Origin of the sequence: Citrobacter freundii complex sp. CFNIH4 (assembly GCF_002934505.1) — a bacterium.
In the GTDB taxonomy this organism is placed as follows: domain Bacteria; phylum Pseudomonadota; class Gammaproteobacteria; order Enterobacterales; family Enterobacteriaceae; genus Citrobacter; species Citrobacter freundii.
In genome coordinates this window covers 4,348,194-4,405,864 of sequence record NZ_CP026231.1, presented here as the reverse complement: position 1 = coordinate 4,405,864, position 57,671 = coordinate 4,348,194, and the positions used below count along the sequence as shown (strand labels likewise).

General features: G+C 51.9%; 50 protein-coding genes, 3 tRNA genes and 3 rRNA genes (1 of these 56 only partly in view). 30 read left to right on the top strand and 26 right to left on the bottom strand.

Translation table 11 applies throughout. The annotated features are described in order from the left end of the window. Positions 1-217 precede the first annotated feature (217 nt). Positions 218-1,738 carry a YifB family Mg chelatase-like AAA ATPase gene (locus C2U41_RS22560; protein WP_071685131.1) on the top strand — a complete coding sequence of 507 codons (1,521 nt, stop codon included), beginning with the start codon at positions 218-220 and terminating at the stop codon, positions 1,736-1,738. A gap of 24 nt (positions 1,739-1,762) precedes the next feature. Here the strand turns inward: C2U41_RS22560 and maoP are convergent, their stop codons facing one another. After that, positions 1,763-2,101 carry a macrodomain Ori organization protein MaoP gene (gene maoP / locus C2U41_RS22555; RefSeq protein WP_003018025.1) on the bottom strand — a complete coding sequence of 113 codons (339 nt, stop codon included), beginning with the start codon at positions 2,099-2,101 and terminating at the stop codon, positions 1,763-1,765. Between the two features lie 106 nt (positions 2,102-2,207). Between maoP and hdfR the strand changes: the two genes are divergently transcribed. Continuing rightward, positions 2,208-3,053: an HTH-type transcriptional regulator HdfR gene (gene hdfR, locus C2U41_RS22550; RefSeq protein ID WP_085951600.1), complete on the top strand. Its 846-nt coding sequence runs from the start codon at positions 2,208-2,210 to the stop codon at positions 3,051-3,053. Between the two features lie 99 nt (positions 3,054-3,152). Here hdfR and C2U41_RS22545 read toward each other — a convergent pair. The 6 genes from C2U41_RS22545 to C2U41_RS22520 all read right to left on the bottom strand — a co-directional run bounded on the left by C2U41_RS22545 (position 3,153) and on the right by C2U41_RS22520 (position 8,447). Next, positions 3,153-3,228 (bottom strand) — tRNA-Trp (locus tag C2U41_RS22545). 52 nt (positions 3,229-3,280) lie between these two features. Further along, a tRNA-Asp gene (locus C2U41_RS22540) sits at positions 3,281-3,357 on the bottom strand. Positions 3,358-3,412: 55 nt separating this feature from the next. Beyond that, positions 3,413-3,528 (bottom strand): 5S ribosomal RNA (gene rrf / locus C2U41_RS22535). A gap of 91 nt (positions 3,529-3,619) precedes the next feature. Further along, positions 3,620-6,526, bottom strand: a 23S ribosomal RNA gene (locus tag C2U41_RS22530). A gap of 219 nt (positions 6,527-6,745) precedes the next feature. Then, positions 6,746-6,821 (bottom strand) — tRNA-Glu (locus C2U41_RS22525). Positions 6,822-6,905: 84 nt separating this feature from the next. Beyond that, positions 6,906-8,447: ribosomal RNA gene (locus C2U41_RS22520) — 16S ribosomal RNA — on the bottom strand. The 16S, 23S and 5S rRNA genes sit together here with 3 tRNA genes alongside, the layout of an rRNA operon. Before the next feature lie 478 nt (positions 8,448-8,925). Between C2U41_RS22520 and C2U41_RS22510 the strand changes: the two genes are divergently transcribed. Further along, the gene (locus C2U41_RS22510) at positions 8,926-9,630 is read left to right on the top strand and encodes a FadR/GntR family transcriptional regulator (RefSeq protein ID WP_003023753.1); all 705 of its coding nucleotides are present in this window, start codon (positions 8,926-8,928) and stop codon (positions 9,628-9,630) included. Between the two features lies 1 nt (position 9,631). After that, positions 9,632-11,059 carry a multidrug transporter subunit MdtD gene (mdtD, locus tag C2U41_RS22505; protein ID WP_003840564.1) on the top strand — a complete coding sequence of 476 codons (1,428 nt, stop codon included), beginning with the start codon at positions 9,632-9,634 and terminating at the stop codon, positions 11,057-11,059. Here the strand turns inward: mdtD and rbsR are convergent. The 7 genes from rbsR to kup form a co-directional block, all read right to left on the bottom strand. Next, positions 11,025-12,017, bottom strand: coding sequence for a ribose operon transcriptional repressor RbsR (rbsR, locus tag C2U41_RS22500; RefSeq protein WP_003023757.1), 993 nt, complete (start codon positions 12,015-12,017; stop codon positions 11,025-11,027). The genes mdtD and rbsR overlap by 35 nt on opposite strands. Positions 12,018-12,020: 3 nt before the next feature. Continuing rightward, positions 12,021-12,950, bottom strand: coding sequence for a ribokinase (gene rbsK, locus C2U41_RS22495; protein ID WP_003023758.1), 930 nt, complete (start codon positions 12,948-12,950; stop codon positions 12,021-12,023). Positions 12,951-13,091: 141 nt separating this feature from the next. Further along, a complete protein-coding gene (rbsB, locus tag C2U41_RS22490; RefSeq protein ID WP_103848849.1) occupies positions 13,092-13,982 on the bottom strand; it encodes a ribose ABC transporter substrate-binding protein RbsB in 891 nt (296 codons plus the stop codon). 24 nt (positions 13,983-14,006) lie between these two features. After that, positions 14,007-14,972 carry a ribose ABC transporter permease gene (rbsC, locus tag C2U41_RS22485; protein WP_003023762.1) on the bottom strand — a complete coding sequence of 322 codons (966 nt, stop codon included), beginning with the start codon at positions 14,970-14,972 and terminating at the stop codon, positions 14,007-14,009. A 5-nt stretch (positions 14,973-14,977) separates the two neighbouring features. Continuing rightward, entirely contained in the window at positions 14,978-16,483 is a 1,506-nt protein-coding gene (rbsA, locus tag C2U41_RS22480; protein ID WP_003023764.1) for a ribose ABC transporter ATP-binding protein RbsA, read from the bottom strand. Positions 16,484-16,490: 7 nt separating this feature from the next. Continuing rightward, a complete protein-coding gene (gene rbsD, locus C2U41_RS22475; protein ID WP_003023766.1) occupies positions 16,491-16,910 on the bottom strand; it encodes a D-ribose pyranase in 420 nt (139 codons plus the stop codon). 192 nt (positions 16,911-17,102) lie between these two features. Then, on the bottom strand, positions 17,103-18,971 hold the full coding sequence (gene kup / locus C2U41_RS22470; RefSeq protein ID WP_003023768.1) for a low affinity potassium transporter Kup: 1,869 nt from the start codon (positions 18,969-18,971) through the stop codon (positions 17,103-17,105). A 329-nt stretch (positions 18,972-19,300) separates the two neighbouring features. Here kup and ravA point away from each other — a divergent pair, with 329 nt between their 5' ends. Next, the gene (ravA, locus tag C2U41_RS22465; RefSeq protein WP_103848850.1) at positions 19,301-20,797 is read left to right on the top strand and encodes an ATPase RavA; all 1,497 of its coding nucleotides are present in this window, start codon (positions 19,301-19,303) and stop codon (positions 20,795-20,797) included. Then, on the top strand, positions 20,791-22,242 hold the full coding sequence (viaA, locus tag C2U41_RS22460) for an ATPase RavA stimulator ViaA (protein ID WP_003023773.1): 1,452 nt from the start codon (positions 20,791-20,793) through the stop codon (positions 22,240-22,242). Before ravA ends, viaA begins: the two co-directional genes overlap by 7 nt. A gap of 3 nt (positions 22,243-22,245) precedes the next feature. Here the strand turns inward: viaA and asnA are convergent, their stop codons facing one another. Continuing rightward, the gene (gene asnA, locus C2U41_RS22455) at positions 22,246-23,238 is read right to left on the bottom strand and encodes an aspartate--ammonia ligase (protein ID WP_003827009.1); all 993 of its coding nucleotides are present in this window, start codon (positions 23,236-23,238) and stop codon (positions 22,246-22,248) included. 151 nt (positions 23,239-23,389) lie between these two features. Here asnA and asnC point away from each other — a divergent pair, with 151 nt between their 5' ends. The 20 genes from asnC to phoU all read left to right on the top strand — a co-directional run bounded on the left by asnC (position 23,390) and on the right by phoU (position 43,874). Continuing rightward, positions 23,390-23,848: a transcriptional regulator AsnC gene (gene asnC / locus C2U41_RS22450; RefSeq protein ID WP_003023780.1), complete on the top strand. Its 459-nt coding sequence runs from the start codon at positions 23,390-23,392 to the stop codon at positions 23,846-23,848. 88 nt (positions 23,849-23,936) lie between these two features. Then, positions 23,937-24,386 carry an FMN-binding protein MioC gene (gene mioC, locus C2U41_RS22445; protein WP_003023782.1) on the top strand — a complete coding sequence of 150 codons (450 nt, stop codon included), beginning with the start codon at positions 23,937-23,939 and terminating at the stop codon, positions 24,384-24,386. A gap of 372 nt (positions 24,387-24,758) precedes the next feature. Then, positions 24,759-26,648 (top strand): tRNA uridine-5-carboxymethylaminomethyl(34) synthesis enzyme MnmG, encoded by a 1,890-nt coding sequence (gene mnmG / locus C2U41_RS22440; protein ID WP_003023784.1) that lies wholly within the window; start codon positions 24,759-24,761, stop codon positions 26,646-26,648. A gap of 101 nt (positions 26,649-26,749) precedes the next feature. Beyond that, positions 26,750-27,373, top strand: coding sequence for a 16S rRNA (guanine(527)-N(7))-methyltransferase RsmG (rsmG, locus tag C2U41_RS22435; protein WP_003023788.1), 624 nt, complete (start codon positions 26,750-26,752; stop codon positions 27,371-27,373). A gap of 614 nt (positions 27,374-27,987) precedes the next feature. Then, positions 27,988-28,368 (top strand): F0F1 ATP synthase subunit I, encoded by a 381-nt coding sequence (gene atpI / locus C2U41_RS22430; protein ID WP_003023790.1) that lies wholly within the window; start codon positions 27,988-27,990, stop codon positions 28,366-28,368. Positions 28,369-28,375: 7 nt separating this feature from the next. Further along, the gene (gene atpB / locus C2U41_RS22425) at positions 28,376-29,191 is read left to right on the top strand and encodes a F0F1 ATP synthase subunit A (RefSeq protein ID WP_003023792.1); all 816 of its coding nucleotides are present in this window, start codon (positions 28,376-28,378) and stop codon (positions 29,189-29,191) included. Between the two features lie 46 nt (positions 29,192-29,237). Further along, on the top strand, positions 29,238-29,477 hold the full coding sequence (atpE, locus tag C2U41_RS22420; protein ID WP_003023794.1) for a F0F1 ATP synthase subunit C: 240 nt from the start codon (positions 29,238-29,240) through the stop codon (positions 29,475-29,477). 59 nt (positions 29,478-29,536) lie between these two features. After that, a complete protein-coding gene (atpF, locus tag C2U41_RS22415) occupies positions 29,537-30,007 on the top strand; it encodes a F0F1 ATP synthase subunit B (protein WP_003023796.1) in 471 nt (156 codons plus the stop codon). A gap of 14 nt (positions 30,008-30,021) precedes the next feature. Then, on the top strand, positions 30,022-30,555 hold the full coding sequence (gene atpH, locus C2U41_RS22410; RefSeq protein WP_003023799.1) for a F0F1 ATP synthase subunit delta: 534 nt from the start codon (positions 30,022-30,024) through the stop codon (positions 30,553-30,555). Between the two features lie 12 nt (positions 30,556-30,567). Next, a complete protein-coding gene (atpA, locus tag C2U41_RS22405; protein ID WP_003023802.1) occupies positions 30,568-32,109 on the top strand; it encodes a F0F1 ATP synthase subunit alpha in 1,542 nt (513 codons plus the stop codon). A 50-nt stretch (positions 32,110-32,159) separates the two neighbouring features. Beyond that, positions 32,160-33,023, top strand: a complete 864-nt coding sequence (gene atpG / locus C2U41_RS22400; protein ID WP_003023804.1) for a F0F1 ATP synthase subunit gamma — start codon at positions 32,160-32,162, stop codon at positions 33,021-33,023. A gap of 26 nt (positions 33,024-33,049) precedes the next feature. Next, positions 33,050-34,432 (top strand): F0F1 ATP synthase subunit beta, encoded by a 1,383-nt coding sequence (atpD, locus tag C2U41_RS22395; RefSeq protein ID WP_003023806.1) that lies wholly within the window; start codon positions 33,050-33,052, stop codon positions 34,430-34,432. 20 nt (positions 34,433-34,452) lie between these two features. Next, complete coding sequence (locus C2U41_RS22390) at positions 34,453-34,872, top strand: F0F1 ATP synthase subunit epsilon (RefSeq protein WP_003023809.1); 420 nt, start codon at positions 34,453-34,455, stop codon at positions 34,870-34,872. 648 nt (positions 34,873-35,520) lie between these two features. Beyond that, on the top strand, positions 35,521-36,891 hold the full coding sequence (gene glmU, locus C2U41_RS22385) for a bifunctional UDP-N-acetylglucosamine diphosphorylase/glucosamine-1-phosphate N-acetyltransferase GlmU (protein ID WP_048217016.1): 1,371 nt from the start codon (positions 35,521-35,523) through the stop codon (positions 36,889-36,891). A gap of 224 nt (positions 36,892-37,115) precedes the next feature. Next, positions 37,116-38,945: a glutamine--fructose-6-phosphate transaminase (isomerizing) gene (gene glmS, locus C2U41_RS22380; protein ID WP_003023813.1), complete on the top strand. Its 1,830-nt coding sequence runs from the start codon at positions 37,116-37,118 to the stop codon at positions 38,943-38,945. A 334-nt stretch (positions 38,946-39,279) separates the two neighbouring features. Further along, positions 39,280-40,320 (top strand): phosphate ABC transporter substrate-binding protein PstS, encoded by a 1,041-nt coding sequence (gene pstS, locus C2U41_RS22375; RefSeq protein ID WP_003023814.1) that lies wholly within the window; start codon positions 39,280-39,282, stop codon positions 40,318-40,320. Between the two features lie 144 nt (positions 40,321-40,464). Then, on the top strand, positions 40,465-41,424 hold the full coding sequence (gene pstC / locus C2U41_RS22370) for a phosphate ABC transporter permease PstC (protein WP_003023817.1): 960 nt from the start codon (positions 40,465-40,467) through the stop codon (positions 41,422-41,424). Continuing rightward, positions 41,424-42,314: a phosphate ABC transporter permease PstA gene (gene pstA, locus C2U41_RS22365; protein WP_003023819.1), complete on the top strand. Its 891-nt coding sequence runs from the start codon at positions 41,424-41,426 to the stop codon at positions 42,312-42,314. Before pstC ends, pstA begins: the two co-directional genes overlap by 1 nt. A 46-nt stretch (positions 42,315-42,360) precedes the next feature. Next, positions 42,361-43,134 (top strand): phosphate ABC transporter ATP-binding protein PstB, encoded by a 774-nt coding sequence (gene pstB / locus C2U41_RS22360; protein ID WP_003023821.1) that lies wholly within the window; start codon positions 42,361-42,363, stop codon positions 43,132-43,134. A gap of 14 nt (positions 43,135-43,148) precedes the next feature. After that, positions 43,149-43,874 carry a phosphate signaling complex protein PhoU gene (gene phoU / locus C2U41_RS22355; protein WP_003023824.1) on the top strand — a complete coding sequence of 242 codons (726 nt, stop codon included), beginning with the start codon at positions 43,149-43,151 and terminating at the stop codon, positions 43,872-43,874. A gap of 84 nt (positions 43,875-43,958) precedes the next feature. Here the strand turns inward: phoU and yieH are convergent, their stop codons facing one another. After that, positions 43,959-44,624 (bottom strand): 6-phosphogluconate phosphatase, encoded by a 666-nt coding sequence (yieH, locus tag C2U41_RS22350; RefSeq protein WP_032950596.1) that lies wholly within the window; start codon positions 44,622-44,624, stop codon positions 43,959-43,961. A gap of 167 nt (positions 44,625-44,791) precedes the next feature. Between yieH and adeP the strand changes: the two genes are divergently transcribed. Next, entirely contained in the window at positions 44,792-46,129 is a 1,338-nt protein-coding gene (gene adeP, locus C2U41_RS22345) for an adenine permease AdeP (protein WP_003023830.1), read from the top strand. 54 nt (positions 46,130-46,183) lie between these two features. Here adeP and C2U41_RS22340 read toward each other — a convergent pair whose 3' ends face one another. The 10 genes from C2U41_RS22340 to C2U41_RS30200 all read right to left on the bottom strand — a co-directional run bounded on the left by C2U41_RS22340 (position 46,184) and on the right by C2U41_RS30200 (position 54,152). Next, positions 46,184-46,750, bottom strand: coding sequence for an NADPH-dependent FMN reductase (locus C2U41_RS22340; protein WP_003023832.1), 567 nt, complete (start codon positions 46,748-46,750; stop codon positions 46,184-46,186). Between the two features lie 30 nt (positions 46,751-46,780). Beyond that, a complete protein-coding gene (locus tag C2U41_RS22335; protein WP_003840588.1) occupies positions 46,781-47,527 on the bottom strand; it encodes a 4'-phosphopantetheinyl transferase family protein in 747 nt (248 codons plus the stop codon). A gap of 166 nt (positions 47,528-47,693) precedes the next feature. Next, positions 47,694-48,653 (bottom strand): HTH-type transcriptional regulator YidZ, encoded by a 960-nt coding sequence (gene yidZ, locus C2U41_RS22330; RefSeq protein WP_003023837.1) that lies wholly within the window; start codon positions 48,651-48,653, stop codon positions 47,694-47,696. Further along, positions 48,622-49,803, bottom strand: a complete 1,182-nt coding sequence (locus tag C2U41_RS22325; protein WP_003840591.1) for an MFS transporter — start codon at positions 49,801-49,803, stop codon at positions 48,622-48,624. Before C2U41_RS22325 ends, yidZ begins: the two co-directional genes overlap by 32 nt. Positions 49,804-49,985: 182 nt before the next feature. Continuing rightward, complete coding sequence (mnmE, locus tag C2U41_RS22320; RefSeq protein WP_086538661.1) at positions 49,986-51,350, bottom strand: tRNA uridine-5-carboxymethylaminomethyl(34) synthesis GTPase MnmE; 1,365 nt, start codon at positions 51,348-51,350, stop codon at positions 49,986-49,988. 105 nt (positions 51,351-51,455) lie between these two features. After that, complete coding sequence (yidC, locus tag C2U41_RS22315; protein WP_003023844.1) at positions 51,456-53,102, bottom strand: membrane protein insertase YidC; 1,647 nt, start codon at positions 53,100-53,102, stop codon at positions 51,456-51,458. A 2-nt stretch (positions 53,103-53,104) separates the two neighbouring features. After that, a complete protein-coding gene (gene yidD, locus C2U41_RS22310; RefSeq protein WP_003023846.1) occupies positions 53,105-53,362 on the bottom strand; it encodes a membrane protein insertion efficiency factor YidD in 258 nt (85 codons plus the stop codon). Next, positions 53,326-53,685, bottom strand: a complete 360-nt coding sequence (rnpA, locus tag C2U41_RS22305) for a ribonuclease P protein component (protein WP_003023848.1) — start codon at positions 53,683-53,685, stop codon at positions 53,326-53,328. The genes yidD and rnpA overlap by 37 nt, the downstream gene beginning before the upstream one ends. Positions 53,686-53,702: 17 nt before the next feature. Further along, entirely contained in the window at positions 53,703-53,843 is a 141-nt protein-coding gene (gene rpmH / locus C2U41_RS22300) for a 50S ribosomal protein L34 (protein WP_003023858.1), read from the bottom strand. Between the two features lie 228 nt (positions 53,844-54,071). Then, positions 54,072-54,152 carry a hypothetical protein gene (locus C2U41_RS30200; RefSeq protein ID WP_418222139.1) on the bottom strand — a complete coding sequence of 27 codons (81 nt, stop codon included), beginning with the start codon at positions 54,150-54,152 and terminating at the stop codon, positions 54,072-54,074. Positions 54,153-54,449: 297 nt separating this feature from the next. Between C2U41_RS30200 and dnaA the strand changes: the two genes are divergently transcribed. The 3 genes from dnaA to recF all read left to right on the top strand — a co-directional run. Continuing rightward, a complete protein-coding gene (gene dnaA, locus C2U41_RS22295) occupies positions 54,450-55,853 on the top strand; it encodes a chromosomal replication initiator protein DnaA (RefSeq protein ID WP_003023861.1) in 1,404 nt (467 codons plus the stop codon). 4 nt (positions 55,854-55,857) lie between these two features. Continuing rightward, positions 55,858-56,958, top strand: a complete 1,101-nt coding sequence (gene dnaN / locus C2U41_RS22290; RefSeq protein ID WP_003023863.1) for a DNA polymerase III subunit beta — start codon at positions 55,858-55,860, stop codon at positions 56,956-56,958. A 138-nt stretch (positions 56,959-57,096) separates the two neighbouring features. Next, a protein-coding gene (gene recF / locus C2U41_RS22285; RefSeq protein ID WP_003844434.1) for a DNA replication/repair protein RecF crosses the window boundary here: on the top strand, positions 57,097-57,671 show its 5' portion. It continues 499 nt past the right edge of the window; 575 of the gene's 1,074 nt are visible here — the first part of the coding sequence; it begins with the start codon at positions 57,097-57,099; its stop codon lies beyond the right edge, outside the window.

The window sequence follows — 57,671 nt, the reverse complement described above, 5'->3', positions numbered from 1 at the left end:
AAAAAATCAAAGGTGAAAATATTTCACGTTTCAGGTGATTCTCGGCAACCCACTCCCTACTAAAAACGCCATGCAAAAGCGTTTGCGAGCGCTATTCCAGACTTAATGTAATCAGTGTTGAGCCACATAAAAATACGGGAATAAGCCTCTAAAAACCGTAATTATGTGAAATCTTGCAGCGATGTATTGCGACATAATGCTTTCATCAGGAGGGCTTATGTCACTATCGATTGTTCACACACGCGCTGCGCTGGGCGTGAATGCGCCAGCCATTACCATCGAGGTACATATCAGCAATGGTTTGCCTGGTTTAACCATGGTGGGATTACCCGAAACAACGGTAAAAGAGGCCCGCGATCGGGTTCGCAGTGCGGTAATTAATAGCGGTTATGAATTCCCGGCAAAGAAGATAACCATAAACCTCGCTCCTGCCGATCTCCCAAAAGAAGGGGGACGATATGATTTACCTATCGCAGTTGCGCTTCTGGCCGCTTCTGAGCAGCTTACTACCCATAATCTCGATACATATGAGCTGGTAGGCGAATTAGCGCTTACAGGTGCGTTACGCGGCGTTCCCGGTGCGATATCAAGTGCAACCGAAGCCATTCGCGCAGGCAGGAGAATTATTGTCGCAAAAGAGAATGCAGCTGAAGTTGGACTAATACAGGGTGAAGGGTGCCTCATAGCCGATCATCTACAGGCAGTATGCGCATTCCTCGAAGGTAAGCATGATTTAGACAGACCATCATCAGCAGATTTTATCCCCTGCGCATTAGCAGATGATCTGAGCGATGTTATCGGCCAGGAACAGGGTAAACGCGGGCTGGAGCTTACCGCAGCTGGCGGTCATAACCTCATACTCATCGGCCCTCCGGGTACGGGTAAGACTATGCTGGCCAGTCGCCTGAGAGGATTGCTTCCGCCACTGAGTAACGATGAGGCACTGGAAAGCGCCGCGATTCTTAGTCTGGTCAATTCCGACACGCTACAGAAACAGTGGAAACAACGCCCTTTTCGCTCTCCGCATCACAGTGCTTCATTAACCGCCATGGTCGGTGGAGGCTCTATTCCTGCGCCAGGCGAGATCTCTCTGGCGCATAACGGCATACTATTTCTGGATGAACTACCCGAGTTTGAGCGGCGCACACTGGATGCACTGCGCGAACCCATTGAGTCCGGACAGATACATCTATCCCGCACCAGAGCAAAAATCACCTATCCCGCTCGCTTTCAACTCATAGCCGCCATGAATCCCAGCCCAACAGGCCATTATCAGGGGAACCATAACCGCTGTACCCCAGAGCAGACGCTACGCTACCTCAATCGATTATCAGGTCCATTTCTTGACCGCTTCGATCTCTCTCTCGAAATCCCTTTGCCACCGCCCGGGATACTCAGCCAGAACCAGGTAAAAGGGGAAGATAGCGCAACGGTGAAGCAACGTGTTATGGCAGCGCGAGATCGTCAGTATCGACGACAAAATAAGTTAAACGCGCATCTGGACAGTCAGGATATCAATAAATACTGTCCACTGCGCAGTGACGATGCACAGTGGCTTGAAGAAACGCTCGCGCATCTCGGATTATCCATCCGCGCCTGGTTACGCCTAATAAAGGTTGCTCGAACGATCGCGGATATAGAACAATCTGACCATATCTCTCGCCAGCACTTACAGGAGGCTGTTGGGTATCGGGCGATAGACAGATTACTCATTCATTTGCAGAAACTACTGGCATAAAAAAAGGGCTTTCGCCCTTTTTTATTAATCATCAGATTCGGTGTAGTCTTCCGCACCTTCCACCTGAGGTTTCCCACCAGACAGCGTGTGGAAGCGTTTTGGACGCTTAATGCGCGTCATGTATTTGGACCACACACGTTCAGCTTCGGTAACCGGTTCGCGCTCACCACGGCATACCGCAACAAACAGTTTTTCTTCTTCCGTTACCGGCTCACGCTTGCCCAGATCCAGCTCATTGAAAGCATAACCGTGACGCTCAAGCAGTTGTGCTTCTTTAATGGTGAAATCACCATGACGGGAGAATCCGCGGGGATAATATTTATTATCGAAATATCGATTAGTCGTCGTAAAGCTTTCCGCCATCCTGCACGCTCCTAATTCTTTGGCCGAGCTATTTATGGCGCGGAGTATTAGTTACGCTTGACAGAGCGTCAAACAAAAGATTTAAATCATAACGACAAATAATTTTATGGAGCGAGTTGTGGATACGGAATTGTTAAAAACTTTCCTGGAAGTTAGCCGGACACGCCACTTTGGCAGGGCTGCTGAAGCGCTCTATCTGACCCAATCAGCGGTTAGTTTCCGGATCAGACAACTGGAAAATCAATTGGGTGTAAACCTGTTCACCCGACACAGAAACAATATCCGTTTAACCGCTGCAGGTGAAAAATTACTGCCTTACGCTGAAACGCTGATGAATACGTGGCAAGCCGCACGTAAGGAGGTTGCGAATACCTCGCGGCATAACGAGTTTTCTATTGGTGCCAGCGCATCCCTCTGGGAATGCATGCTTAATGGCTGGCTGGGGCGTTTGTACCAATCCCAGGAGCCGCAATCCAGCCTGCAGTTTGAAGCGAGGATCGCTCAGCGACAGTCGTTAGTAAAACAGCTCCATGAACGACAGCTTGATCTACTGATTACTACCGAAACGCCCAAAATGGACGAATTTAGCAGCCAACTGTTGGGATATTTCACGCTGGCGCTCTATTGCAGCTCTCCTTCGCAAACCAAGGATGAACTGAATTATCTGCGTCTGGAATGGGGACCTGACTTTCAGCAACACGAAGCGGGATTGATTGCGGGAGATGAAGTGCCGGTACTCACCACCAGTTCGGCAGAATTGGCCAGGCAGCAACTTTCAGTCCTTAGAGGCTTTAGCTGGCTTCCGGTCAGTTGGGCTAAAGGTAAAAGCGATCTCCATACGGTTAGTGACAGTACAACCCTTTCGCGCCCGTTATATGCAGTTTGGCTGCAAAACAGCGATAAACATGCACTGATTTGCGACTTGCTGAGAACGAATATTCTGGAAGATTAAAGAAAATACGGGCAAGGATGCCGGGAATAAAACAATTGGAAGGCACAGCGCAAATTGCAGATAAAAAAAATCCTTAGCAAGAATGCTAAGGATTGTTTCTGGCAGGGGCGGAGAGACTCGAACTCGCGACACCCGGTTTTGGAGACCGGTGCTCTACCAACTGAGCTACGCCCCTAAATTTTTTTATCATTAAGCCTGCTTAGTAGCAGGCTTAATTTTCTAATAAGTGGCGGAACGGACGGGACTCGAACCCGCGACCCCCTGCGTGACAGGCAGGTATTCTAACCAACTGAACTACCGCTCCACCGAATTTCTTTGTCACTACCCGGATTCTTCATCCCGGTTTACTGCAATTTGATGCCTGGCAGTTCCCTACTCTCGCATGGGGAGACCCCACACTACCATCGGCGCTACGGCGTTTCACTTCTGAGTTCGGCATGGGGTCAGGTGGGACCACCGCGCTACAGCCGCCAGGCAAATTCTGTTTATCAACACGCTTTTGCATGTCGATATAATCTGTAATCAAGCTGAATGTCGTCTCTTCGCCAAAACATCTTCGGCGTTGTAAGGTTAAGCCTCACGGTTCATTAGTATCGGTTAGCTCAATGTATCGCTACACTTACACACCCGACCTATCAACGTCGTCGTCTTCAACGTTCCTTCAGGAGACTTATAGTCTCAGGGAGAACTCATCTCGGGGCAAGTTTCGTGCTTAGATGCTTTCAGCACTTATCTCTTCCGCATTTAGCTACCGGGCAATGCCATTGGCATGACAACCCGAACACCAGTGATGCGTCCACTCCGGTCCTCTCGTACTAGGAGCAGCCCCCCTCAATTCTCCAGCGCCCACGGCAGATAGGGACCGAACTGTCTCACGACGTTCTAAACCCAGCTCGCGTACCACTTTAAATGGCGAACAGCCATACCCTTGGGACCTACTTCAGCCCCAGGATGTGATGAGCCGACATCGAGGTGCCAAACACCGCCGTCGATATGAACTCTTGGGCGGTATCAGCCTGTTATCCCCGGAGTACCTTTTATCCGTTGAGCGATGGCCCTTCCATTCAGAACCACCGGATCACTAAGACCTGCTTTCGCACCTGCTCGAGCCGTCACTCTCGCAGTCAAGCTAGCTTATGCCTTTGCACTAACCTCCTGATGTCCGACCAGGATTAGCTAACCTTCGTGCTCCTCCGTTACTCTTTAGGAGGAGACCGCCCCAGTCAAACTACCCACCAGACACTGTCCGCAACCCGGATTACGGGTCCACGTTAGAACACCAGCCATTAAAGGGTGGTATTTCAAGGATGGCTCCATGCAGACTGGCGTCCACACTTCAAAGCCTCCCACCTATCCTACACATCAAGGACCAGTGTTCAGTGTCAAGCTATAGTAAAGGTTCACGGGGTCTTTCCGTCTTGCCGCGGGTACACTGCATCTTCACAGCGAGTTCAATTTCACTGAGTCTCGGGTGGAGACAGCCTGGCCATCATTACGCCATTCGTGCAGGTCGGAACTTACCCGACAAGGAATTTCGCTACCTTAGGACCGTTATAGTTACGGCCGCCGTTTACCGGGGCTTCGATCAAGAGCTTCTCCTTACGGATAACCCCATCAATTAACCTTCCGGCACCGGGCAGGCGTCACACCGTATACGTCCACTTTCGTGTTTGCACAGTGCTGTGTTTTTAATAAACAGTTGCAGCCAGCTGGTATCTTCGACTGATTTCAGCTCCATGAGTAAATCACTTCACCTACATATCAGCGTGCCTTCTCCCGAAGTTACGGCACCATTTTGCCTAGTTCCTTCACCCGAGTTCTCTCAAGCGCCTTGGTATTCTCTACCTGACCACCTGTGTCGGTTTGGGGTACGATTTCGTGTTACCTGATGCTTAGAGGCTTTTCCTGGAAGCAGGGCATTTGTTACTTCAGCACCGTAGTGCCTCGTCATCACACCTCAGCGTTAAAAAGGTACCGGATTTACCTGGAACCTCCGCCTACATGCTTAAACCGGGACAACCGTCGCCCGGCTAACATAGCCTTCTCCGTCCCCCCTTCGCAGTAACACCAAGTACAGGAATATTAACCTGTTTCCCATCGACTACGCCTTTCGGCCTCGCCTTAGGGGTCGACTCACCCTGCCCCGATTAACGTTGGACAGGAACCCTTGGTCTTCCGGCGTGCGGGTTTTTCACCCGCATTATCGTTACTTATGTCAGCATTCGCACTTCTGATACCTCCAGCATACCTCACGATACACCTTCAACGGCTTACAGAACGCTCCCCTACCCAACAACACATAGTGTCGCTGCCGCAGCTTCGGTGCATGGTTTAGCCCCGTTACATCTTCCGCGCAGGCCGACTCGACCAGTGAGCTATTACGCTTTCTTTAAATGATGGCTGCTTCTAAGCCAACATCCTGGCTGTCTGTGCCTTCCCACATCGTTTCCCACTTAACCATGACTTTGGGACCTTAGCTGGCGGTCTGGGTTGTTTCCCTCTTCACGACGGACGTTAGCACCCGCCGTGTGTCTCCCGTGATAACATTCTTCGGTATTCGCAGTTTGCATCGGGTTGGTAAGTCGGGATGACCCCCTAGCCGAAACAGTGCTCTACCCCCGAAGATGAATTCACGAGGCGCTACCTAAATAGCTTTCGGGGAGAACCAGCTATCTCCCGGTTTGATTGGCCTTTCACCCCCAGCCACAAGTCATCCGCTAATTTTTCAACATTAGTCGGTTCGGTCCTCCAGTTAGTGTTACCCAACCTTCAACCTGCCCATGGCTAGATCACCGGGTTTCGGGTCTATACCCTGCAACTTAACGCCCAGTTAAGACTCGGTTTCCCTTCGGCTCCCCTATACGGTTAACCTTGCTACAGAATATAAGTCGCTGACCCATTATACAAAAGGTACGCAGTCACCCCATAAAGAGGCTCCCACTGCTTGTACGTACACGGTTTCAGGTTCTTTTTCACTCCCCTCGCCGGGGTTCTTTTCGCCTTTCCCTCACGGTACTGGTTCACTATCGGTCAGTCAGGAGTATTTAGCCTTGGAGGATGGTCCCCCCATATTCAGACAGGATACCACGTGTCCCGCCCTACTCTTCGAGTTCACAACCTGTGCATTTTGGTGTACGGGACTATCACCCTGTACCGTCGGACTTTCCAGACCGTTCCACTAACACACAAGCTGATTCAGACTCTGGGCTGCTCCCCGTTCGCTCGCCGCTACTGGGGGAATCTCGGTTGATTTCTTTTCCTCGGGGTACTTAGATGTTTCAGTTCCCCCGGTTCGCTTCATTACGCTATGTATTCACGTAATGATAGTGTGACGAATCACACTGGGTTTCCCCATTCGGAAATCGCCGGTTATAACGGTTCATATCACCTTACCGACGCTTATCGCAGATTAGCACGTCCTTCATCGCCTCTGACTGCCAGGGCATCCACCGTGTACGCTTAGTCGCTTAACCTCACAACCCGAAGATGTTTCGTAAAACACCATCGTGTTGCGAAAATTTGAGAGACTCGAACACACCGCTTTTCATTTCTTATTACGGAGAAATGAAACAGTGTGTCGTTTCAATTTTCAGCTTGATCCAGATTTTTAAAGAGCAAATATCTCAAACGTCACCCGAAGGTAAGTTTTGAGATATTAAGGTCGGCGACTTTCACTCACACATACCAGCAAGTGGCGTCCCCTAGGGGATTCGAACCCCTGTTACCGCCGTGAAAGGGCGGTGTCCTGGGCCTCTAGACGAAGGGGACGTGAAGTCTCAATCGCAAGACGCCTTGCTATTTACTTTTCATCAGACAATCTGTGTGAGCACTACAAAGGCAGGTTCTTTAAGGTAAGGAGGTGATCCAACCGCAGGTTCCCCTACGGTTACCTTGTTACGACTTCACCCCAGTCATGAATCACAAAGTGGTAAGCGCCCTCCCGAAGGTTAAGCTACCTACTTCTTTTGCAACCCACTCCCATGGTGTGACGGGCGGTGTGTACAAGGCCCGGGAACGTATTCACCGTGGCATTCTGATCCACGATTACTAGCGATTCCGACTTCATGGAGTCGAGTTGCAGACTCCAATCCGGACTACGACATACTTTATGAGGTCCGCTTGCTCTCGCGAGGTCGCTTCTCTTTGTATATGCCATTGTAGCACGTGTGTAGCCCTACTCGTAAGGGCCATGATGACTTGACGTCATCCCCACCTTCCTCCAGTTTATCACTGGCAGTCTCCTTTGAGTTCCCGACCGAATCGCTGGCAACAAAGGATAAGGGTTGCGCTCGTTGCGGGACTTAACCCAACATTTCACAACACGAGCTGACGACAGCCATGCAGCACCTGTCTCAGAGTTCCCGAAGGCACCAAAGCATCTCTGCTAAGTTCTCTGGATGTCAAGAGTAGGTAAGGTTCTTCGCGTTGCATCGAATTAAACCACATGCTCCACCGCTTGTGCGGGCCCCCGTCAATTCATTTGAGTTTTAACCTTGCGGCCGTACTCCCCAGGCGGTCGACTTAACGCGTTAGCTCCGGAAGCCACGCCTCAAGGGCACAACCTCCAAGTCGACATCGTTTACGGCGTGGACTACCAGGGTATCTAATCCTGTTTGCTCCCCACGCTTTCGCACCTGAGCGTCAGTCTTTGTCCAGGGGGCCGCCTTCGCCACCGGTATTCCTCCAGATCTCTACGCATTTCACCGCTACACCTGGAATTCTACCCCCCTCTACAAGACTCTAGCCTGCCAGTTTCGGATGCAGTTCCCAGGTTGAGCCCGGGGATTTCACATCCGACTTGACAGACCGCCTGCGTGCGCTTTACGCCCAGTAATTCCGATTAACGCTTGCACCCTCCGTATTACCGCGGCTGCTGGCACGGAGTTAGCCGGTGCTTCTTCTGCGAGTAACGTCAATTGCTGCGGTTATTAACCACAACACCTTCCTCCTCGCTGAAAGTACTTTACAACCCGAAGGCCTTCTTCATACACGCGGCATGGCTGCATCAGGCTTGCGCCCATTGTGCAATATTCCCCACTGCTGCCTCCCGTAGGAGTCTGGACCGTGTCTCAGTTCCAGTGTGGCTGGTCATCCTCTCAGACCAGCTAGGGATCGTCGCCTAGGTGAGCCGTTACCCCACCTACTAGCTAATCCCATCTGGGCACATCCGATGGCAAGAGGCCCGAAGGTCCCCCTCTTTGGTCTTGCGACGTTATGCGGTATTAGCTACCGTTTCCAGTAGTTATCCCCCTCCATCGGGCAGTTTCCCAGACATTACTCACCCGTCCGCCACTCGTCACCCAAGGAGCAAGCTCCTCTGTGCTACCGTTCGACTTGCATGTGTTAGGCCTGCCGCCAGCGTTCAATCTGAGCCATGATCAAACTCTTCAATTTAAGTTTGATGCTCGTGAATTAAACTTCGTAACGAATTACGTATGTTCACTCAGAGACTTGGTATTCATTTTTCGTCTTGCGACGTTAAGAATCCGTATCTTCGAGTGCCCACACAGATTGTCTGATAAATTGTTAAAGAGCAGTACCGCTTCGCTTTTTCTCAGCGGCGCGGGGTGTGCATATTACGCCATCCCGCCACGAAGTCAAGCATTTAATTTCGCTTTCTTCGCCGGAGTTCTCAGTGGAACCCCGCTGACCCGGCGGCTTATAATCCGTTGTTCCGTGTCAGTGGAGGCGCATTATAGGGAGTTATTTCAGGCTGACAAGGGGAAATTTAAAATAACTTTCTGAGTGCGTGTTTTTTCACCAAAACAACCATTAACATGCCATAAAATAAGCAAATTGCCGTTTTTGCAGCCGCAATCACACTTCCAGGTGGCATACTAATGAATAAGAAAAAGAGTAAGGAAGAACATTCATGCCGTTAAATGCCCAACAGCTAGCCGCACAGAAAAACTTGTCCTACGTTCTGGCCGAAAAGCTGGCTCAGCGAATATTAAAAGGTGAATACGCGCCGGGCGCTATATTGCCTGGCGAAATAGAGCTGGGCGATCAGTTTGGTGTGAGTCGCACCGCGGTAAGAGAGGCGGTAAAAACGTTAACGGCAAAAGGTATGGTATTACCACGCCCACGTATCGGCACACGCGTCATGCCGCAAGCAAACTGGAACTTCCTCGACCAGGAGCTGCTCACCTGGTGGATGACGGAAGATAATTTCCCGCAGGTCATTAAACATTTTCTGGTGATGCGTATCAGCCTGGAGCCTCAGGCGTGTTTACTGGCGGCGACCATTGGTACGGCTGAACAGAAAGCGCACCTCAACACGCTGATGGAAGAGATGGTCGAGCTGAAAAGAAACTTCAGACGCGAACGCTGGATTGAGGTTGATATCGCCTGGCATGAACACATCTATGAAATGAGTGCGAATCCGTTCCTTATTTCCTTTGCATCTCTGTTCCATTCGGTTTACCAGACCTACTTTACCTCTATTACCTATAACGATGTGGTGAAACTGGATTTGCACCAGGCCATTGTCGATGCAATAGATGATAACGATGGCGATCGCGCCTTTGCTGCTTGTCAGGCATTGCTGATAGCACCGAACGTGCTACCGGATAAATAATATGTCAGAAAAGAAATCACGTAGTATGGCCGGGCTACCGTGGATAGCAGCCATGGCCTTTTTTATGCAGGCACTAGACGCCACTATCCTCAATACCGCCCTACCCGCAATAGCACATAGTCTTAACCGCTCTCCGCTCGCCATGCAGTCGGCCATTATCAGCTATACCCTGACGGTCGCGATGCTGATCCCGGTAAGTGGTTGGTTGGCAGACCGATTTGGTACCCGACGCGTCTTTATGATTGCTGTTAGCCTGTTTACGTTGGGATCGCTGGCCTGTGCGCTGTCCAGCTCCCTAAGCGAGCTGGTGATTTTCCGTGTCATTCAGGGGATCGGTGGCGCCATGATGATGCCCGTTGCCCGTCTGGCGTTATTGCGTGCCTACCCTCGTAGTGAACTGCTTCCCGTGCTTAACTTCGTCACCATGCCTGGACTTGTGGGGCCGATTTTAGGTCCGGTATTGGGCGGTGTACTGGTTACATGGGCCAGTTGGCACTGGATCTTCCTGATTAATATTCCAATTGGCATTGCCGGTATCTTCTACGCTCGCAAATATATGCCGAACTTCACCACCCCACGCCGCGGTTTTGATATGACCGGTTTCTTTCTGTTTGGTTTGAGCCTGGTGTTGTTTTCTAGCGGCGTTGAATTGTTCGGTGAGAAGCTTGTCGCTACCTGGGTCGCACTCGGTATTATTCTTGCCAGTGTGTTGTTACTACTCGCCTATATTCGCCATGCTCGTCGTCACCCAACGCCACTTATATCTCTTCCGATATTTAAGACTCGAACCTTTTCTGTTGGGATCGCCGGCAACCTCGCCACTCGCCTGGGCACAGGCTGCGTGCCCTTCTTAATGCCGCTGATGTTGCAGGTAGGCTTTGGATATCCGGCTCTGATAGCCGGTTGTATGATGGCGCCAACGGCGTTGGGTTCAATTCTGGCAAAATCCATGGTGACGCAGGTTCTGCGCAAACTCGGCTACAGGACCACATTGGTGGGTGTTACGGTTTTTATCGGCCTGATGATTGCGCAGTTCGCTTTGCAATCTCCTGCCATGCCGGTCTGGATGCTGATCCTGCCGCTGTTCATTTTAGGTATGGCGATGTCCACCCAGTTTACCTCAATGAATACTATCACTCTTGCGGATCTGACCGATGAAAACGCCAGCAGCGGCAACAGCGTATTGGCCGTTACTCAGCAGTTATCAATCAGTTTAGGGGTTGCCATCAGCGCCGCCGTTCTGCGTATCTATGAAGGTATGGAAGGAACCAATACGGTCGAGCAGTTCCACTACACCTTTATGACGATGGGCGCTATCACGGTAATATCCGCGCTGATGTTCATGCTGCTAAAAGCCAAAGATGGGCGTAACCTGATCAAAGATCGGCACAAACCTAAACCGACCCCCGCTCCATCAAAACAGGAGTAAGCTGCAAACGCTGTTGTTGTAATGCGGGCTGGGCCATCCGATGGATTAATACATCGATGGCCAGTTCGCCCAATTCATCTTTTGGTTGATGTATGGTCGTCAGCGGAGGCGTCATATAGCGCGCCAGCTCGATATCATCATAACCCACCACCGCCATATCCTGCGGAATGCGCAATCCCGACTGGTACAGAGCCTGATACGCGCCAACCGCCATTGCATCATTACCGGTAAAAACGGCCTGCGGTCGCTGTTTATGCGACAGCAACGTTTGCATAGCTTCAAAGCCGCCACCAAACTCAAAGTCACCGGTAATCTCGTAGCCTTCCGGGACAGGCAAGCCCGCCCGCTTCATTGCCGCCCGATATCCTTCCAGACGCAAACGCGCCGGGGTTTTATCCAGCGGCCCAGTGATGCAGGCAATGCGCGTAAAACCTTTTTCGATAAGATGTTGCGTGGCTAAATCCCCGCCCAGCAGGGAGTTATCCTGAATCAGATCGCTTTCACCATCAAAGGGCGACCAGTCCATCATCACGGTCGGTATAGAAGGATAACGCTGCATTATCTCTCTGGAAGGCTGATGTGTTTCCGTACAGAGCAGCAGCAAGCCATCCACGCGTTTTTGCATTAGCGTTTCCAGATTACGGTTCATGCGCTGTTCATCGCCTTCGGTATTGCACAGCACCAGGCTGTAGCCGCGCTCAAAACAGCTACGTTCAACGCCGCGCACCAGCTCAGAATAGAAGGGATTGGTACTGGCAGTGATTAACATGCCAATTGTGCGGGTCTGGTTTAACTTGAGGCTACGCGCCAGCGCGGAGGGAGCGTAGTTAAGCGCTTTAATCGCAGCTTCTACTTTGTCAGTGACAGACTCACTGACAAAGCGATCTTTATTAATGACGTGAGAAACCGTCGACGTGGAAACACCCGCCAGGCGGGCGACGTCCTTCATTGTAGCCAAGCGTTACCTCTGTTGACTTAAAAACGCTTCTATTTCTTCGCGCCACGGAACGGAAGGCTGTGCGCCTTTACGGGTAACCGCAATCGCCGCAGCGGCATGCGCAAAACGGATCGCTTCAGGCAGTGGAGTCTCTTCCAGTAACGCTGTAATTAACGCGCCATTAAAGGTGTCTCCGGCGGCAATAGTATCAACGGCTTCCACTTTAAAACCGGGTACTCGCTGACCTTCGCCATTCACGCTGGCCCACACACCGCGACTCCCTAAGGTAATCAGTACAGTATGGATTCCTTTAGCATGCAATGCCTGCGCCGCTTTGGCCGCGTCTTCATCATTTTCAACCCGGATCCCCGTCAGCTTTTCAGCCTCGGTTTCATTCGGGGTAATAATATCTACCAGCGCCAACAGCTCGTCAGAAAGTTCACGCGCCGGAGCCGGGTTTAGGGCGACCATGGTCTTATTTTGATGTGCAATCTTTGCCGCAGCCAGAACGCTTTCGATCGGCGACTCTAGCTGCATCAGTAAAGCGGACGCCTGCGCAATACGCTCATGCTGTGCTTCCACCAGCGCTGGCGAAAGCGCTGCGTTAGCTCCAGCATGAATGCCGATAACGTTCTCACCTTCACCATTCACAAAAATCAACGCAACACCGGTCGATTCCCCCGAAATTACGCTAATCGGCGCAATATCAATGTTGTCTTTGGCTAACTGTTTACGCACACTTTCGCCAATATCATCATCGCCCGTACAGGCAATGAATGCGATATTCGCGCCACTACGACCCGCAGCAACAGCCTGATTCGCGCCTTTACCGCCAAATGCGACCTGATAATGACTACCGGTTACGGTTTCACCAGGTGTCGGGAAAGAGTTAAGGTTAAGGATGTGATCGGCATTGATACTGCCAAGAACAACGAGGTTGCCTGCGGTTTTCATATTTGGTGTTCCAAGTCAAAGTGCGCCACCGAGTTAGGGTGGCGCGTGCCCTGCTTTTCTTTTTACGCTTTCATCCCCAAAACCAGATACGGGGATGGCGTATTTATGTCTCCATCAGGCCGCGAGCGACCTGAATCGGTATTACTGCTTGATGACCAGCTTCAGGTCAACCGGATATTTAGCCTGAACCTTCTCGCCTTTCAGGACTTTATCCGCAGTCTCAACGCCTTTCGCGCCGATCTGATCCGGCAACTGAGCAATGGTCGCAGCCAGTTTGCCATCATTTACTGCTTTTTCGCCATCTGGAGTGCCGTCAAATCCAACCACCATCACATCAGATTTACCCGCGGTTTGCAGTGCGCGCAGCGCACCCAGCGCCATTTCATCGTTCTGAGCAAATACGGCCTGCACATCAGGATGCGCGGTCAGCAGGTTCTGCATAACGTTCAGACCTTTAGTGCGGTCGAAGTCTGCCGGCTGGCTGGCCAGGACGTTAAATTTGTGTGCCGCAACGGCCTGCTGGAAACCTTCGCCACGCTCACGCGCCGCAGAAGTGCCGGCAATCCCCTGCAGTTCGATAACTTTCGCGCCTTCACCTGCTTTCTTCGCGATGTAATCACCTGCAATTTTGCCGCCCAACACGTTATCAGACGCAATGTGGCTTACCACTTCGCCTTTGGAGGCAACACGGTCAAGGGTAATAACCGGAATTTTTGCCTGGTTAGCCATCTTCACAGCATTAACAACGGCATCAGAGTCGGTTGGGTTGATCAGCAGAATTTTAGTTCCACGAACCGTTAAGTCCTGAACGTTAGCCAGCTCTTTCGCCGGGTTGTTCTGCGAGTCCAGAATCACCAGGTTGTAACCCAGCTTATCCGCCTCTTTTTGCGCCCCATCCTTCAGAGAAACAAAGAACGGGTTATTGAGGGTGGAGACCACCAGCGCAATGGTATCTTTCGCCATCGCATTCGCACTCACGGTGGCGCTCAGCGCAACAGCAGAAACCAGGGTAGCCAGTTTTTTCATGTTCATATTTAAGATGTCCTGTAATCGTTGTTACTGCTTTTTGTTGTCTACCAGTACCGCCAGCAAAATCACCACCGCTTTGACGATCATCTGGTAATAGGAGGATACACCTAACAAATTCAACCCATTATTGAGGAAACCAAGAATCAATGCGCCGATCAGCGTCCCAACAATTCGTCCTTTACCACCCGCCAGGCTAGTACCGCCTAATACTACCGCTGCGATAGCATCTAACTCATAGCCAGTACCTGCCGTCGGTTGCGCAGAGGAGAGGCGCGCAACTTCAATGATGCCCGCCAGCGATGCCAGCAGACCGCACAGTGAGTAAACGATAATTTTGATTTTACTTACGCTGATACCGGACAGACGCGTTGCCGCTTCGTTACCGCCCAGCGCATAGATATAACGCCCCAGACGCGTGTGGTGCAGCATGTACCACGCCGCGAGGAAGACAATCCCCATGATCCACACCGGCGTAGGGACGCCTAACGGACGACCAATCCCGAACCAGCCAAACAGATCGGCATTGTCAGTAAACCCGGTGTTTACCGGACTGCCGTTGGTGTAGACCATGGTCACACCGCGCAGCAGCAGCATCATAACCAGAGTCGCGATAAACGCCTGCACGCGACCTTTCGCGACAATCACCCCGGTTACCGCGCCAATGGCAGCGCCGAGCGCCAGGGCCGCAGCAACAGCCACCAGCGCATTGACTTCAATCCCTACAATCGAAGCCGCAACCGCACCGGTAAGCGCCAGCAAGGAACCGACGGACAGATCGATACCCGACGTCAGGATAACCAGCGTCATGCCAACCGCCATGATGGCGTTCACCGACGTTTGCTGAAGAATGTTGAACAGGTTATTAACGGTAAAAAAGTTAGGGCTCATGGTGGAAACAATCGCGATCAGCACTAACAGAGCGATGAGCGACTTTTGCTCCAGAAGCCATGCTTTAGTGAAATAACGGCGACCAGAAACAGCCTGGGTAGTCATCTTTTTTACTCCTGATTCACGCGATTAAGCTTGCCCACAGCGGCAGCCATTAATACTTCCTGAGTGGCCTGCTCGCGAGTGAATTCACCGCCGAGATGCCCTTCATGCATAACGATAATTCGATCGCTCATGCCCAATACTTCTGGCATCTCAGAAGAGACCAGAATGATACTCAGCCCATCAGCCTTAAACTGGTTGATAAGCTGATAGATTTCTTTTTTCGCCCCAACGTCAACGCCGCGCGTTGGTTCATCAAGGATCAGCACTTTTGGCCGGGTCATCAGACCGCGCGCAATCGCCACTTTCTGCTGGTTACCGCCGGAAAGAAGGCCGATAGCCTGTTCCATCGATGGCGTTTTAACATTGAACAGGCGAATAAAATCACCCACCGCCTGCTGCTCATCTTTATGTTTAAGGCTTCCGCCTGCACGGCTGAAATAACGCAGCGCGGTCAGTGACATATTCTCTTTCACCGACATGCCGAGCACTAAACCATCGCGTTTACGGTCTTCAGAAATATAGACGATGCCGTTAGCCAGTCCATCCTGCGGCGAACGGGTAACCACTTCATGGCCATCAAGCGTGACGTAGCCGCTGGTGCGTGGCAATGCGCCGTACAACACTTTCATCAGCTCGGTACGTCCGGCCCCCATCAGCCCCGATACGCCAAGGATCTCGCCTTTACGCAGCGTGAATGACACATCGTTTACGCCAGGACCGCACAGATTATCGACCTTCAGGCGAATATCACCCGGCGCTTTTTCCAGGCGCGGGTACTGATCTTCCAGCTTACGTCCCACCATCATTTCAATCAGCGAGTCTTCGGTAAGCGATGCGACTTCACGCTCGGCAATAAACTGCCCATCGCGGAAGACGGTTACGTCGTCGCAAATCTCGAAGATCTCTTTCATGCGGTGAGAAATATAGACAATGCCGCGTCCCTGGGATTTCAGTTCGCGAATGACGCGGAACAGGGATTCGGTTTCGGTGTCGGTGAGGGCATCCGTCGGTTCATCCATAATGATGACCTTCGATTCAAAGCTCAGCACTTTAGCAATTTCGACCATCTGCTGATCGCCAATCGACAGCTCACCGACCAGCCTGTCGCTTTTAAAGCGCAGATTGAGTTTGGCGAGCAGCAGATCGGCTTCGGCGTACATCTTCTTCCAGTCAATTTTGCCAAAGCGATTCACAAACTCACGACCGAGAAAAATGTTTTCAGCGATAGTGAGTTGCGGGATCAGGTTCAGCTCCTGGTGGATGATACCGATTCCGGCTTCCTGGGAGGATTTCGGGCCGTTAAAGGTGGTCTCTTTCCCCAGCCACAATAAGGAACCGGCATCACGGGTGTAGATTCCGGTCAGCACCTTCATCATGGTGGATTTACCCGCGCCGTTTTCGCCCACCAGCGCCATTACGCGGCCTGGGTAGACATTCAGCGCGGCGCCGGATAGCGCTTTTACGCCCGGGAACGCTTTATCGATCCCTTTGAGTTGCAGTAATGCGTTCATGATGGCCTCAGAACGTGACGCCAGCACAGAGAATGATATTCGCATACGGAGAACACTCTCCGCTGCGAATTACCGCCTGACTGTCTGCGGTTTGTTTTTTGAATTGTTCATGCGTGGTGTAACGAATTTCTATGGTGTTTCCCTGGTGTTGTTGCAGTTGCTCAATGTGGCTGAGCAACGTTTCGTGGAGTTGCGGATTATGTTGTTTAATTTCCGACGCGAGAATGGCCGCCTCGACCTGCATTTCACGTGTGACCACATCCAGTACCTGCATAAAAGAAGGTACGCCCTGGGTTAATGCCATATCGATACGCGTTGTGCTGTTCGGGATGGGTAAACCTGCATCACACACCACCAGCGTATCGGTATGCCCCAGACGGGAGATCACCGATGAAATTTCAGAGTTGAGTACCGTGCCTTTCTTCATTTTCTTTCCCCACTAGCGAAACGTTTCGCTGGAGATAAGTGTAGTGCGAAGAGTGGACAGAAAACCACCGCGACGTTACGAAAATGTGATCGCCATCGAAACGTTTCGCAAGGATTATCATTAGATGAAATGAAAACTGGGAGGGGCAAAACAAAACGCCCCCTTTCACGATGAAAGAGGGCGTTGATGAGATTAAATCTCGACCTGAGTACCGAGCTCAATAACCCGGTTCGGTGGGATTTCAAACTGGTCCGGCGCACGCAGCGCATTGCGCTGTAGCAGCAGATACAGCTTACCGCGCAGACGCAAGTACCATGGTCGTTTGCCGACAATCAGCGACTCGTGCGACATGAAGAAGGAGGTTTCCATCATCCGGCAGCTTAAGCCTTCCAGACCGCAGCGATGGAACACTTCCTCCACGTTCGGCGTTTCGCGCCAACCGTAGCTGGCAACCACGCGCCAGAAGGTGGGCGATAACTGCTCAATCTGCACCCTACGCACGTTGTGAACATAGGGCGCATCTTCCGTGCGCAGCGTCAGCAGAATAACGCGCTCATGCAGCACCTTGTTATGTTTGAGGTTATGCAGAAGCGCAAACGGGATGACGTTCAGTGCGCGGGACATATATACAGCCGTTCCCGGCACGCGTACCGGTGGTGATTTCTCCAGAGAAGCAATCATCGCCTCCAGAGAGTTACCGTGCTCATGCATACGACGCAGCAGACGGAAGCGTTCACTTTTCCAGGTGGTCATGATGGTGAACATCACCAGACCCAGCGTCAGAGGCAGCCAACCGCCGGAAATCAGTTTATCGAGGTTCGCGGAGAACAGCGGAACATCGACGCACAGGAATGCCACCAGGATCAGGAAGACGAAGTATTTATTCCAGTGCCAGTTTTTGCGCGCCACGGTGGTCGACAAAATAGAGGTCAGCACCATCGTCCCCGTTACCGCAATCCCGTACGCCGCGGCCAGATTACTGGAGTGTTCAAAACTCACAATCACAATAACCACCGCAAAATAGAGCATCCAGTTAACGAAAGGAATGTAGATCTGGCCCGACTCCATTTCCGAGGTATGGATAATGCGCATTGGCGATAAATATCCCAAACGCACGGCCTGACGCGTCAGCGAGAACACACCGGAGATAACCGCCTGCGAAGCGATTACCGTCGCCAGCGCAGCGAGGATCAGTAGCGGGATCAACGCCCAGTCTGGCGCCAACAGGAAGAACGGGTTTTTGATCGCTTCAGGATGCTTTAACAGTAGCGCCCCCTGACCAAAATAGTTCAGTACCAGTGAAGGCAACACCACAGAGAACCATGCCAGGCGAATCGGCAACTTACCGAAGTGGCCCATATCCGCATACAGCGCTTCAACACCGGTAATCGACAACACCACCGCACCCAGCGCAATAAAAGACAACGTTTTGAATTCGAGGAAGAAATGCACCGCCCAATACGGATTTAGCGCCTGCAGTACTTCCGGATTGCCAATAATACTGCGTACGCCTAAAACCGCCAGCGTCAGGAACCACAGCAGCATAATCGGCGCAAACAGCTTACCGACCATGCCGGTACCGTGTTTTTGAATCAAAAACAGCAGGGTCAGTACGATTATCGAGAGCGGAACAATCCAGGTATCCAGTTGCGGGGCAATAATCTCCAGACCTTCAATCGCAGACATCACCGAAATGGCTGGCGTAATCACCACTTCACCATAGAAGAAGCTGCCGCCTATCAATCCCATAATGACCAGCATGGAGGTTGTTCGCGCCGAGGTATTGCGCCCGGCCAATGACATCAGCGTCAGGATCCCGCCTTCTCCGGCGTTATCTGCGCGCATGACAAACGTCAGGTATTTAATGGAGACAACAAAGATCAGCAGCCAGAAAATCAGCGAGAGAAAACCAAATACGGCATCACGTTCAACGCCAAAACCAAACTGGCCGGACAAACATTCACGAAGCGTATAAAGTGGGCTGGTACCAATATCACCGTAGACAACCCCAATGGCTGCAAGGGTAATCGCAGACAATGATTGTTTATTATCAGTGCTCATAGACTCGTCTTTCGTTTATACACATCATCTTTCAAGCCACTCCGTGTGGGCTGCATTCGTTATTCCCCCCATCCCAGGAGAAAACTCCATTGCCGCCTTGGTGCAGCTTGATTGATTTGGTGTATATATAAGAAATGTGTGCGTCGTCCCTTGGCCCACAAAAAGGCGCACAGTATGCACGATTAATCACAAAATCGTACCCCTAAATGAGACCAGATTAATCTGGCTCAAAGAAAAATAAGCGCACCTTCAGTCTATTACTGCAATGGTGTGAAGCATCTATACTCGCAGTTTATGCAGTACATTTGGCGAAAGGACGCCACTTCATTATGGCTCACCCACATTTATTAGCGGAAAGAATTTCCCGTCTGAGCAATGCGCTGGAAAAGGGACTTTATGAACGTAGCCACGCCATTCGTCTGTGTCTGCTGGCAGCACTCAGCGGCGAGAGCGTTTTCTTATTAGGCCCCCCGGGGATCGCAAAGAGCTTAATTGCCCGCCGACTGAAGTTTGCCTTCCAAAATGCACGCGCTTTTGAATACCTGATGACGCGCTTCTCTACGCCGGAAGAAGTTTTCGGCCCGCTGTCCATACAGGCCCTTAAAGACGAAGGTCGCTATGAACGCTTAACGGCGGGCTATCTTCCTGAAGCTGAAATCGTTTTTCTTGATGAAATCTGGAAAGCAGGCCCGGCAATTCTTAACACCCTGCTGACCGCCATTAACGAACGTCACTTTCGCAACGGCGCGTATGAAGAAAAAATTCCGATGCGTTTGCTGGTGGCCGCATCCAACGAACTGCCTGAAGCCGACAGCAGCCTGGAAGCGCTGTACGACCGTATGCTGATTCGTCTGTGGCTGGATAAAGTTCAGGACAAGGCCAATTTCCGGTCCATGCTGCTAAGTCAGCAGGATGAAAGCGACAACCCGGTCCCCGCATCATTGCAGGTGACGGATGAAGAGTATCACCAGTGGCAAAAAGACATTGGCGCCATCAAGCTTCCCGATCGCGTGTTTGAGCTTATTTTCACTCTACGCCAGCAGTTGGAAACGCTACCGAATGCCCCCTACGTGTCCGATCGTCGCTGGAAAAAAGCGATCCGCTTACTCCAGGCCAGCGCTTTCTTTAGCGGACGTGATGCGGTAGTACCTATCGACCTGATCCTGCTGAAAGATTGTCTGTGGTACGACGCGCAAAGCCTGAATCTGATGCAACAGCAGCTTGAAATATTGATGACCGGACACGCCTGGCAGCAGCAAGCCATGCTGACGCGCCTGGGCAGTATTGTGCAGCGCCGCATTCAACTCCAGCAGCAACAAAGCGACAAAACGGCGTTCACGGTAATCCGTCAGGGTGGCATGTTCAGTCGTCGTCCTCATTATGATTTACCACCAGAAGCTACGTCCTCAGTCGTGACATTACTGCTACAAAAGCCATTAAAGCTGCATGATATGGAAGTTATCCATATTGCTTTTGAACGCAGTGCGCTGGAACTGTGGCTAACAAAAGGCGGTGAAATCCGCGGAAAATTAAACGGGATCGGCTTTGCCCAAACACTGAATATGGAAGTCGATAGTGCACAGCATCTGGTTGTGCGCGATGTCAGTTTACAGGGTTCTCGCCTGGCGCTGCCGGGGGCTTCGCAAGAGAGTATGCCCGCAGAGATAAAGCAGGAGCTTGAAGCGCTCGATAACGAGTGGCATCAGCAGCACAGCGCATTCAGCGAACAGCAAAAATGCCTGTTTATTCATAGCGACTGGTTAGGCCGCATTGAGGCCAGCCTGCAGGATGTCGGGGTGCAAATCCGCCAGGCGCAACAATGCTGACCCTTGATACACTCAACATAATGCTGGCAGTCAGCGAAGAGGCGATGATCGAAGAGATGATCGTCGCCCTGTTGGCTTCCCCAAAGATGGTGGTATTTTTTAAAAAATTTCCTCGCCTTAAAAAAGCGATCACTGACGATATTCCCCGCTGGCGCGAATCTTTGCGTAGCCGCCTCAAAGATACCCATGTGCCGCCGGAGTTGGCAGAAGAAGTCATTTGTTATCAACAAAGCCAGCTCCTCTCTCATGCGCAGTTTATCGTTCAACTACCGCAAATATTATCGCTATTGCACCGACTCCATTCGCCCTGGGCTGGGCAAGCGCAGCAACTGGTCAATGACAACAGCACCTTTACGCCCGCCCTACATACGCTTTTTCTCCAGCGCTGGCGCCTGAGCCTGGTGGTGCAAACCACAACGCTGAATCAGCAACTGCTGGAAGAAGAGCGCGAGCATTTGCTCAGTGAAGTACAGGAACGGATGACCCTTAGCGGACAACTGGAACCCGTTCTGGCGGAAAATGACAACGCTGCAGGCCGGTTGTGGGATATGAGCGCGGGCCAAATCAAGCGCGGTGATTATCAGTTGATGGTGAAATACGGCGAATTTCTGACGCAACAACCCGAACTCCAGCGGCTGGCCGAGCAGTTAGGTCGTTCCAGAGAGGCGAAATCCGTGCCGCGTAAAGATGCGCCAATGGAAACCTTCCGTACCCTGGTGCGCGAACCGGCAACCGTCCCGGAGCAGGTGGATGGCATCCAGCAAAGTGACGATATCCTGCGCCTGCTACCGCCAGAACTGGCCACGTTGGGCATTACCGAACTGGAATACGAGTTCTACCGACGGCTGGTGGAAAAGCAACTGCTGACCTACCGCCTGCACGGCGAAGCATGGCGTGAGAAGGTAACAGAACGTCCGGTGGTGCATCAGGATTTTGACGAGCAGCCGCGCGGACCTTTTATCGTCTGCGTTGATACATCAGGATCGATGGGCGGGTTTAATGAGCAGTGTGCGAAAGCCTTTTGCCTGGCGCTAATGCGCGTCGCCCTTGCCGATAACCGGCGCTGTTTCATTATGCTGTTTTCAACAGAAGTGGTGCGCTATGAGCTTTCCGGTCCGGAGGGCATCGAACAGGCGATCCGCTTTTTAAGTCAGCGCTTTCGTGGCGGTACTGATATTGCCAGCTGTTTTCGCGCCATTATTGAACGCATGCAGGGTCGGGAATGGTTTGATGCCGATGCGGTGGTTATCTCAGATTTTATCGCTCAGCGATTACCCGATGAAGTCGTCAGCAAAGTGGGGGAATTACAGCGGGTGCACCAGCACCGTTTTCATGCGGTAGCGATGTCAGCACATGGCAAACCCGGCATCATGCGCATTTTCGATCATATCTGGCGCTTTGATACCGGGATGCGAAGCCGCCTGCTCAGACGCTGGCGGCGTTAATTGTTACAGCAGAGAAGCGACGCTTTCACGTACCTGGGCCGGCCATACGCCACACTGAACCTGGCCAATGTGCGGTAATTGCAGCAACAGCATGGTCAGACGCGACTGCCCAATCCCCCCACCAATCGTCTGCGGCATTTCACCACGCAGCAGCGCCTGGTGCCATTCCAGACTCAGGCGATCTTCATCACCGGTCAAAGACAGCTGGTGTTTCAGAGCGTCAGCATCCACACGGATCCCCATAGAAGACAGCTCAAACGCATCTTCCAGAACCGGGTTCCAGACCAGAATATCACCGTTCAAACCGGCATGGCCCAGCTCAGACGCTGAACTCCAGTCATCATAATCCGGCGCACGTACATCATGACGGTGACCGTCACTGAGTTTACCGCCGATCCCCACCAGGAATACCGCACCCAGCTCTTTAGCGATCGCACGTTCACGACCTTTTGCGTCAAGATCCGGATAACGAGATAACAGCTCCTGGCTATGAACAAAGTGGATCTGCTCTGGCAGGAACGGTGCCAGACCAAACTCTTTGCTAACCGCAGCTTCTGTAGCCTTAATTCCCGCCCAGATAGCCTCTACCGTGCTTTTCAGAGTGGAGAATTGACGCTCACCGTCGCCCATAACGCGCTCCCAGTCCCACTGGTCCACGTACACAGAGTGCAGCGGGGAGAGGCGATCTTCATCGGGACGCAGGGCTTTCATATGCGTGTACAGCCCCTCGCCTGCGCTAAAGTCGTGTTGTCCTAACGTTTGACGCTTCCACTTCGCCAGTGAATGAACCACTTCGAATTGAGCGTCTGGCAATGCTTTAACCTTCACCTGCACCGCTTTTTCACAGCCCGACAAGTTATCCTGCGTACCATCTCCAACGCGGCTGAGGATCGGAGCCTGAACTTCGATCAGACCTAAACGCTCTTCCAGCTGGCGAGAAAAATGAGATTTTACGAAGCTAATTTGACGTTGTTTGGCAATGTAAGCGGTTTTCATTATGTGTACTCCTGTGTCCTGTTGCCTATGATTAAGCAACAGAATGGAGGTAATATTCAATAATCAACAAACAAAAAGCCGACTTCGATTTTGATTCGTTAAAATTAACGACTAAAATAGAGGGAATCATTAATCTACATAAGAAAAACCTATGGAAAATTATCAGATCGACAATCTGGACCGCGGCATTCTTGATGCCCTGATGGAAAATGCCCGTACAGCCTACGCAGAATTAGCCAAACAGTTCGGCGTCAGCCCAGGAACAATTCACGTTCGCGTAGAAAAGATGAAGCAGGCCGGGATCATTACCGGCGCGCGGATTGATGTTAGTCCCAAACAATTGGGTTACGACGTCGGCTGCTTTATCGGCATCATTCTGAAAAGTGCGAAAGACTATCCGTCAGCACTTGCAAGACTGGAAAGCCTCGATGAAGTGACCGAAGCGTATTACACCACCGGGCACTACAGCATCTTTATTAAGGTAATGTGCAAATCGATCGACGCGTTGCAGCAGGTACTTATCAACAAGATCCAAACAATTGACGAAATTCAGTCCACTGAAACCCTGATCGTCTTGCAGAACCCGATTATGCGTACCATCAAGCCGTGATCGGGTTTTTTAATCCCCTATTTTTCCACAGGTAGATCCCAGCTCGCACACAGCGTACAATACGCCCTCTTTATAAAGGTGGGCGATCATGGCAGACATCACTCTTATCAGCGGTAGTACGCTTGGCAGTGCGGAATATGTAGCAGAGCATCTGGCTGAAAAGCTGGACGACGCCGGTTTTTCCAGCGAAATACTGCATGGGCCAATGCTTGAAGAGGTTCCGACTGACGGGATCTGGCTGATTATCAGCTCCACACACGGAGCAGGAGACATTCCTGACAACCTGCAGCCTTTATATGATGCCTTACGCGAGCAGAAACCGAACCTGTCACAAGTGCACTTTGGTGCAATCGGGATCGGCAGTCGTGAATATGACACCTTTTGCGGCGCAATCGACAAGCTGGAAGCCGAATTGAAGGCCTGTGGGGCAAAACAGATCGGCGAAACGCTCAGGATCAACGTACTGGAACATGAAATTCCGGAAGATCCGGCTGAAATTTGGCTGGGATCGTGGCATCCGTTGCTCAGAGATTTGTAAAGATCGTACTTTTTTATGTGGATAACTCTGGTTAAAAGCTTGGATCAACCGGTAGTTATCCCAAGAACAACTGTTGTTCAGTTTTTGAGTTGTGTATAACCCTTCATTCTGATCCCAGCTTATACGGACCAGGATCACCGATCATTCACAGCTAATGATCCTCAGCAACCTGTTGATCTTACTTAAAGGATCGCCCTTATCCACAGAAAGGTGCGATCCTAATAAGAGATCACAATAAAACAGATCTCTAAATAAAAAGATCTTCTTTTTAATACCCAGGATCCCAGGTCTTTCTCCATCGACTAAAGTTGAGTAGAATCCACGGCCCGGGCTTCAATCCATTTTCACACCGCGTTATGCGAGGCAATCACCATGTTTTATCAGGATCCTTTTGACGTCATCATCATTGGCGGGGGTCATGCAGGCACCGAGGCCGCAATGGCCGCGGCGCGAATGGGTCAACAGACTCTGCTTTTGACACACAATATCGACACTCTGGGACAGATGAGCTGCAACCCGGCGATCGGCGGTATTGGGAAGGGACACCTGGTAAAAGAAGTGGATGCGCTTGGTGGGTTGATGGCAAAAGCGATCGACCATGCGGGTATCCAGTTTAGGATACTAAACGCCAGCAAAGGGCCTGCCGTTCGTGCTACTCGCGCTCAGGCCGATCGTGTGCTCTATCGCCAGGCGGTACGTACCGCACTGGAGAATCAACCCAACCTGATGATCTTCCAACAGGCGGTTGAAGATCTGATTGTTGAAAACGATCGTGTCGTAGGCGCGGTAACCCAAATGGGACTGAAGTTCCGTGCCAAAGCGGTCGTGTTAACCGTGGGGACTTTCCTCGACGGCAAAATTCATATTGGTCTGGACAACTACAGCGGTGGCCGCGCTGGCGATCCGCCGTCTATTCCGCTGTCACGTCGTCTGCGTGAACTGCCGCTGCGCGTCAGTCGCCTGAAAACCGGTACACCGCCGCGAATCGATGCGCGCACGATTGATTTCAGCGTGCTCGGCCAGCAAAACAGCGATAACCCGATGCCGGTCTTCTCATTCCTGGGCGATGCTTCTCAACATCCGCGCCAGATGCCGTGTTACATCACGCATACCAATGAAAAAACCCATGATGTGATCCGTAATAACCTCGATCGTAGCCCGATGTACGCAGGCGTGATCGAAGGTATCGGCCCACGCTATTGCCCGTCGATCGAAGACAAAGTGATGCGCTTTGCCGATCGTAACCAACATCAGATCTTCCTCGAACCGGAAGGACTGACGTCTAACGAAATTTACCCGAATGGCATCTCCACCAGCCTGCCGTTCGATGTGCAGATGCAAATTGTCCGTTCCATGCAGGGGATGGAAAATGCCAGAATCGTCCGTCCTGGCTACGCGATTGAGTATGATTTCTTCGATCCGCGCGACCTGAAACCTACTCTGGAAAGCAAATTCATCCAGGGTCTGTTCTTTGCTGGTCAGATCAACGGTACGACCGGTTATGAAGAAGCTGCCGCGCAAGGGATGCTGGCTGGTCTGAACGCCGCACGCTTGTCTGCTGACAAAGACGGCTGGGCGCCGCGCCGCGATCAGGCTTATCTTGGTGTGCTGGTGGACGATCTGTGTACGCTGGGCACCAAAGAACCGTACCGCATGTTCACCTCACGCGCGGAATACCGTTTGATGCTGCGCGAAGATAACGCCGACCTGCGTCTGACCGAAATTGGCCGTGAGCTGGGACTGGTGGACGATGAGCGTTGGGCTCGCTTCAACGAGAAGCTGGAGCGTATTGAACAAGAACGCCAGCGTCTCAAATCAACCTGGGTGAATCCGTTAGCGGAGTCCGCAGCAGAAGTGAATGCTCACCTGGCTACACCTCTGTCACGTGAAGCTAGCGGTGAAGATCTGCTGCGTCGCCCGGATATGACCTATGCTCAGTTGACCTCTTTATCTGCGTTTGCACCTGCGCTTGATGATGCTCAGGCCGCAGAACAGGTTGAAATTCAGGTGAAATACGAAGGATATATCGCCCGTCAGCAGGAAGAGATCGAGAGACAACAGCGTAATGAGAACACCCTGTTGCCTGCAACGCTGGATTATCGTCAGGTCTCCGGCTTGTCGAATGAGGTCATTGCCAAACTGAACGATCACAAACCGGTATCGATCGGTCAGGCATCGCGTATTTCCGGCGTAACACCTGCCGCCATCTCCATTCTGCTGGTATGGCTGAAAAAACAAGGTATGCTGCGTCGCAGCGCTTGATATCACTTTTTGGCGGGAGCGCTTCGTTTGCCCGCCCTACAAATTTGTCGGCCCGATAAGCGACAGCGCGTCGGGCAATAGATTATTTACAGGTAACGACCGTGCTCAACAAACTCTCTCGTCTGCTGGCTGATGCCGGTATTTCTCTTACCGATCACCAGAAAAATCAGCTGATTGCGTATGTCGATATGCTGCATAAATGGAACAAAGCGTACAACCTGACGTCGGTGCGTGATCCCAACGAAATGCTGGTGCGCCATATTTTGGACAGCATTGTCGTCGCGCCGTACCTGAAGGGCGAGCGTTTTATCGATGTCGGCACTGGTCCGGGCCTACCGGGAATCCCTCTCTCCATCGTACGTCCTGAAGCGCATTTCACACTGCTGGATAGCCTGGGAAAACGCGTTCGTTTCTTGCGCCAGGTGCAGCATGAGCTTGCGCTTACTAACATCACTCCAGTGCAAAGTCGCGTTGAAGAATTCCCTTCGGAGCCGCCGTTTGATGGGGTGATTAGCCGTGCTTTCGCGTCACTCAATGATATGGTGAGCTGGTGCCATCATTTGCCTGGTCAGGAAGGGCGTTTTTATGCGCTAAAAGGGCAGTTGCCTGAAGATGAAATTGCCTCGTTGCCTGCAGAATTCAGCGTCGAGTCGGTCGAAAAATTACGCGTTCCGCAACTGGATGGTGAACGTCATCTGGTGGTTATTAAGCCAAACAAAATTTAATTTTTATCAAAAAAAATAGAAAAAAAACGGTTCTTCGGGTGTTAAAAGTCATAAGGAATAGTGTGGTTAAATGTCGTTACATTTCACTAATGCCTTACGGTTTTGCATCATAACTATAACGTACCGTTTTTTGTTAAAAGTGAAACAAGTCAGCTGTGAAAATATCAGCCTGCTAAAAATAGAATCAAAGAATCACCGCTCGTGTTAATTTTTTATTATAAATGTCAATGGGTGGTTTTTTTGTTGTTATTCGCTATTTTTAAAACAGTAACGAATTTTAGGCTTAAATATCAAAAAGTTGAAATGGCATCATTTGCCAAGTAAATAAATAGTGCCGGGGCGAATATGCTTAATATGTGATCTGGTGCACGCTTTGCAGCCAGTGTTTACGCGGCTTTTGCAGTTTTGCATGATCGTTCACAGTTTGCATAAAAGTGATAAATGTGGCGTAGCGAAAAATATTTAAACATTTATTCACTTTTTAGCTACTTATTGTTTGAAATCGAGAAGGCGCACCGTATAATTTGACCGCTTTTTGATGCTTGACTCTAAGCCATAAAGAACGTTTTATACGACACGCGGCATACCTCGAAGGGAGCAGGAGTAAAAACGTGATGTCTATGTCGCTCTTGAGTCGAAACGTTGCTCGTAAGCTTTTGCTCACACAGTTTCTGGCGGTAATAGCAAGTGGACTGCTATTTAGCCTCAAAGACCCTTTCTGGGGCATCTCCGCATTGTGCGGTGGATTGGCAGTGTTACTGCCTAATGTGTTGTTTATGATATTTGCCTGGCGTCACCAGGCACATACACCAGCTAAAGGCCGAGTAGCCTGGACGTTCGCTTTCGGTGAAGCCTTCAAGGTATTAGCTATGCTGGTGTTGTTGGTGGTGGCGTTGGCTGTTTTGAAAGCGGTATTCATGCCGCTGATCGTTACGTGGGTTTTGGTGCTGGTGGTTCAGATACTGGCGCCGGCTGTAATTAACAACAAAGGGTAAAGGCATCATGGCTTCAGAAAATATGACGCCGCAGGATTACATAGGACACCATCTGAATAACCTTCAGTTGGACCTACGTACATTCTCGCTGGTGGATCCGCACAACCCCCCAGCCACCTTCTGGACGCTCAATATTGACTCCATTTTCTTCTCGGTGGTTCTGGGTCTGTTGTTCCTGCTTATGTTCCGTAGCGTAGCCAAAAAGGCGACCAGCGGCGTACCAGGTAAATTTCAGACTGCGATTGAGCTGGTAATCGGCTTTGTGCATGGTAGCGTGAAAGACATGTACCATGGCAAAAGCAAGCTGATTGCTCCGCTGGCCCTGACGATTTTCGTCTGGGTATTCCTGATGAACTTGATGGATTTGCTGCCTATCGACCTGCTGCCGTACATCGGTGAGCATATCTTTGGCCTACCGGCTCTGCGTGTGGTTCCGTCTGCTGACGTGAACATCACCCTGTCGATGGCGCTGGGCGTATTTATCCTCATTCTGTTCTACAGCATCAAAATGAAAGGCATCGGTGGCTTCGCGAAAGAGTTGACGCTGCAGCCGTTCAATCACTGGGCGTTCATCCCTGTCAACTTAATCCTTGAAGGGGTAAGCCTGCTGTCCAAACCAATCTCACTTGGTCTGCGACTGTTCGGTAACATGTACGCTGGTGAGCTGATTTTCATTCTGATTGCTGGTCTGTTGCCGTGGTGGTCACAGTGGATCCTGAATGTGCCGTGGGCCATTTTCCACATACTGATTATCACGCTGCAAGCCTTCATATTTATGGTTCTGACGATTGTCTATCTGTCGATGGCATCTGAAGAGCATTAATTTACCAACACTACTACGTTTTAACTGAAACAAACTGGAGACTGTCATGGAAAACCTGAATATGGATCTGCTGTACATTGCTGCCGCTGTGATGATGGGTCTGGCGGCAATCGGTGCTGCGATCGGTATCGGCATCCTCGGGGGTAAATTCCTGGAAGGCGCAGCGCGTCAACCGGATCTGATTCCTCTGCTGCGTACTCAGTTCTTTATCGTTATGGGTCTGGTGGATGCAATCCCAATGATCGCTGTAGGTCTGGGTCTGTACGTGATGTTTGCTGTCGCGTAGTAAGCGTTGCTTGAATTAAGAGCAATATCAGAACGTTAACTAGATAGAGGCATTGTGCTGTGAATCTTAACGCAACAATCCTCGGCCAGGCCATCGCGTTTGTCCTGTTCGTTCTGTTCTGCATGAAGTACGTATGGCCGCCTTTAATGGCTGCCATCGAAAAACGTCAAAAAGAAATTGCTGACGGCCTTGCTTCTGCAGAACGAGCACATAAGGATCTTGACCTTGCAAAGGCCAGCGCGACCGACCAGCTGAAAAAAGCGAAGGCGGAAGCTCAGGTAATCATCGAGCAGGCGAACAAACGCCGTGCTCAGATCCTGGACGAAGCTAAAACTGAAGCAGAGCAGGAACGTACTAAAATCGTGGCACAGGCGCAGGCGGAAATTGAAGCCGAGCGTAAACGTGCTCGCGAAGAGCTGCGTAAGCAAGTTGCTATCCTGGCTGTTGCTGGCGCCGAGAAGATCATCGAACGTTCCGTGGATGAAGCTGCTAATAGCGACATCGTGGACAAACTTGTCGCTGAACTGTAAGGAGGGAGGGGCTGATGTCTGAATTTGTTACGGTAGCTCGCCCCTACGCCAAAGCAGCTTTTGACTTTGCCGTTGAGCACCAAAGCGTTGACCGTTGGCAGGATATGCTGATGTTTGCCGCTGAGGTGACAAAAAACGAACAAATGGCAGAGCTTCTCTCTGGCGCGCTGGCGCCGGAAACGCTCGCTGAGTCGTTTATCGCCGTATGCGGTGAGCAACTGGACGAAAGCGGTCAAAACCTGATTCGGGTAATGGCTGAAAATAACCGTCTGAATGCGCTCCCGGATGTTCTTGAGCAGTTTATTCACCTGCGTGCAGCCAGTGAGGCTATCTCTGAGGTAGAAGTTACTTCTGCCAATGCACTGAGTGATGAACAGCTTAAGAAGATTAGCGCAGCGATGGAAAAACGTCTGTCACGCAAAGTTAAGCTGAATTGCAAAATCGATAAGTCTGTAATGGCAGGCGTAATCATCCGAGCGGGTGATATGGTCATTGATGGCAGCGTACGCGGCCGTCTTGAACGCCTTGCAGACGTCTTGCAGTCTTAAGGGGACTGGAGCATGCAACTGAATTCCACCGAAATCAGCGAACTGATCAAGCAGCGCATTGCTCAGTTCAATGTTGTGAGCGAAGCTCACAACGAAGGTACTATTGTTTCTGTAAGTGACGGTGTTATCCGCATTCACGGCCTGGCCGATTGTATGCAGGGTGAGATGATTTCCCTGCCGGGTAACCGTTACGCTATCGCACTGAACCTGGAGCGCGACTCCGTAGGTGCAGTTGTGATGGGTCCATACGCTGACCTCGCCGAAGGCATGAAGGTTAAGTGTACGGGTCGTATTCTGGAAGTTCCGGTTGGCCGTGGCCTGCTGGGTCGTGTGGTGAACACTCTGGGTTCCCCGATTGACGGTAAAGGTCCGGTTGATAACGATGGCTTCTCGCCAATCGAAGTTATCGCACCGGGCGTAATCGAACGTCAGTCCGTCGACCAGCCAGTACAGACCGGTTATAAATCTGTTGATGCCATGATCCCAATCGGTCGTGGCCAGCGTGAGCTGATCATCGGTGACCGTCAGACAGGTAAAACCGCGATGGCAATCGATGCCATCATCAACCAGCGTGATTCCGGCATCAAATGTGTGTACGTGGCTATCGGCCAGAAAGCGTCCACCATTTCTAACGTGGTTCGTAAACTGGAAGAACACGGCGCACTGTCCAACACCATCGTTGTTGTGGCGACCGCGTCTGAATCTGCTGCACTGCAATACCTGGCACCATATGCCGGTTGCGCAATGGGCGAATACTTCCGTGACCGCGGTGAAGATGCACTGATCGTTTACGATGACCTGTCTAAACAGGCTGTTGCTTACCGTCAGGTTTCCCTGTTGCTGCGTCGTCCACCAGGACGTGAAGCATTCCCGGGCGACGTATTTTACCTCCACTCCCGTCTGCTGGAACGCGCATCCCGCGTAAACGCGGAATACGTTGAGAAGTTCACCAATGGTGAAGTTAAAGGTAAAACCGGCTCCCTGACCGCTCTGCCGATTATCGAAACCCAGGCGGGTGACGTTTCTGCGTTCGTTCCGACCAACGTAATTTCTATTACCGATGGTCAGATCTTCCTGGAAACCAACCTGTTTAACTCCGGTATTCGTCCGGCAGTTAACCCGGGTATCTCCGTATCTCGTGTTGGTGGTGCAGCGCAGACCAAGATCATCAAGAAACTGTCCGGTGGTATTCGTACCGCGCTGGCGCAGTATCGTGAACTGGCAGCGTTTTCTCAGTTCGCTTCCGACCTGGATGAAGCTACTCGTAAGCAGCTGAGCCACGGTCAGAAAGTAACTGAATTGCTGAAGCAGAAACAGTATGCGCCAATGTCTGTTGCACAGCAGGGTGTGGTGCTGTTCGCGGCTGAACGCGGTTACCTCGAAGATGTGGAACTGGCGAAAATCGGTAGCTTCGAAGCCGCTCTGCTGGCTTACGTTGACCGTGACCACGCTCCGCTGATGCAAGAGATCAACCAGTCCGGTGGCTATAACGATGAAATCGAAGGCAAGCTGAAAGCTATCCTCGATTCCTTCAAGGCAACCCAGTCCTGGTAACGTCTGGCGGTCTGCTTTAGGGTGGACCGCAAGGCATTGAGGAGAAGCTCATGGCCGGCGCAAAAGAGATACGTAGTAAGATCGCAAGCGTCCAGAACACGCAGAAGATCACTAAAGCGATGGAGATGGTCGCCGCTTCCAAAATGCGTAAATCGCAGGATCGCATGGCGGCCAGCCGTCCTTATGCAGAGACCATGCGCAAAGTGATTGGTCACCTTGCGAATGGTAATCTGGAATATAAGCACCCTTACCTGGAAGAACGCGACGTTAAACGCGTGGGCTACCTGGTGGTGTCGACCGACCGTGGTCTGTGCGGTGGCTTGAACATTAACCTGTTCAAAAAGCTGCTGGCGGATATGAAAACATGGTCCGATAAAGGCGTTCAGTGCGATATCGCAATGATCGGCTCTAAGGGCGTGTCTTTCTTTAACTCCGTTGGCGGTAATGTGATTGCTCAGGTAACCGGTATGGGGGATAACCCTTCCCTGTCCGAACTGATCGGTCCGGTTAAAGTGATGCTGCAGGCCTACGATGAAGGTCGCCTGGACAGACTGTACGTTGTCAGCAACAAATTTATTAACACCATGTCTCAGACGCCAACCATCACCCAACTGCTGCCTCTGCCGGCATCAGATGATGATGAATTGAAGCGTAAATCCTGGGATTACCTGTATGAGCCAGACCCGAAAGCGCTGCTGGATACCCTGCTGCGTCGTTATGTCGAGTCTCAGGTTTATCAGGGCGTGGTAGAAAACCTGGCCAGCGAGCAGGCCGCACGTATGGTGGCGATGAAAGCCGCGACCGACAATGGCGGCAGCCTGATTAAAGAGCTGCAGTTGGTATACAACAAAGCTCGTCAGGCCAGCATTACTCAGGAACTCACCGAAATCGTCGGTGGTGCATCCGCGGTATAACCAGGTTAATTCGTAGAGGATTCAAGATGGCTACTGGAAAAATTGTCCAGGTAATCGGCGCCGTGGTTGACGTCGAATTCCCTCAGGATGCCGTACCGCGCGTGTACGATGCTCTTGAGGTTATGAATGGTAAAGAGAGCCTGGTGCTGGAAGTTCAGCAGCAGCTCGGCGGCGGTATCGTACGTACCATCGCAATGGGTTCTTCTGACGGTCTGCGTCGTGGTCTGGAAGTTAAAGACCTCGAGCACCCGATCGAAGTCCCGGTAGGTAAAGCAACGCTGGGTCGTATCATGAACGTTCTGGGTCACCCGATCGACATGAAAGGCGATATCGGTGAAGAAGAGCGTTGGGCTATCCACCGTGCAGCACCTTCCTACGAAGAGCTGTCAAGCTCTCAGGAACTGCTGGAAACCGGTATCAAAGTTATCGACCTGATGTGTCCGTTCGCTAAGGGCGGTAAAGTTGGTCTGTTCGGTGGTGCGGGTGTAGGTAAAACCGTAAACATGATGGAGCTGATCCGTAACATCGCGATCGAACACTCCGGTTACTCCGTGTTTGCGGGCGTAGGTGAACGTACTCGTGAGGGTAACGACTTCTACCACGAAATGACCGACTCCAACGTTCTGGACAAAGTATCCCTGGTATATGGCCAGATGAACGAGCCGCCGGGAAACCGTCTGCGTGTTGCGCTGACCGGTCTGACCATGGCTGAGAAGTTCCGTGACGAAGGTCGTGACGTTCTGCTGTTCGTTGATAACATCTATCGTTACACCCTGGCCGGTACAGAAGTATCTGCACTGCTGGGTCGTATGCCATCAGCGGTAGGCTACCAGCCGACCCTGGCGGAAGAGATGGGTGTTCTGCAGGAACGTATCACCTCCACCAAAACCGGTTCTATCACCTCCGTTCAGGCGGTATACGTACCAGCGGATGACTTGACTGACCCATCCCCAGCAACCACCTTTGCTCACTTGGATGCAACCGTGGTACTGAGCCGTCAGATCGCATCTCTGGGTATCTACCCGGCAGTTGACCCGCTGGACTCCACCAGCCGTCAGCTGGATCCGCTGGTTGTTGGTCAGGAACACTACGACACCGCGCGTGGCGTACAGTCCCTGCTGCAGCGTTATCAGGAACTGAAAGACATCATCGCCATCCTGGGTATGGATGAACTGTCTGAAGAAGATAAACTGGTGGTAGCACGCGCACGTAAGATTCAGCGCTTCCTGTCCCAGCCGTTCTTCGTTGCGGAAGTATTCACCGGTTCTCCGGGCAAATACGTTTCCCTGAAAGACACCATCCGTGGCTTTAAAGGCATCATGGAAGGCGAATACGACCACCTGCCAGAGCAGGCGTTCTACATGGTTGGTTCTATCGACGAAGCCGTGGAAAAAGCCAAAAAACTTTAACGCCTTAATCGGAGGGTGATATGGCAATGACTTACCACCTGGACGTTGTCAGCGCAGAGCAACAAATGTTCTCTGGTCTGGTCGAGAAAATCCAGGTAACGGGTAGTGAAGGTGAACTGGGTATTTTCCCGGGTCACGCACCGCTGCTCACCGCCATTAAGCCTGGTATGATCCGCATCGTTAAACAGTTCGGTCATGAAGAGTTTATCTACCTGTCCGGCGGCATTCTCGAAGTGCAGCCTGGCAGCGTGACCGTTCTGGCTGATACCGCGATTCGCGGACAGGATCTCGATGAAGCGAGAGCCCTGGAAGCGAAGCGTAAGGCTGAAGAGCACATCAAGAGCTCTCATGGTGACGTGGATTACGCTCAGGCATCTGCGGAACTGGCCAAAGCGATCGCGAAACTGCGCGTTATCGAGTTGACCAAAAAAGCGATGTAACACCGGCTTGAAAAGCATAAAGGCCAGTCTGGTTTCCAGGCTGGCTTTTTTTTGCTTTTGCTGCAAGAACATTTAAATTGAAAGCTGTTTTGTGATTTAGATCATAAAAATATTGATTGGCTAAAAAATGCGGCGTAGACTCTTTTTATGTGATGTGTGTCACATAATAAAATCAGATAAAAAGAGATGCCAACATGAAATTACTCAATAAAATCATCGCCATGTTCAGCAATATGAGCTTTTAGACTTTACCTGCCTGTCCTGTGGCGCGATGCTTGATATGGTTTATCAGTCAGCGCCACTTGTTGTTATAAATCCCCTCCCCTACTCTTCTCCCTCAACTTTTTATTTCGCGTACGCATTTTCGGTTTCTCACTGAATCACATAAATAAAATCGGGCTTTGCATGTGTAACTCTTTATTCATGCGGTGAAAAAATAGCAAAAACATTAACCTAAGGCTTTAATAAGAGCAGCCCCCAGGTTTTTGGCAGACAAAAGATACTGATTTAGACGAAAATAGTGAGTTATCAGATGGGGAATTACCCCTGTTGAACGTTTTATCTTCGGTCCATTTCACGCTGAAAAAAATGTAGTATTTTCAATGTGAAACGGTATAAATTCGTTCTCAAATTACAGTCAGGATGTGTATGTTGAATAATGCTATGAGCGTCGTGATCCTTGCCGCAGGCAAAGGCACGCGTATGTATTCCGATCTCCCTAAAGTGCTGCATACCCTCGCAGGAAAACCGATGGTTCAGCATGTCATTGATGCTGCTAATGAATTAGGTGCGACTCACGTACATCTGGTCTACGGGCACGGTGGTGATTTGCTCAAGCAGACGCTGAAAGATGGCAATCTGAACTGGGTTCTGCAGGCGGAACAGTTGGGTACCGGCCATGCAATGCAGCAGGCGGCGCCATTCTTTGGTGATGATGAAGACATTTTAATGCTCTATGGCGATGTGCCGCTGATCTCTACCGATACCTTACGTCGCCTGCGTGAAGCCAAACCGCAGGGCGGGATTGGCTTGCTAACGGTAAAACTTGATGACCCAACCGGTTATGGCCGAATTACCCGCGATAACGGCAATGTCACGGGTATCGTTGAGCATAAAGATGCCACCGACGAGCAGCGTCAAATCCAGGAAATAAACACTGGTATCCTGATTGCCAACGGTGCTGACATGAAGCGTTGGCTGTCTAAACTGACCAACAACAACGTGCAGGGTGAATACTACATCACCGATATCATCGCGATGGCGTATCAGGAAGGACGTGAAATTGCTGCAGTACATCCGGCACGCATTAGCGAAACTGAAGGGGTGAATAACCGTCTTCAGCTATCCCGTCTGGAACGTGTTTATCAGTCCGAGCAGGCAGAAAAACTGCTGCTGGCAGGCGTGATGCTGCGCGATCCGGCACGTTTTGATCTTCGCGGTACGCTTATTCATGGGCGCGATGTTGAAATTGATACTAACGTTATCATTGAAGGTAACGTAACCGTTGGGGATCGCGTCAAGATTGGCGCCGGCTGCATCATCAAAAACAGCGTGATTGGTGAGGGTTGCGAGCTTAGTCCATATAGTGTGGTGGAAGATGCGCATCTGGAAGCCGCTTGCACCATTGGTCCATTCGCACGTCTGCGCCCGGGTGCTGAGCTGCAGGAAGGCGCGCACGTGGGTAACTTTGTCGAAATGAAAAAAGCGCGTCTGGGTAAAGGCTCCAAAGCCGGTCATTTGACCTACCTGGGTGATGCGGAAATTGGCGATAACGTGAACATCGGCGCGGGTACGATTACCTGCAATTACGATGGCGCCAATAAGTTTAAAACCATTATTGGTGATGATGTGTTTGTGGGTTCTGATACTCAGCTGGTGGCGCCTGTCACCGTGGGTAACGGTGCGACCATCGCCGCTGGAACCACCGTAACGCGTAATGTCGCCGATAACGAACTGGTATTAAGCCGTGTACCTCAGGTCCATAAACAGGGCTGGCAGCGTCCGGTGAAGAAGAAGTAAGTGATTTTTTCCGGATGGCGGCCTACGTGCGGTGACGTTCTGTAGGCCTGATAAGCGTAAGCGCCATCAGGCAGACAAGAGATGAGGGGATAACATAATCCTCCCCTCAACAAGCAGTACCATAAAAATAACCCCACTCTCTACAAGGCTCGGGGCGCCCGGAAAGGGCAAATACAGGTCAGCGACAACGACAGGCATAATGCCTAAATTCGGAATCAAAAAATATGTGTGGAATTGTTGGCGCTATCGCGCAGCGTGATGTAGCTGAAATCCTTCTCGAAGGTTTACGTCGTCTGGAATATCGTGGTTATGACTCTGCTGGTCTGGCCGTCGTCGATGCTGAAGGTAACATGACCCGTCTGCGTCGTCTGGGTAAAGTGCAGATGCTGACTGCTGCTGCGGAAGAACATCCGTTGCATGGTGGTACAGGTATCGCTCATACCCGTTGGGCGACACACGGTGAACCTTCAGAAGCGAACGCGCATCCTCATGTTTCTGAACACATTGTTGTGGTGCATAACGGCATCATTGAAAACCATGAACCACTGCGTGAGCTGTTGAAAACGCGTGGCTATACCTTTGTTTCTGAAACCGACACCGAAGTGATTGCTCACCTGGTGCACTGGGAACTGGAACAGGGTGGTACGCTGCGTGAAGCCGTGCTGCGTACTATTCCCCAACTACGTGGTGCCTACGGCACGGTGATCATGGATACCCGTAATCCGGAAACCCTGCTGGCGGCCCGTTCTGGTAGCCCGCTGGTGATTGGTCTGGGTATGGGCGAAAACTTCATCGCTTCCGATCAGCTGGCGCTGCTGCCGGTAACCCGTCGCTTCATCTTCCTGGAAGAGGGTGACATCGCGGAAGTGACTCGTCGTTCTGTCTCTATTTTCGACAAGTCTGGCGCAGAAGTGAAACGTCAGGATATCGAATCGAATCTGCAGTATGACGCGGGCGAAAAAGGTATTTATCGCCACTACATGCAGAAAGAGATCTACGAACAGCCGAACGCGATTAAAAATACGCTGACCGGGCGCATTAGCCACGGTGAAGTGGATTTAAGCGAGCTGGGGTCGCGTGCCAACGAGTTGCTGTCTCAGGTTGAGCATATCCAGATTATCGCCTGCGGTACGTCTTACAACTCCGGTATGGTGTCCCGCTACTGGTTTGAATCGCTGGCGGGTATTCCTTGTGATGTCGAAATCGCTTCCGAATTCCGCTATCGCAAATCCGCCGTGCGCCGTAACAGCCTGATGATTACCCTTTCTCAGTCTGGTGAAACGGCGGATACCCTGGCGGGCCTGCGCTTATCTAAAGAGTTGGGCTATCTGGGATCGCTGGCTATCTGTAACGTACCAGGATCTTCTCTGGTGCGCGAATCCGACCTGGCGATGATGACCAATGCCGGTACCGAAATCGGTGTGGCCTCCACGAAGGCATTTACCACTCAGCTGACCGTTCTGCTGATGCTGGTGGCGAAACTGTCCCGTCTGAAAGGCCTTGATGCGTCTATTGAGCAGGAGATCGTTCACGGTCTGCAGGCGCTGCCGAGTCGTATTGAGCAGATGTTGTCTCAGGACAAACGCATTGCCGCTCTGGCAGAAGGTTTCTCTGACAAACATCATGCGCTGTTCCTTGGCCGTGGCGATCAGTATCCAATTGCGCTGGAAGGCGCGCTGAAGCTGAAAGAGATCTCGTATATTCACGCTGAAGCTTATGCCGCAGGTGAACTGAAACACGGTCCGCTGGCGCTGATTGATGCCGATATGCCGGTTATCGTGGTTGCGCCGAACAACGAATTGTTGGAAAAACTGAAATCCAACATTGAAGAAGTTCGCGCCCGTGGCGGTCAGCTGTACGTCTTTGCTGACCAGGATGCTGGCTTTACCAGCAGCGAAAACATGCACATCATCGAGATGCCGCATGTGGAAGAGGTGATTGCACCGATCTTCTACACCGTTCCGCTGCAGCTGCTGGCGTATCATGTGGCACTGATTAAAGGCACCGACGTCGATCAGCCGCGTAACCTGGCGAAGTCAGTTACCGTAGAGTAATCCGTGCTTAACTGAACTGGAAATGCCCTGCTACAAGCGGGGCATTTTTTTAAACTTGTTCTGTTTTTAATCAATTATCCCGCCTGTTTTATGTGACAAACCGTCATCTTCAACTACTGTTTTCAGTGTCATAAAAAGAAAATTCTAACGAAATATTATTGTTATGATTGTGACTAACTTTTTGTTTTAAATGTATTTTTAGATAAAAAATTTCCCGTATTTTTCGTTGTCATAAAACTGTCATATTTCGTACATTTAACTGTCACCTGTTTGTCCTATTTTGCTCACAGTAGCAACTCAAACAACGATTTACGAAAACCGTGCAGGAGACATTATGAAAGTTATGCGTACCACTGTCGCAACTGTTGTCGCCGCGACCTTATCCATGAGCGCGTTCTCTGCGTTTGCAGCAGCGAGCCTGACAGGTGCAGGTGCAACCTTCCCTGCGCCAGTGTATGCCAAATGGGCAGATACCTATCAGAAAGAGACCGGTAGCAAAGTAAACTACCAGGGTATCGGCTCCTCCGGTGGTGTAAAACAAATTACGGCCAATACCGTTGATTTCGGCGCTTCTGATGCACCGCTGTCTGACGAAAAACTGGCGCAAGAAGGTCTGTTCCAGTTCCCGACCGTGATCGGTGGCGTAGTGCTGGCTGTGAATATCCCGGGCCTGAAATCCGGCGAGCTGGTGCTGGACGGTAAAACGCTGGGTGACATCTACCTCGGTAAAATTAAAAAGTGGGATGATGAAGCCATCACCAAACTGAACCCGGGTCTGAAGCTGCCTTCACAGAATATCGCCGTTGTGCGTCGCGCTGACGGTTCCGGTACTTCCTTCGTTTTCACCAGCTACCTGGCAAAAGTAAACGAAGAGTGGAAATCTAAAATTGGCTCCGGCTCTACTGTGAACTGGCCGACCGGTCTGGGCGGTAAAGGTAACGACGGTATCGCTGCGTTCGTACAGCGTCTGCCGGGTTCTATCGGTTACGTTGAGTACGCTTACGCTAAGCAGAACAACCTGGCGTACACCAAGCTGGTCTCTGCTGATGGCAAACCGGTAAGCCCGACAGAAGAGAGCTTTGCTAACGCCGCAAAAGGCGCTGACTGGAGCAAAACCTTCGCTCAGGATCTGACTAACCAGAAAGGTGACGACGCGTGGCCAATCACCTCCACCACCTTCATCCTGGTCCATAAAGAGTCGAAGAAACCAGAGCAGAGCGCAGAAGTGCTGAAGTTCTTCGACTGGGCGTACAAAAATGGCGGCAAACAGGCTAACGACCTGGATTACGCCAGCCTGCCAGACAGCGTGGTTGAGCAGGTTCGTGCTGCATGGAAGACCAACGTGAAAGACAGCAGCGGTAAAGCGCTGTACTAATAGAATATCTTTAACGAGTTGGCGGATGGCGCTACGCTTATCCGCCCTACGGTTTCGACTGTAGGCCCGCTTTGTAGGCCGGATAAGCGTAGCGCCATCCGGCATGGGCAACTTCGTAAACGCGTTTAACTTAAAGAGTGATTTATGGCTGCAACCAAGCCTGCTTTTAACCCACCGGGTAAAAAGGGTGACATGATCTTCAGCGCGCTGGTAAGACTGGCTGCGCTGATTGTGCTATTGATGTTGGGTGGCATTATTGTCTCTCTGGTTATCTCCTCCTGGCCAAGCATTCAGAAATTTGGTTTCTCCTTTCTGTGGACCAAAGACTGGGATGCGCCGAACGATATCTACGGTGCTTTAGTACCGATTTACGGTACGCTGGTTACCTCACTTATTGCACTGCTGATTGCCGTTCCGGTGAGTTTCGGCATTGCGCTGTTCCTGACTGAACTTGCACCTGGCTGGCTGCGTCGCCCGCTGGGTATCGCTATTGAACTGCTGGCGGCAATTCCGAGTATCGTATACGGCATGTGGGGGCTGTTTATCTTTGCCCCGCTGTTTGCGACTTATTTCCAGGAGCCGGTCGGAAACATCCTTTCCAACATTCCGTTTGTTGGCGCACTGTTCTCCGGCCCAGCTTTTGGTATCGGTATTCTGGCGGCTGGCGTGATCCTCGCCATCATGATCATCCCGTACATTGCGGCGGTTATGCGTGATGTGTTCGAACAAACGCCGGTACTGATGAAAGAGTCGGCCTACGGCATCGGCTGTACCACCTGGGAAGTTATCTGGCGTATCGTCCTGCCGTTCACCAAAAATGGCGTGATCGGCGGCGTGATGCTGGGTCTGGGGCGTGCGCTGGGTGAAACCATGGCGGTGACCTTTATCATCGGTAACACCTACCAGCTCGACAGTGCCTCGCTGTACATGCCGGGCAACAGTATTACCTCTGCGCTGGCGAATGAATTTGCCGAAGCGGAATCTGGGCTGCACGTTGCAGCGTTGATGGAGCTGGGTCTGATTCTGTTTGTGATCACCTTCATCGTGCTGGCTGCGTCTAAGTTCATGATCATGCGCCTTGCGAAGAACGAGGGGGCACGCTAATGGCTACGCTTGAAATGCAAAACACCGCTCAGCTTGCGGAATCCCGCCGTAAAATGCAGGCGCGTCGTCGTCTGAAAAACCGCATCGCGCTGACGCTCTCTATGGCGACCATGGCGTTCGGTCTGTTCTGGCTCATTTGGATCCTGATGTCCACGATCACCCGCGGTATTGACGGTATGTCGCTGGCGCTGTTCACCGAAATGACGCCGCCGCCGAATACGGCGGGCGGTGGTCTGGCGAACGCCCTTGCCGGTAGCGGTCTGTTGATTCTGTGGGCGACCGTGTTTGGTACCCCGCTCGGTATTATGGCGGGTATCTACCTGGCGGAGTATGGGCGTAAGTCCTGGCTGGCTGAGGTCATCCGATTTATCAATGACATCCTGCTTTCTGCGCCATCTATCGTGGTCGGTCTGTTCGTTTACACCATCGTGGTAGCAAAAATGGAGCATTTCTCCGGCTGGGCGGGCGTGATCGCGCTGGCGCTGCTGCAGGTGCCTATTGTTATTCGTACCACAGAGAACATGCTCAAGCTGGTGCCAGATAGTCTGCGTGAAGCCGCCTATGCACTGGGTACGCCGAAATGGAAGATGATTTCTGCGATCACCCTGAAGGCATCTGTCTCGGGGATCATTACAGGTGTTCTGTTAGCAATTGCTCGTATCGCAGGTGAAACGGCTCCGCTGCTGTTTACGTCGCTCTCCAACCAGTTCTGGAGCACCGACATGATGCAGCCTATCGCCAACCTGCCGGTCACTATCTTTAAGTTTGCGATGAGCCCGTTTGCTGAGTGGCAGCAACTGGCCTGGGCCGGGGTACTGATTATTACCCTGTGCGTACTGCTGCTGAACATTCTGGCGCGCGTCATTTTCGCGAAGAAGAAACACGGTTAATTTTTACGGCGTGGCTGATGCGGCGCCGGATGAGGAAAAGATTGAAATGAGTATGGTTGATACTGCCCCAGGTAAAATTCAGGTTCGTGATTTGAACTTCTATTATGGCAAATTCCATGCCCTGAAGAACATCAACCTGGATATCGCGAAAAACCAGGTAACGGCGTTTATCGGGCCTTCTGGCTGTGGTAAATCGACGCTGCTGCGTACGTTCAACAAAATGTTTGAACTGTACCCGGAGCAGCGTGCGGAAGGTGAAATTCTGCTGGATGGCGACAATATTCTCACCAATACCCAGGATATCGCTCTGCTGCGTGCCAAAGTGGGCATGGTATTCCAGAAGCCCACGCCGTTCCCGATGTCCATCTACGACAACATCGCTTTTGGCGTACGTCTGTTTGAGAAACTCTCGCGTGCGGATATGGACGAACGCGTGCAGTGGGCATTGACCAAGGCCGCATTGTGGAATGAAACCAAAGATAAATTACACCAGAGCGGGTACTCTCTCTCGGGTGGTCAGCAGCAGCGACTGTGTATTGCGCGTGGCATCGCCATTCGCCCGGAAGTGCTTCTGCTTGATGAGCCATGTTCAGCGCTCGACCCTATTTCTACCGGGCGTATCGAAGAGCTGATCACTGAGCTGAAAGAGGATTACACCGTCGTTATCGTTACCCACAACATGCAGCAGGCTGCGCGTTGTTCCGATCACACGGCATTTATGTACCTGGGCGAGTTGATTGAGTTCAGTAACACGGACGATCTGTTCACCAAGCCCGCGAAGAAACAAACTGAAGATTACATCACCGGTCGTTACGGCTGATTCAGGAGCTTGTTGTGGATAACCTTAACCTTAATAAACATATTTCCGGCCAGTTCAATGCAGAGCTGGAAAGCATCCGTACCCAGGTGATGACCATGGGCGGCATGGTCGAGCAGCAGCTTTCTGATGCAATCACGGCGATGCACAACCAGGACAGCGAGCTGGCGAAGCGCGTCATTGAAGGCGATAAGAACGTCAACATGATGGAGGTGGCGATCGACGAAGCCTGCGTGCGTATCATCGCCAAGCGTCAACCGACAGCGAGCGACCTGCGTCTGGTGATGGCGATTATCAAAACTATCGCTGAGCTGGAACGTATTGGCGACGTGGCAGATAAAATTTGCCGCACCGCGCTGGAGAAGTTCTCGCAACAGCACCAGCCGCTGCTGGTAAGTCTGGAGTCGCTGGGTCGTCACACCGTGCAGATGCTGCACGACGTGTTGGATGCGTTTGCGCGTATGGATCTCGACGAAGCGGTACGTATTTATCGCGAAGATAAGAAAGTCGACCAGGAGTATGAAGGCATCGTGCGTCAGCTGATGACTTATATGATGGAAGACCCACGTACCATTCCAAGCGTGCTGACCGCGCTGTTCTGCGCACGTTCCATCGAACGTATCGGTGACCGCTGCCAGAATATCTGCGAATACATCTTCTATTTCGTGAAGGGACAAGACTTCCGTCACGTGGGCGGCGATGAGCTGGATAAGCTGCTGGCGGGCAAAGATCCTAAAGAGTGATAAAAACGTAGAAAGTAGGCCGGATAAGCGTTAGCGCCATCCGGCAATTGCCCGGTGGCGCAAGCTTACCGGGCCTACAAAAAATTACCGGGTAATATCCCAACCCCGCGCCTTCCACAATTCCGGCAACTGTGCCAGATCGGTAAAAGTCGTGACTTTGGGATGATCGATCGGTTTGTTATGCGGATCTGCGCAGAAGTAGAACACTTCCATCCCCGCCGCAATCCCCGCCTGCGCGCCTGCGCTGGAATCATCAACCAGAATGCAGTTCTCAACATTAACGTCCATTGCTTTTGCCGCATGGAACATTAGGGCCGGATCGGGCTTCCAGCGTTGGATATCGTAGCCGCTGAACAGTAAATCAGGAAAATGGTGCAACATGCCCAGCTTACCCAGCGAATGCTGCATTTTGCTGACCGGACCGTTAGACACCACGCACATTGGCACAGCCATGCTGTCCAGCAGCGTGTTCGCACCAGCAATGACTTCCAGCTCGGTATCGAACAGACGTGCGACCTCAGCGCGGTAAACCGGTTCTAAATCGGCCTTTGCCAGTTCGACACCGTGCTCTTCGTTGATAATGTCGATGATCTCGTACAGCTTTACCCCCTTGAAGCGTTTGAAAATTTCTTCAAGATCGAGCGTAATGCCAAACGCCTGGAACATGCTGACATACGCGCGAGAACAAATCACTTCACTGTCGACAAGGGTACCGTCACAGTCAAAAAATACGGCTTCTATCTGGGACATGTCATTTCCGTTTTAACAAGTTTAACGTTTTCGTAATGCATTATTGGGCGACGCAATCGTTGCCGTATAAGCAAAATCAATGAAAAAAGTTGCTCATAACCCAACCCTATTGTCGCATTTTGGTATAGGATAGCGACGAATTTTCCCTCCTTGTTCGGAAATTGATAATGAGTCAACAACACACAACCCAGGCTTCTGGCCAGGGGATGCTGGAACGCGTGTTCAAACTGCGCGAACATGGCACGACGGCACGGACCGAAGTGATCGCCGGTTTAACCACCTTCCTGACGATGGTGTATATCGTTTTTGTTAACCCGCAAATTCTTGGCGTGGCTGGCATGGATACCAGCGCCGTCTTTGTTACCACCTGCCTTATTGCTGCCTTTGGTAGCATCCTGATGGGGCTATTTGCTAACCTGCCGGTCGCACTTGCGCCTGCTATGGGCCTGAACGCATTTTTCGCTTTCGTGGTCGTCGGCGCGATGGGCCTGTCATGGCAGATCGGTATGGGGGCTATCTTCTGGGGCGCGGTAGGTCTGCTGCTGCTGACCATTTTCCGCGTACGTTACTGGATGATTGCTAATATCCCAGTTAGTCTGCGAGTGGGGATCACCAGCGGTATCGGTCTGTTCATCGGCATGATGGGGCTGAAAAACGCAGGTGTTATCGTCGCCAACAAAGACACGCTGGTGTCTATCGGTAACCTGACGTCCCACAGCGTACTGCTCGGTATTCTGGGCTTCTTTATCATCGCGATTCTGGCGTCACGTAACATTCATGCGGCGGTGCTGATTTCCATCATTGTAACTACGCTGCTGGGCTGGATGCTGGGCGATGTCCATTACAACGGTATCGTTTCTGCGCCGCCGAGCGTGATGTCCGTTATCGGACATGTCGATCTGGCTGGTTCGTTTAACATTGGCCTGGCGGGTGTGATTTTCTCGTTCATGCTGGTCAACCTGTTTGACTCCTCCGGTACGCTGATTGGCGTGACGGATAAAGCCGGTCTGGCGGACGCGAAGGGCAAGTTCCCACGCATGAAGCAGGCGCTGTATGTGGATAGCGTGTCGTCGGTTACCGGGGCGTTTATCGGGACCTCTTCCGTTACCGCCTATATTGAATCCTCTTCCGGGGTGTCGGTTGGTGGCCGTACCGGCCTGACGGCAGTCGTCGTTGGCCTGCTGTTCCTGCTGGTTATCTTCCTGTCGCCGCTGGCGGGTATGGTACCGGGCTATGCAGCAGCAGGTGCGCTGATTTATGTTGGCGTGCTGATGACATCAAGCCTGTCACGCGTGAAGTGGGATGATCTGACTGAAGCGGTTCCGGCGTTTATTACCGCTGTGATGATGCCGTTTAGCTTCTCAATTACCGAAGGTATTGCGCTGGGCTTTATCTCTTACTGCGTGATGAAAATCGGTACTGGACGTTTCCGCGATCTCAGCCCGTGCGTCATCGTTGTCGCGCTGCTGTTTGTACTGAAGATTGTGTTTATCGACGCGCACTAAAATATCGGTCTGGACAACTGCCCGCCAGGCATCGTTGCTGGCGGGCGTTTTCTTTTAGGCTTTCACGCGTTGGATGTAGTCGCCAAATGCGGTCAACTGGCCGGTCAGATGGTCCAGCGTGCTTTGGTCAATCACTTCACCCGTCTGCGGATCCACCTTGTTTTGAATGACCCCGCCCATAAATTCCGGCTTGTTCATTACCATGGCGTCGAGGAACACCAGGATTTGACGCAGATGGTACTGGCAGCGCGCGCCGCCAATGGCACCCATGGAGCTGGTCTGGATCAGCACCGGTTTGCCGGATAATGGCTGATCGGGCAGGCGAGACAGCCAGTCGATGGCGTTCTTCAGTCCGCCCGGAACAGAATAGTTATATTCAGGTGTGACGATGACGACACCGTCAGCCTTTCTGATTTGCTCAGCCAGTGCTTCTACGCTGGCCGGAAAACCTTCTTCCTGCTGGAGATCGGCATCGTACAGTGGGATATCACCAATCGACGGTAACGCGCTCACTTCCATTCCTGCGGGAGCAATCTTGGGCAGTGTACGGGCAACCATTCCATTAAACGAACCTTTGCGCAGACTTCCCAGTAACGTAACAACATTCAATGTTTCAGACATGGTGACTCCTGTTTCATCATAAAGGTTAAATCAAAGCGTATGGCTTTTCGCTGCGCATAATTGAGAGAACCGGATCAGACGACCCGTTGGCTCATTGGCGCGAGTCTGGATATCAGGCAAACTTTTCCAGTCCTGCTGACCATCAAACTCCCAAACCTTGAGTTTTTCAATGGCTGGCGAAACCGCAACCGACCACACCAGCACATCTTCCGCGTCGCAAATGGCTTCAATCTGCGCAACATGGGCACATTTCAGGCGTCCTGCGCCGGGTAAAAGCTGGAGTTCGCGCGGATCGTCATTGCATACATCGCCGGTGAGTTTGAGTACGCTCTGGCGCAATGTAATGAGCTGCGCGCGCGCTTCATTGGGGTCGTTTTGATTATTGATCCACAGGTTTTCGTTACTGGAGAAGCGCCACGTTTCCGCTGAATTTGGATTGTTAAACCCGCGGGTTGCCCGCTGAAGTTCCATATCCAGGCCGCACGTTCCTTCAGTCGTTAGCACAACGCCGACGATATTCCCGGCATAAGAGATCGAAAATCCCGGTAGATTCTTATCGCGAAAAACGGGCTTACCTTTCGCCTCAGTAACAATCTCAGGCAACGTGCTGGTGCCGTAAAGCATGAACATCAGTTCGGCGAGAAGACTTCGGGAGGCCAGGAAGCGTGTTCGGCGATGAGCGGGCAGATCTCTTGCTTCGATATGGCATGGAGAAGGGAGGCGAGCTGATACCAGGTGTCCCTCCGTAAGAATCCCTCTGGCAAAATGTGTCGCCATTTTTCGCTCCGTGATTAATGGTCCGTGATTATCACCAGAGTAACATTTACACGGCTTCCGGGCAGGCTTTGCTGCCCAAAAAGTAAGCGGAAATGGGATACATTACGCGATATTTACATTTCTGTTGCCAGAATGGTCGATTTTGAAACACCAAAATGACGGATCGTCAGGATATATCGCGATAAAGCGCCTTGATCGTGTCTTTTAGCCAGACGATCTTAGGATTGTGGCTGTTGCGTTTATGCCAAAGAAGAGTAAACGGTACGCGCATTTTTTCCAGTTGCGCCGTATCAAATGGCATCGGCCGCGCAACGAGTGGAAGCTGGTGGAGTTGGTTATAACGCTGGCAATAAACCGGTGCGGTGGCAATCAGCGCGTGATCCGGCTGCGCTGCCATAAACAGCGATTGCTCAAAACCAGGCAGACATAACGCGATATTGCGTGCGCGCCCCATTTCTTGCAGGACTTCATCCAGCGCCCAGGTATCGCTTTGCTCCCAGCTAATGCTGATGTGCGGATAGCGCAGAAAGGTGTCCAGATTCCACTCTTCCTGCAGTGCGGGATGATCTTCACGTAGCCAGACGCAGGGCAGATCGGAAAACAGCACTTCATGGTCGATCGACAATGGCAACAAACTCAGCAGTTCTCGCGAACGCGGATGACTTTCGCGCCCGGTGAAGCCAATATCCACTTCACCGCGAATAATGGCATCCAGCGAATCATAGTCCCAGTTGCGTATTTTGATCGTCGCCTGAGGATAGCGCTGGTAAATCTGCCGGGAGAGCGCGTTGAACATGATCATCACCAGTGGCGTTTCGGCCACCAGATCAAACTTCAGCCCGCGCGGCGATTCATGGTGCGGCTTATCGAGCAGCTGATTGCCCATCTGCATCCATTCAGCCAGGCTCTGCTCCATGCTGACCATCAGCGGCGTCGGCGATAGCCCCAGCGGGGTGTTCACAAACAAGGGATCGTCAAACCAGGCCCGCAGCTTCGACAGCGACTTACTGACCGCCGACGGTGTGACGTTCATCCGTTTAGCGGTTTTAGTGACGCTGCGTTCCTGCATCAACAGCTGCAGGCAGAGCAATAAATTAAGATCGAGACTGCTGAGGGATTTCTTCATGAGTTGGCGCGGACCGGTTAGGTGCAACAGTGATAATCAGCATGATACTCACTATGCTACAGCCAATCAGAATCCCGATCAGCATATTCAGCGCATCAAGGCCAAGAACAGCCGCCAGCCAAATCCACAGCGAGGAACCGCAAACCTGTGCAATACCTAATGCCGAGCTGGCGACGCCCGCGCGCAGCGAGAACGGTCCCAGCGCCTGGCTCATCGCAACACCGAAACCGACCGAGAATCCGGCGCAGATTAAGGTTAACCCGAACAACGTTACCGCGTGTGAAGTAGCAAGGGTTAACACCACGCCTGCACACAGAAACAGCACCTGCGAGGTCAGCATCATAACGCGAGGTTTAAACACGCTCAGAGCAAATGGCGTAGAGAAAGAGACCGCCATACTGATGCCAGCGGTCATGGCCATGGTAGTGGCGTACTCGCCGCGGTCGAAGCCCATCACTTCCATCAGCAGCACCGGAGACGTATTCACAAAGGTCAGGATCACCGACACGCTGAGGGTGGTAATGGCCAGACGGCTTAAGAAAAAGCGGTTTACCAGTGATTCGGTTGTGTGGTTCTTTTCCATCGTCGCCATAAGCGTTGCTGGGCGCGATTCTCGCAGGACAAACACCGACAGCAGGCAAACAGCCACACCCATTCCCATCATCGTGTAGAACAGGCTCTGCCACGGGTATTTGAGCATGATCAGATGCCCCATCACCGGAGCCAGCACCGGCACGATACAGGTAATACCGTTCAACAACGACAGTACCTTCGCCCGGCGACGATCGTCGAGCGTATCGCGCAGAATAGCGAAAGCCACCACATAACAGCAGCCAGCGCCCACACCCTGAATAAAGCGGCCTACCAGGAACGGCGTACCGCTCTCAGCAAATGAACACAGCGCAGAGGCGAAAATAAAGATGAGTGCACCGACAATGGCGACTGGTTTACGTCCTGACTGGTCGGCAACTTTTCCGGCGAAAAGCATCGCCGTCGCCATTCCTGCCAGATAAACCGAAAACGCGATATGCAGTTGCGCCTCGCTGGCCTGTAAATCGGCCGCAATACGGGGCAGCCCCACCAGATACATATCAATACCGGCAGGATAAAGAAGAACCAGGGCGAAACTGCAGATTAGAAAGCGTGTCATAGCGACCTCATGAGAAATGTGGCGCTAAGCATACGGTCAGAGAGTCAACTGCACGAGTTGCCATTTGGACAACAGTGATTTCCGCATGGGAAATTGTTGTTGCCGGATGGCGGTGTAAACGCCTTATCCGGCCTACAGGGCCTGTAGGCCCGGCAAGCATCGCGCCACCGGGCAACACAACGTTACTTACCAATACAGAAACTGGAGAAAATTCGTCCCAGCAGATCGTCGGAGGTAAATTCCCCGGTGATCTCACTGAGGTTCTGCTGCGCCAGACGTAGCTCCTCTGCCAGCAATTCTCCGGCCCATGCGCCGAGCAGTTGGGCTTTACCCTGCTCGAGATGCTCTGCAGCTTCTGTCAGCGCCTGCAGGTGACGACGACGCGCCAGGAAGCCGCCTTCCATATTGGTTTCAAAGCCCATACTCTGTTTGAGATGGTTACGCAGTACGTCAACGCCTTCACCGGTACGTGCGGAGAGACGAACCAGTGAGTGGCTATTTACTTCGCTAAGGCCCAGCGTCTCACCGGTAATATCCGCTTTGTTACGTACCACGGTAATTGGCAGTTTGGCTGGCAGACGGGCAATAAAGTCTGGCCAGATGTCAGCCGGGTCCACGGCATCGGTGGTGGTGCCATCCACCATAAACAGCACACGGTCGGCTTGTTCGATTTCCTGCCAGGCACGTTCGATACCAATGCGTTCAACTTCATCGCTGGCATCGCGCAAACCGGCAGTATCGATGATGTGCAGCGGCATACCGTCGATATGAATATGCTCACGCAGTACGTCGCGAGTCGTCCCCGCAATGTCGGTCACAATAGCCGCCTCACGGCCTGCCAGCGCGTTCAGCAGGCTCGATTTCCCGGCGTTAGGGCGACCGGCAATGACTACCTTCATCCCTTCGCGCAGCAGGCTACCCTGACGCGCTTCGGCACGAACAGCATCGAGATCGCTGATAACGTTGTTGAGTTGCGCTTCAATCTTGCCGTCAGACAGGAAGTCGATTTCTTCATCCGGGAAGTCGATCGCTGCTTCCACATAGATGCGCAGGTGAGTGAGCGCTTCCACAAGATGATTTACCCGTGCGGAAAATGCACCCTGCAACGAGTTCAGCGCCGAGCGAGCGGCTTGCTCCGAGCTGGCATCGATCAGGTCGGCAATCGCCTCGGCCTGGGCTAAATCGAGCTTATCATTGAGAAACGCGCGCTCGGAGAATTCACCGGGTCTGGCAATACGCAGCCCGGGAATGGTCAGAATACGTTTGAGCAGCAGGTCAAGAATCACCGGACCTCCGTGGCCCTGAAGCTCTAAAACGTCTTCGCCGGTAAAGGAGTTCGGGCCGGGGAACCACAGGGCAATCCCCTGATCCAGCGTGCTGCCATCCGCGTCTTTAAACGGCAGATAATCGGCGTAACGCGGTTTGGGTAGTTTCCCCAGTACGGTTTCGGCGACCTCACGCGCCTTCAGGCCGGAGATACGCAGGATACCCACGCCACCACGTCCCGGTGGGGTGGCCTGAGCGACGATGGTGTCGTTATGGCTCATGGTTTGTCTCTTCTTAATGCAATAAAAAAGGCGGTCTAATGACCGCCCTTTACTTTATGTTCCGTTTGCCGGATGGCGGCTTCGCCTAATCCGGCCTACACCGAATCAGGAGTTTTTCTTCTCGCGGCTATGCAGGCCACGCTTCTCCAGACCACGGTAAATCAGCTGCTGCTGAATAATGGTTACCAGGTTGCTGACGATATAGTACAGCACTAGACCTGACGGGAACCACAGGAAGAACACGGTGAAGATGACCGGCATAAAGGTCATGATCTTCTGCTGCATCGGGTCGGTTACGGTGGTCGGAGACATCTTCTGAATGAAGAACATCGTCACGCCCATCAGAATCGGCAGAATGTAGTACGGGTCCTGTGCAGACAGGTCATGGATCCACAGAGCGAACGGCGCATGACGCAGTTCAATGGAGCCCATCAGCATGTAGTACAACGCCAGGAAGATTGGCATCTGGATGATCAGCGGGAAGCAGCCGCCCAGCGGGTTAACCTTCTCAGCTTTGTACAGGGCCATCATTTCCTGACTCTGACGCTGTTTGTCATCGCCCAGACGCTCACGCATTGCCTGAATCTTCGGCTGCAGCATACGCATCTTCGCCATGGAGGTGTACTGCGCTTTGGTCAGCGGGTACATGATGCCACGAACGATAAAGGTGATAACGATGATGGAGAAGCCCCAGTTACCCAGGAAGCTATGGATCCACTTCAGCAGTTTAAACAGCGGCTGAGAAATGAACCACAACCAGCCGTAATCCACGGTCAGATCCAGGTGCGGTGCAACGGCCGCCATTTTATCCTGAATTTCCGGGCCGACCCACAGGGTACTGGTCATCGCGCCAGTCTGGCCAGGCTGTACCAGTACCGGCTGTGACTTATAGCCGATAGCGGCAATGCCGTTACCCAGGTTAGCGGTATAGAAGTTGTTGGTGCCGTCGTTACGCGGAACCCATGCCGTTGCGAAATACTGTTGCAGCATTGCGACCCAGCCGTCTTTAGCATTGACGTTCAGGTTTTCGTTTTCAGCAATGGTGTCGAATTTGTATTTCTCATACTTCTCATCCGGCGTGGAGTACGCCGCGCCGCGGAAGGTGTGCAGCGCAAAGTTGCTGCTACCTGTGTCGCGATGAGATGGCAGATTGATGGATTGCTTCAGCTGACCAAAGGTGGAGACTTCCAGCGGTTTTTCGCCGGCGTTCTGCACGCTGTAGTTAACGTTGACAGCATATTCACCACGCTTGAGTACAAACGTTTTAGTGAATGTGTTACCCGCTGCGTCAGTATAGGTCATCGGGATCTGCAGTTCGTTCTGACCGTCAGCCAGTACAAACGCGTCTTTCTCGACGTTGTACAGCGGACGCGGGCCGTTAGCCGGGTTATCCGGGCCGTCACGACCTGTCAGGCCACTCTGTGCCTGATAGATGAACTGTGGCGTGGTTTCCAGTAACTGGAACGGTTCGGTAGAACCGAGTTCTTTCGGGTAAGCTGGCAGTGAAGCCTGTTCCACATCACCACCACGGGTGTTGATGGTCAGATCAAGCACGTCAGTTTTAACCGTAATCAGTTTCCCCTGGCCACTGGCCGGTACGCCCTGGTCTGCGGCGCTACCCGCTGCGGTGGTCGTTGTCTGCGTGGTCTGTTGGGCCTGAGGTTGCGGGTTTTTATCCTGCTCCCAGGCTTGCCAGATCATGAAAGACACGAACAGCAAAGCGATGACTAAAAGATTGCGTTGCGAATCCATCGTTAGTGTTCTCTGGTATCAAATGGTCCGGGCGGGACGGGATCGTCACCACCAGGGTGTAAAGGGTGGCATTTTAATACGCGTTTCACCGTCAACCAACTGCCTTTTATCACTCCAAACCTGCGCAATGCCTCAATTCCGTAGCTCGAACAGGTTGGAGTGAAACGGCAATGCGGCCCAAGCAGCGGACTGATCAGGCGTTGATAGACCCGAATGAGGGCTATCAGGACCCGCGAGCCAGGCGACAATGGCGACGCCATAATTTTTCCAACGCTTCCGAGAGAGCACGGTTATCGAGGTCAGCAACCCCTTTTTTCGCCACCACCACGAAATCCATTGCTGGAAGGTCGTGCTGACGTAAACGGAAGCTTTCACGCGTCAGACGTTTAATCCGATTGCGTTCATGCGCACGTTTAACATTTTTCTTGGCGACTGTAAGACCGATACGGGGATGCCCCAGCGAATTCAGGCGGCCGAGGATGGTGATTTGCGGCGTGCCAGCCCGTTGTGGCTGCTGGAAGACGAATGTGAAATGAGTGGGAGTTAACAAACGTAACTCCCTGGGAAATGCGAGCTTAACCACTCAGGGGCTAGCTTTTATTACTTAGAAACGGTCAGACGAGAACGGCCTTTAGCACGACGACGTGCCAGAACCTGACGACCATTTTTATTAGCCATACGAGCACGGAAGCCGTGAGAACGGTTGCGCTTCAGTACAGACGGTTGAAAAGTGCGTTTCATGGCGATTTCTACCTAAACTTGAATAAATTCACTGACTTTTGCGTATACCCGAACGAATTTCGAACGACTTACGCCACAGTGTGGGTGATTAAAGAGGCCGGATTGTAATAATTGTACACTCCGGAGTCAATTCTCTTTCCTTATTTCCCGCTTTTTTCCGCATGGTTTCGCGTAAAAAACAGGCAGCGTTGACGCCGTAAGGCGACCGTTACTCGCTGGGGGTAAGAATTATACGGGCTGGTGGATAAAGCGCAAGGATCGCTCGGGATCTTTATTAGATCGTTTAAGCAGTAAAGCATCTTTACTCATTAATTTTTTCAATATGCGCGCTAAAACCTGCAGCACTTCTCCAGGATCGTTTACACTTAGCCGATTCTGGATCATCCTGTGGATAAATCGGGAAGAATCTGTGAGAAACAGAAGATCTCTTTCTCAGTTTACGCTATGATCCGCGGTCCTGATCGTTTCAATGGATCCTGATCGGGTAAAAATTGCAGATAGCAATTCGCACGTCACCCTTTGCATAGGGTCTTGTCGGTGTGCGTCAACAATCATGAATGTTTCAGCCTTTGTCATTTATCGACTTTTGTTCGAGTGGAGTCCGCCGTGTCACTTTCGCTTTGGCAGCAGTGTCTTGCCCGATTGCAGGATGAGTTACCAGCCACAGAGTTCAGTATGTGGATACGCCCGTTGCAGGCGGAACTGAGCGATAACACGCTGGCTTTGTACGCGCCAAACCGTTTCGTGCTCGATTGGGTAAGGGATAAATACCTTAATAATATTAATGGATTACTCAATAATTTCTGTGGAGCGGATGCCCCACAGCTGCGCTTTGAAGTCGGTACTAAACCCGTCACGCAAACGCTGAAAACGCCGGTCAACAACGTTGTTGCGCCCGCCCACGTGACTCAGCAAGTGCAACCACAACGTGCTGCTCCGGCGGCGCGTCCAGGCTGGGATAACGTCCCGGCTCCGGCAGAACCTACCTATCGTTCTAACGTCAACGTCAAACACACGTTTGATAACTTCGTTGAAGGTAAATCTAACCAACTGGCGCGCGCGGCGGCACGTCAGGTGGCGGACAATCCTGGCGGCGCCTACAATCCGTTATTCCTTTATGGCGGTACGGGCCTGGGTAAAACTCACCTGCTGCACGCTGTCGGTAACGGCATTATGGCGCGTAAGCCAAACGCCAAAGTGGTGTATATGCACTCCGAGCGTTTTGTGCAGGACATGGTCAAAGCCCTGCAAAACAATGCGATCGAAGAGTTTAAACGCTACTACCGTTCCGTTGACGCGCTGCTGATTGACGATATCCAATTCTTCGCGAATAAAGAGCGATCGCAGGAAGAGTTTTTCCACACCTTTAACGCCCTGCTGGAAGGCAATCAGCAGATCATCCTGACCTCGGATCGCTATCCGAAGGAGATCAACGGCGTTGAAGATCGTCTGAAATCCCGTTTTGGCTGGGGACTGACTGTCGCGATCGAACCGCCTGAACTGGAAACGCGTGTTGCGATCCTGATGAAAAAAGCCGACGAAAACGACATTCGTCTGCCGGGTGAAGTAGCGTTCTTTATTGCCAAGCGTCTACGCTCTAACGTACGTGAGCTGGAAGGCGCACTGAACCGCGTGATCGCCAACGCCAATTTTACCGGCCGGGCGATTACTATCGATTTCGTGCGTGAAGCGCTGCGCGATCTGCTGGCTTTGCAGGAAAAGCTGGTCACCATCGACAATATCCAGAAGACGGTGGCGGAGTATTACAAAATCAAAATTGCGGATCTGCTTTCTAAGCGTCGATCTCGCTCGGTAGCTCGTCCGCGCCAGATGGCGATGGCGCTGGCAAAAGAGCTCACTAACCACAGTCTGCCGGAAATTGGCGACGCGTTTGGTGGGCGTGACCATACTACCGTGCTTCATGCCTGCCGCAAGATTGAGCAGTTGCGTGAAGAAAGCCATGATATTAAAGAAGATTTCTCCAATTTAATCAGAACATTATCTTCGTGACGCTATGAAATTTACCGTTGAACGTGAACATTTATTAAAACCGCTTCAGCAGGTCAGCGGCCCGCTGGGTGGACGTCCTACACTGCCGATCCTCGGAAACCTGCTGCTGCAGGTTGCTGACGGCACCCTTTCGCTTACCGGTACCGATCTCGAAATGGAGATGGTGGCGCGCGTGGCGCTGATCCAGCCTCATGAACCTGGTGCGACCACCGTTCCGGCGCGTAAATTCTTCGATATTTGCCGTGGATTACCAGAAGGGGCGGAAATTGCCGTTCAACTGGAAGGCGACCGTATGCTGGTGCGTTCTGGCCGCAGCCGTTTCTCGCTGTCTACGCTGCCTGCCGCCGACTTCCCGAATCTGGACGACTGGCAGAGCGAAGTCGAATTCACCCTGCCACAGGCGACAATGAAGCGCCTGATTGAAGCCACGCAGTTTTCGATGGCGCATCAGGACGTGCGTTACTACTTAAACGGCATGCTGTTTGAAACCGAAGGGGAAGAGTTGCGTACCGTGGCGACCGACGGTCACCGCCTGGCGGTCTGTTCAATGCCTGTCGGTCAGCCGTTGCCTAGCCATTCGGTGATCGTACCGCGTAAAGGTGTGATTGAACTGATGCGTATGCTCGACGGCGGCGATAACCCGCTGCGCGTGCAGATTGGCAGCAACAATATTCGTGCGCACGTTGGTGACTTCATCTTTACTTCCAAGCTGGTTGACGGTCGTTTCCCGGATTATCGCCGCGTATTGCCGAAGAATCCGGACAAACATCTGGAAGCCGGTTGCGATATCCTCAAACAGGCGTTTGCGCGTGCGGCGATTCTCTCCAACGAGAAATTCCGTGGCGTGCGTCTGTATGTCAGCGAAAACCAGCTCAAAATCACTGCCAACAACCCGGAGCAGGAAGAAGCAGAAGAAATTCTGGATGTTTCCTATCCTGGTACTGAACTGGAAATCGGCTTTAACGTTAGCTACGTGCTTGACGTTCTGAACGCGCTGAAGTGCGAGAACGTACGTATTCTGCTGACCGATTCCGTATCGAGCGTACAGATTGAAGATGCAGCGTCACAATCTGCAGCCTATGTCGTCATGCCTATGCGCTTGTAAAGAATATCGGGCTATCTTACTTGTTATTCTGGCTCCGGGCAGTGCTCGCAATCCTCACGTACTTCAGTACGCTCCGGTTGCTGTGCGCTGGCCGTAACCAGACTAACTGCGACGATAACGCCCTGGTTATGAGTTGATATGTCGCTATCCCGACTCCTGATTAAAGATTTCCGCAATATTGAAAATGCGGATCTCGCTTTATCTCCCGGCTTTAACTTTCTGGTAGGCGCTAACGGCAGCGGCAAAACCAGCGTGCTGGAAGCTATCTATACGCTCGGCCATGGTCGGGCGTTTCGCAGTTTGCAGATTGGCCGCGTGATTCGCCACGAGCAGGAGTCGTTTGTTTTACACGGGCGTTTGCAGGGTGAAGAACGTGAGACGTCGATTGGCCTGACGAAAGACAAACTGGGTGACAGCAAAGTGCGCATTGACGGCACTGACGGGCACAAGGTCGCGGAACTGGCGCACCTGATGCCGATGCAGTTGATCACGCCTGAGGGGTTTACTTTACTCAATGGCGGCCCCAAATACAGAAGAGCATTCCTTGACTGGGGATGCTTTCACAATGAAGCCGGATTTTTCACCGCCTGGAGTAACCTGAAGCGACTGCTCAAGCAGCGCAATGCAGCGCTGCGCCAGGTGAGTCGTTATGAGCAACTGCGCCCGTGGGATAAAGAACTGATCCCACTGGCGGAACAAATCAGCACCTGGCG

Coding starts and splice junctions, on each gene's coding strand:
- C2U41_RS22560 (WP_071685131.1), top strand. CDS start 218: ATGTCACTATCGATTGTTCACACACGCGCTGCGCTGGGCGTGAATGCG.
- maoP (WP_003018025.1), bottom strand. CDS start 2,101: ATGGCGGAAAGCTTTACGACGACTAATCGATATTTCGATAATAAATAT.
- hdfR (WP_085951600.1), top strand. CDS start 2,208: ATGGAGCGAGTTGTGGATACGGAATTGTTAAAAACTTTCCTGGAAGTT.
- C2U41_RS22510 (WP_003023753.1), top strand. CDS start 8,926: ATGCCGTTAAATGCCCAACAGCTAGCCGCACAGAAAAACTTGTCCTAC.
- mdtD (WP_003840564.1), top strand. CDS start 9,632: ATGTCAGAAAAGAAATCACGTAGTATGGCCGGGCTACCGTGGATAGCA.
- rbsK (WP_003023758.1), bottom strand. CDS start 12,950: ATGAAAACCGCAGGCAACCTCGTTGTTCTTGGCAGTATCAATGCCGAT.
- rbsB (WP_103848849.1), bottom strand. CDS start 13,982: ATGAACATGAAAAAACTGGCTACCCTGGTTTCTGCTGTTGCGCTGAGC.
- rbsC (WP_003023762.1), bottom strand. CDS start 14,972: ATGACTACCCAGGCTGTTTCTGGTCGCCGTTATTTCACTAAAGCATGG.
- rbsA (WP_003023764.1), bottom strand. CDS start 16,483: ATGAACGCATTACTGCAACTCAAAGGGATCGATAAAGCGTTCCCGGGC.
- rbsD (WP_003023766.1), bottom strand. CDS start 16,910: ATGAAGAAAGGCACGGTACTCAACTCTGAAATTTCATCGGTGATCTCC.
- kup (WP_003023768.1), bottom strand. CDS start 18,971: ATGAGCACTGATAATAAACAATCATTGTCTGCGATTACCCTTGCAGCC.
- ravA (WP_103848850.1), top strand. CDS start 19,301: ATGGCTCACCCACATTTATTAGCGGAAAGAATTTCCCGTCTGAGCAAT.
- viaA (WP_003023773.1), top strand. CDS start 20,791: ATGCTGACCCTTGATACACTCAACATAATGCTGGCAGTCAGCGAAGAG.
- asnA (WP_003827009.1), bottom strand. CDS start 23,238: ATGAAAACCGCTTACATTGCCAAACAACGTCAAATTAGCTTCGTAAAA.
- asnC (WP_003023780.1), top strand. CDS start 23,390: ATGGAAAATTATCAGATCGACAATCTGGACCGCGGCATTCTTGATGCC.
- mioC (WP_003023782.1), top strand. CDS start 23,937: ATGGCAGACATCACTCTTATCAGCGGTAGTACGCTTGGCAGTGCGGAA.
- mnmG (WP_003023784.1), top strand. CDS start 24,759: ATGTTTTATCAGGATCCTTTTGACGTCATCATCATTGGCGGGGGTCAT.
- atpI (WP_003023790.1), top strand. CDS start 27,988: ATGTCTATGTCGCTCTTGAGTCGAAACGTTGCTCGTAAGCTTTTGCTC.
- atpB (WP_003023792.1), top strand. CDS start 28,376: ATGGCTTCAGAAAATATGACGCCGCAGGATTACATAGGACACCATCTG.
- atpE (WP_003023794.1), top strand. CDS start 29,238: ATGGAAAACCTGAATATGGATCTGCTGTACATTGCTGCCGCTGTGATG.
- atpH (WP_003023799.1), top strand. CDS start 30,022: ATGTCTGAATTTGTTACGGTAGCTCGCCCCTACGCCAAAGCAGCTTTT.
- atpA (WP_003023802.1), top strand. CDS start 30,568: ATGCAACTGAATTCCACCGAAATCAGCGAACTGATCAAGCAGCGCATT.
- atpG (WP_003023804.1), top strand. CDS start 32,160: ATGGCCGGCGCAAAAGAGATACGTAGTAAGATCGCAAGCGTCCAGAAC.
- atpD (WP_003023806.1), top strand. CDS start 33,050: ATGGCTACTGGAAAAATTGTCCAGGTAATCGGCGCCGTGGTTGACGTC.
- C2U41_RS22390 (WP_003023809.1), top strand. CDS start 34,453: ATGGCAATGACTTACCACCTGGACGTTGTCAGCGCAGAGCAACAAATG.
- glmU (WP_048217016.1), top strand. CDS start 35,521: ATGTTGAATAATGCTATGAGCGTCGTGATCCTTGCCGCAGGCAAAGGC.
- glmS (WP_003023813.1), top strand. CDS start 37,116: ATGTGTGGAATTGTTGGCGCTATCGCGCAGCGTGATGTAGCTGAAATC.
- pstS (WP_003023814.1), top strand. CDS start 39,280: ATGAAAGTTATGCGTACCACTGTCGCAACTGTTGTCGCCGCGACCTTA.
- pstC (WP_003023817.1), top strand. CDS start 40,465: ATGGCTGCAACCAAGCCTGCTTTTAACCCACCGGGTAAAAAGGGTGAC.
- pstA (WP_003023819.1), top strand. CDS start 41,424: ATGGCTACGCTTGAAATGCAAAACACCGCTCAGCTTGCGGAATCCCGC.
- pstB (WP_003023821.1), top strand. CDS start 42,361: ATGAGTATGGTTGATACTGCCCCAGGTAAAATTCAGGTTCGTGATTTG.
- yieH (WP_032950596.1), bottom strand. CDS start 44,624: ATGTCCCAGATAGAAGCCGTATTTTTTGACTGTGACGGTACCCTTGTC.
- adeP (WP_003023830.1), top strand. CDS start 44,792: ATGAGTCAACAACACACAACCCAGGCTTCTGGCCAGGGGATGCTGGAA.
- C2U41_RS22340 (WP_003023832.1), bottom strand. CDS start 46,750: ATGTCTGAAACATTGAATGTTGTTACGTTACTGGGAAGTCTGCGCAAA.
- C2U41_RS22335 (WP_003840588.1), bottom strand. CDS start 47,527: ATGGCGACACATTTTGCCAGAGGGATTCTTACGGAGGGACACCTGGTA.
- yidZ (WP_003023837.1), bottom strand. CDS start 48,653: ATGAAGAAATCCCTCAGCAGTCTCGATCTTAATTTATTGCTCTGCCTG.
- C2U41_RS22325 (WP_003840591.1), bottom strand. CDS start 49,803: ATGACACGCTTTCTAATCTGCAGTTTCGCCCTGGTTCTTCTTTATCCT.
- mnmE (WP_086538661.1), bottom strand. CDS start 51,350: ATGAGCCATAACGACACCATCGTCGCTCAGGCCACCCCACCGGGACGT.
- yidC (WP_003023844.1), bottom strand. CDS start 53,102: ATGGATTCGCAACGCAATCTTTTAGTCATCGCTTTGCTGTTCGTGTCT.
- yidD (WP_003023846.1), bottom strand. CDS start 53,362: ATGGCGTCGCCATTGTCGCCTGGCTCGCGGGTCCTGATAGCCCTCATT.
- rpmH (WP_003023858.1), bottom strand. CDS start 53,843: ATGAAACGCACTTTTCAACCGTCTGTACTGAAGCGCAACCGTTCTCAC.
- C2U41_RS30200 (WP_418222139.1), bottom strand. CDS start 54,152: ATGAGTAAAGATGCTTTACTGCTTAAACGATCTAATAAAGATCCCGAG.
- dnaN (WP_003023863.1), top strand. CDS start 55,858: ATGAAATTTACCGTTGAACGTGAACATTTATTAAAACCGCTTCAGCAG.